The organism is Collinsella sp. LCP19S3_H3 (assembly GCF_052119145.1).
Classification (GTDB): domain Bacteria; phylum Actinomycetota; class Coriobacteriia; order Coriobacteriales; family Coriobacteriaceae; genus Collinsella.
On record NZ_JBQKFW010000013.1, the window covers coordinates 1 to 56,545 of the forward strand.

Annotated in this window: 46 protein-coding genes and 1 riboswitch; of the genes, 37 read left to right on the plus strand and 9 right to left on the minus strand. The window is 60.0% G+C overall.

Features of this window, described 5'->3' with window-relative positions; translation table 11 throughout:
• From ACTQZF_RS07370 to ACTQZF_RS07390, 5 genes are all read left to right on the plus strand, one after another.
• Positions 1 to 903: ABC transporter ATP-binding protein (locus ACTQZF_RS07370; RefSeq protein WP_441554956.1), on the plus strand; the 903-nt coding region annotated here is incomplete at its 5' end.
• Entirely contained in the window at positions 900 to 1,724 is an 825-nt protein-coding gene (locus tag ACTQZF_RS07375; RefSeq protein WP_441554957.1) for a hypothetical protein, read from the plus strand. The genes ACTQZF_RS07370 and ACTQZF_RS07375, both read left to right, overlap by 4 nt.
• Positions 1,708 to 2,526 carry a hypothetical protein gene (locus tag ACTQZF_RS07380; protein ID WP_441554958.1) on the plus strand — a complete coding sequence of 273 codons (819 nt, stop codon included), beginning with the start codon at positions 1,708 to 1,710 and terminating at the stop codon, positions 2,524 to 2,526. The genes ACTQZF_RS07375 and ACTQZF_RS07380 overlap by 17 nt, the downstream gene beginning before the upstream one ends.
• 21 nt (positions 2,527 to 2,547) lie before the next feature.
• Positions 2,548 to 3,840: a radical SAM protein gene (locus ACTQZF_RS07385; protein WP_441554959.1), complete on the plus strand. Its 1,293-nt coding sequence runs from the start codon at positions 2,548 to 2,550 to the stop codon at positions 3,838 to 3,840.
• Positions 3,833 to 5,452 carry an ATP-binding cassette domain-containing protein gene (locus ACTQZF_RS07390; RefSeq protein WP_441554960.1) on the plus strand — a complete coding sequence of 540 codons (1,620 nt, stop codon included), beginning with the start codon at positions 3,833 to 3,835 and terminating at the stop codon, positions 5,450 to 5,452. Before ACTQZF_RS07385 ends, ACTQZF_RS07390 begins: the two co-directional genes overlap by 8 nt.
• Positions 5,453 to 5,555: 103 nt before the next feature.
• On the opposite strand, the gene ACTQZF_RS07395 is transcribed toward ACTQZF_RS07390, so the two are convergent.
• From ACTQZF_RS07395 to ACTQZF_RS07420, 6 genes are all read right to left on the minus strand, one after another.
• Positions 5,556 to 6,365, minus strand: coding sequence for a gamma-glutamyl-gamma-aminobutyrate hydrolase family protein (locus ACTQZF_RS07395; protein ID WP_427793644.1), 810 nt, complete (start codon positions 6,363 to 6,365; stop codon positions 5,556 to 5,558).
• 87 nt (positions 6,366 to 6,452) lie between these two features.
• Positions 6,453 to 7,217: an amino acid ABC transporter ATP-binding protein gene (locus tag ACTQZF_RS07400; RefSeq protein ID WP_022094659.1), complete on the minus strand. Its 765-nt coding sequence runs from the start codon at positions 7,215 to 7,217 to the stop codon at positions 6,453 to 6,455.
• 36 nt (positions 7,218 to 7,253) lie between these two features.
• Positions 7,254 to 8,087, minus strand: coding sequence for an amino acid ABC transporter permease (locus tag ACTQZF_RS07405; RefSeq protein WP_441554961.1), 834 nt, complete (start codon positions 8,085 to 8,087; stop codon positions 7,254 to 7,256).
• Positions 8,084 to 8,743: an amino acid ABC transporter permease gene (locus ACTQZF_RS07410; protein WP_154514877.1), complete on the minus strand. Its 660-nt coding sequence runs from the start codon at positions 8,741 to 8,743 to the stop codon at positions 8,084 to 8,086. The genes ACTQZF_RS07405 and ACTQZF_RS07410 overlap by 4 nt, the downstream gene beginning before the upstream one ends.
• Positions 8,744 to 8,881: 138 nt before the next feature.
• Positions 8,882 to 9,877: a glutamate ABC transporter substrate-binding protein gene (locus ACTQZF_RS07415; RefSeq protein WP_441032898.1), complete on the minus strand. Its 996-nt coding sequence runs from the start codon at positions 9,875 to 9,877 to the stop codon at positions 8,882 to 8,884.
• Between the two features lie 649 nt (positions 9,878 to 10,526).
• Complete coding sequence (locus ACTQZF_RS07420) at positions 10,527 to 12,308, minus strand: 1-deoxy-D-xylulose-5-phosphate synthase (RefSeq protein ID WP_441554962.1); 1,782 nt, start codon at positions 12,306 to 12,308, stop codon at positions 10,527 to 10,529.
• A 227-nt stretch (positions 12,309 to 12,535) separates the two neighbouring features.
• Between ACTQZF_RS07420 and ACTQZF_RS07425 the strand changes: the two genes are divergently transcribed.
• The 9 genes from ACTQZF_RS07425 (at position 12,536) to ACTQZF_RS07465 (ending at position 25,899) form a co-directional block, all read left to right on the plus strand.
• Positions 12,536 to 13,072 carry an HD domain-containing protein gene (locus ACTQZF_RS07425; protein ID WP_441063673.1) on the plus strand — a complete coding sequence of 179 codons (537 nt, stop codon included), beginning with the start codon at positions 12,536 to 12,538 and terminating at the stop codon, positions 13,070 to 13,072.
• Positions 13,073 to 13,093: 21 nt separating this feature from the next.
• Positions 13,094 to 14,095 carry a putative ABC transporter permease gene (locus ACTQZF_RS07430; RefSeq protein ID WP_441554963.1) on the plus strand — a complete coding sequence of 334 codons (1,002 nt, stop codon included), beginning with the start codon at positions 13,094 to 13,096 and terminating at the stop codon, positions 14,093 to 14,095.
• 198 nt (positions 14,096 to 14,293) lie between these two features.
• Positions 14,294 to 15,571: an ammonium transporter gene (locus ACTQZF_RS07435; RefSeq protein WP_441554964.1), complete on the plus strand. Its 1,278-nt coding sequence runs from the start codon at positions 14,294 to 14,296 to the stop codon at positions 15,569 to 15,571.
• A 156-nt stretch (positions 15,572 to 15,727) separates the two neighbouring features.
• Complete coding sequence (locus ACTQZF_RS07440) at positions 15,728 to 16,066, plus strand: P-II family nitrogen regulator (RefSeq protein ID WP_117629936.1); 339 nt, start codon at positions 15,728 to 15,730, stop codon at positions 16,064 to 16,066.
• An 87-nt stretch (positions 16,067 to 16,153) separates the two neighbouring features.
• A complete protein-coding gene (locus ACTQZF_RS07445; protein ID WP_441554965.1) occupies positions 16,154 to 17,011 on the plus strand; it encodes an HAD hydrolase family protein in 858 nt (285 codons plus the stop codon).
• A gap of 120 nt (positions 17,012 to 17,131) precedes the next feature.
• Positions 17,132 to 17,842 carry a TetR/AcrR family transcriptional regulator gene (locus ACTQZF_RS07450; RefSeq protein WP_427728052.1) on the plus strand — a complete coding sequence of 237 codons (711 nt, stop codon included), beginning with the start codon at positions 17,132 to 17,134 and terminating at the stop codon, positions 17,840 to 17,842.
• Positions 17,843 to 17,853: 11 nt separating this feature from the next.
• Positions 17,854 to 22,617: an acyl-CoA dehydratase activase-related protein gene (locus ACTQZF_RS07455; RefSeq protein WP_441554966.1), complete on the plus strand. Its 4,764-nt coding sequence runs from the start codon at positions 17,854 to 17,856 to the stop codon at positions 22,615 to 22,617.
• Positions 22,618 to 22,898: 281 nt separating this feature from the next.
• Positions 22,899 to 23,858 carry a 3-hydroxyacyl-CoA dehydrogenase gene (locus ACTQZF_RS07460; RefSeq protein WP_154514839.1) on the plus strand — a complete coding sequence of 320 codons (960 nt, stop codon included), beginning with the start codon at positions 22,899 to 22,901 and terminating at the stop codon, positions 23,856 to 23,858.
• Between the two features lie 304 nt (positions 23,859 to 24,162).
• The gene (locus tag ACTQZF_RS07465; RefSeq protein WP_441554967.1) at positions 24,163 to 25,899 is read left to right on the plus strand and encodes an aryl-sulfate sulfotransferase; all 1,737 of its coding nucleotides are present in this window, start codon (positions 24,163 to 24,165) and stop codon (positions 25,897 to 25,899) included.
• A 69-nt stretch (positions 25,900 to 25,968) separates the two neighbouring features.
• Here the strand turns inward: ACTQZF_RS07465 and ACTQZF_RS07470 are convergent, their stop codons facing one another.
• Together ACTQZF_RS07470 and ACTQZF_RS07475 are read right to left on the minus strand one after the other, a co-directional pair.
• Positions 25,969 to 27,108, minus strand: a complete 1,140-nt coding sequence (locus tag ACTQZF_RS07470) for a DUF389 domain-containing protein (protein WP_441015161.1) — start codon at positions 27,106 to 27,108, stop codon at positions 25,969 to 25,971.
• 209 nt (positions 27,109 to 27,317) lie between these two features.
• Complete coding sequence (locus ACTQZF_RS07475) at positions 27,318 to 29,018, minus strand: OPT/YSL family transporter (protein ID WP_441554968.1); 1,701 nt, start codon at positions 29,016 to 29,018, stop codon at positions 27,318 to 27,320.
• 252 nt (positions 29,019 to 29,270) lie between these two features.
• Here ACTQZF_RS07475 and ACTQZF_RS07480 point away from each other — a divergent pair, with 252 nt between their 5' ends.
• From ACTQZF_RS07480 to ACTQZF_RS07530, 11 genes are all read left to right on the plus strand, one after another.
• Positions 29,271 to 30,122, plus strand: coding sequence for a type III pantothenate kinase (locus ACTQZF_RS07480; protein WP_154514831.1), 852 nt, complete (start codon positions 29,271 to 29,273; stop codon positions 30,120 to 30,122).
• Positions 30,123 to 30,210: 88 nt separating this feature from the next.
• Positions 30,211 to 30,735, plus strand: a complete 525-nt coding sequence (locus ACTQZF_RS07485; protein WP_154514829.1) for a deoxycytidylate deaminase — start codon at positions 30,211 to 30,213, stop codon at positions 30,733 to 30,735.
• Positions 30,736 to 30,923: 188 nt separating this feature from the next.
• Positions 30,924 to 31,202 carry a NifU family protein gene (locus ACTQZF_RS07490; protein WP_427718265.1) on the plus strand — a complete coding sequence of 93 codons (279 nt, stop codon included), beginning with the start codon at positions 30,924 to 30,926 and terminating at the stop codon, positions 31,200 to 31,202.
• A gap of 109 nt (positions 31,203 to 31,311) precedes the next feature.
• A complete protein-coding gene (lgt, locus tag ACTQZF_RS07495; RefSeq protein WP_427747670.1) occupies positions 31,312 to 32,133 on the plus strand; it encodes a prolipoprotein diacylglyceryl transferase in 822 nt (273 codons plus the stop codon).
• 146 nt (positions 32,134 to 32,279) lie between these two features.
• Positions 32,280 to 34,463: a DUF6020 family protein gene (locus tag ACTQZF_RS07500; protein WP_441554969.1), complete on the plus strand. Its 2,184-nt coding sequence runs from the start codon at positions 32,280 to 32,282 to the stop codon at positions 34,461 to 34,463.
• Between the two features lie 165 nt (positions 34,464 to 34,628).
• Entirely contained in the window at positions 34,629 to 35,435 is an 807-nt protein-coding gene (locus ACTQZF_RS07505) for a YebC/PmpR family DNA-binding transcriptional regulator (RefSeq protein ID WP_154514825.1), read from the plus strand.
• A 165-nt stretch (positions 35,436 to 35,600) separates the two neighbouring features.
• Positions 35,601 to 36,146 (plus strand): hypothetical protein, encoded by a 546-nt coding sequence (locus tag ACTQZF_RS07510; protein WP_441554970.1) that lies wholly within the window; start codon positions 35,601 to 35,603, stop codon positions 36,144 to 36,146.
• A complete protein-coding gene (locus ACTQZF_RS07515; RefSeq protein ID WP_441040759.1) occupies positions 36,139 to 36,516 on the plus strand; it encodes a DUF2273 domain-containing protein in 378 nt (125 codons plus the stop codon). Before ACTQZF_RS07510 ends, ACTQZF_RS07515 begins: the two co-directional genes overlap by 8 nt.
• A gap of 44 nt (positions 36,517 to 36,560) precedes the next feature.
• The gene (locus ACTQZF_RS07520) at positions 36,561 to 37,082 is read left to right on the plus strand and encodes an Asp23/Gls24 family envelope stress response protein (RefSeq protein ID WP_441554971.1); all 522 of its coding nucleotides are present in this window, start codon (positions 36,561 to 36,563) and stop codon (positions 37,080 to 37,082) included.
• A 207-nt stretch (positions 37,083 to 37,289) separates the two neighbouring features.
• Positions 37,290 to 38,312: a YitT family protein gene (locus tag ACTQZF_RS07525; protein ID WP_441540262.1), complete on the plus strand. Its 1,023-nt coding sequence runs from the start codon at positions 37,290 to 37,292 to the stop codon at positions 38,310 to 38,312.
• Positions 38,313 to 38,462: 150 nt separating this feature from the next.
• Positions 38,463 to 39,728: a zinc-ribbon domain-containing protein gene (locus ACTQZF_RS07530; RefSeq protein WP_441554972.1), complete on the plus strand. Its 1,266-nt coding sequence runs from the start codon at positions 38,463 to 38,465 to the stop codon at positions 39,726 to 39,728.
• Between the two features lie 140 nt (positions 39,729 to 39,868).
• On the opposite strand, the gene ACTQZF_RS07535 is transcribed toward ACTQZF_RS07530, so the two are convergent.
• Positions 39,869 to 41,332, minus strand: coding sequence for a M20 family metallopeptidase (locus ACTQZF_RS07535; RefSeq protein ID WP_441554973.1), 1,464 nt, complete (start codon positions 41,330 to 41,332; stop codon positions 39,869 to 39,871).
• Between the two features lie 304 nt (positions 41,333 to 41,636).
• Between ACTQZF_RS07535 and ACTQZF_RS07540 the strand changes: the two genes are divergently transcribed.
• The 12 genes from ACTQZF_RS07540 (at position 41,637) to ACTQZF_RS07595 (ending at position 56,180) form a co-directional block, all read left to right on the plus strand.
• Entirely contained in the window at positions 41,637 to 43,280 is a 1,644-nt protein-coding gene (locus ACTQZF_RS07540; protein WP_427747676.1) for an amidohydrolase, read from the plus strand.
• Positions 43,281 to 44,201: 921 nt separating this feature from the next.
• A complete protein-coding gene (groES, locus tag ACTQZF_RS07545; protein ID WP_089572547.1) occupies positions 44,202 to 44,495 on the plus strand; it encodes a co-chaperone GroES in 294 nt (97 codons plus the stop codon).
• A gap of 96 nt (positions 44,496 to 44,591) precedes the next feature.
• Positions 44,592 to 46,229: a chaperonin GroEL gene (gene groL, locus ACTQZF_RS07550; protein ID WP_154514811.1), complete on the plus strand. Its 1,638-nt coding sequence runs from the start codon at positions 44,592 to 44,594 to the stop codon at positions 46,227 to 46,229.
• A gap of 368 nt (positions 46,230 to 46,597) precedes the next feature.
• A riboswitch (FMN riboswitch) is annotated at positions 46,598 to 46,790 on the plus strand.
• A gap of 5 nt (positions 46,791 to 46,795) precedes the next feature.
• A complete protein-coding gene (locus tag ACTQZF_RS07555; RefSeq protein WP_441042574.1) occupies positions 46,796 to 47,386 on the plus strand; it encodes an ECF transporter S component in 591 nt (196 codons plus the stop codon).
• Positions 47,383 to 49,287 carry an energy-coupling factor transporter ATPase gene (locus ACTQZF_RS07560; RefSeq protein ID WP_441554974.1) on the plus strand — a complete coding sequence of 635 codons (1,905 nt, stop codon included), beginning with the start codon at positions 47,383 to 47,385 and terminating at the stop codon, positions 49,285 to 49,287. Before ACTQZF_RS07555 ends, ACTQZF_RS07560 begins: the two co-directional genes overlap by 4 nt.
• The gene (locus tag ACTQZF_RS07565; protein ID WP_441554975.1) at positions 49,287 to 50,087 is read left to right on the plus strand and encodes an energy-coupling factor transporter transmembrane component T family protein; all 801 of its coding nucleotides are present in this window, start codon (positions 49,287 to 49,289) and stop codon (positions 50,085 to 50,087) included. The genes ACTQZF_RS07560 and ACTQZF_RS07565 overlap by 1 nt, the downstream gene beginning before the upstream one ends.
• 30 nt (positions 50,088 to 50,117) lie before the next feature.
• Entirely contained in the window at positions 50,118 to 50,564 is a 447-nt protein-coding gene (locus ACTQZF_RS07570) for a pyridoxamine 5'-phosphate oxidase family protein (RefSeq protein WP_154514803.1), read from the plus strand.
• A 54-nt stretch (positions 50,565 to 50,618) separates the two neighbouring features.
• Positions 50,619 to 51,029 carry a pyridoxamine 5'-phosphate oxidase family protein gene (locus ACTQZF_RS07575; protein ID WP_427718303.1) on the plus strand — a complete coding sequence of 137 codons (411 nt, stop codon included), beginning with the start codon at positions 50,619 to 50,621 and terminating at the stop codon, positions 51,027 to 51,029.
• 263 nt (positions 51,030 to 51,292) lie between these two features.
• Entirely contained in the window at positions 51,293 to 52,363 is a 1,071-nt protein-coding gene (gene argC, locus ACTQZF_RS07580) for an N-acetyl-gamma-glutamyl-phosphate reductase (RefSeq protein WP_441554976.1), read from the plus strand.
• Between the two features lie 134 nt (positions 52,364 to 52,497).
• Positions 52,498 to 53,766: a bifunctional glutamate N-acetyltransferase/amino-acid acetyltransferase ArgJ gene (gene argJ, locus ACTQZF_RS07585; RefSeq protein WP_441554977.1), complete on the plus strand. Its 1,269-nt coding sequence runs from the start codon at positions 52,498 to 52,500 to the stop codon at positions 53,764 to 53,766.
• A gap of 81 nt (positions 53,767 to 53,847) precedes the next feature.
• The gene (gene argB / locus ACTQZF_RS07590) at positions 53,848 to 54,828 is read left to right on the plus strand and encodes an acetylglutamate kinase (protein ID WP_427718310.1); all 981 of its coding nucleotides are present in this window, start codon (positions 53,848 to 53,850) and stop codon (positions 54,826 to 54,828) included.
• A 68-nt stretch (positions 54,829 to 54,896) separates the two neighbouring features.
• Positions 54,897 to 56,180: an aminotransferase class III-fold pyridoxal phosphate-dependent enzyme gene (locus ACTQZF_RS07595; protein WP_441554978.1), complete on the plus strand. Its 1,284-nt coding sequence runs from the start codon at positions 54,897 to 54,899 to the stop codon at positions 56,178 to 56,180.
• Positions 56,181 to 56,545 lie beyond the last annotated feature (365 nt).

A 56,545-nucleotide genomic window follows, 5' to 3' on the forward strand; every position in this document is an offset into this window, starting at 1 on the left:
GGCCGGGGCGTAAATAGCGCCGGTTTGACCGGCCCGCCACGGGTCAATCTGCAGTGCGGCCCGAACCCCGTGAGGGCCGGCGCCTTTAGACGCGTGCCGGAAATCCAAGGGTTATACCCTAAGAGCAAACCACCCCTTTTAGGGGTGGTTTTGATTATCAAGCAGAACAGGAGGCCAATGAGCGCATCAGCGATAAAGCTATCAAAGGTGTCAAAGCGCTATGGAAAACGGCGTGTATTGCATGACGTTTCCTTCGAGGTGGATCAGTCTGAGCTTTGCGCCCTTGTTGGTGCAAACGGGGCGGGCAAAAGCACGCTTATTAAAATAGTGCTGGGCCTCTGTGAGCCATCGTCGGGGAGCGTGGAGCTCTTTGGAGGCAAGTCGGAAAAAGAGCTGAGCCTGATGCGGACGCGTGTCGGCTATGTGCCAGATTCCTGCGGAGCATACCAATCCCTCAGTGCGGCTGAGAATCTTCGGATCCGATGTGCGGAATGGGGGCTTGATGCGAATCGTGAGATTCCTCGCGTTTTGAGCCTAGTCGGGCTGGACGTCGATGAGAAAAAGAGCGTGAGCAGTTTTTCTCTGGGAATGAAACGGCGGCTGGATATAGCTACGGCTTTGTTGGGTGACACTGATCTGCTTATTTTTGATGAGCCAGCAAACGGGTTGGACCCGCTGGGCATCGAGAGTATATGGGCCCTTATCGGTCGATTGAATCGAGAGCAGGGCAAGACCATGCTCATCTCTAGTCATGATTTGGATGAGTTGGCATCGGTTGCAACAAGTTGCGTGTTTATTCATGACGGCGAACAGCTAAAAAAGGAATCGATGGACGTCATAAGGGATGAGGCGTCGTCCCTAAAAGAGTATTACAGGCGCTTGATGAAGGCGGTCTCGCTATGAAGCGGGCGATCCATCCCATAAAGGCAGATATGATGCGTTTGCACAGGATATTTCCGGCGAAGTTTGGTCTTGCGCTTATGCTGGCGTTCGGCCTTCTCTTCGGCATCTTTCTAAAAAACAGAACAACGTTGCTCGCCTTTGGCAATAGCGTTTTTGGGGAGGATATTGGCTTCTGCTGGAATGTAATCGATCCTTCTGCACCCGATGAGTCCCTTGTGCGTAGCGCCTTTGCCGGCACATCTCTGTTTGTACCGCTCATCGTTTGCCTGGTAATTCTACAGGAGCGTGGCTATGAAGAGGGCTGCCGAATTTCTTTGGCAAGAGGTCTCAACCGCTTTTATGGGGCTCTAGCCCATGCATTTTCGTCTGCTTTAATAATTGGTGCAGCATATAGTGCGCTTTGCCTTCTTCTTTTTGCAATAGCCATAATACGTGGAGGGCATAACTACTCGCACGACATGCTAACTGTATTTTTGCCTGCAATGATAGTCAACGCCGTATTGGTGATATCGGTTGCGTTGGAGACGATGACCTTCTATCGGATCACAGGCAGCGCTGTATTGAGCGGGGCTGTGCTAATAGTTGGATTTGTCATGAGCTTGACGCTCTACGGAACCTTCCTTCAGGCGCCCATACCATCCTTGCGATGGATCTTCCTCCTTCCAGGGCCGTACCTTGGAGTCGGATGTGCCCTTGGGTATAGCGATATGGGTCAGCTGATACTTCTGGAATATGGCGTGGCAGCCAGCTGTCTATCGGTATTGATTTACGCTCTCGTGAGCTTTCACGCTGGGGGTGTGCTCAATGGTTCGTCAGATTAAAAGATTTCTCCATTCAGAATCAAAACATGTGAGCAAATGGGCGTACGCCTTAATCTTGGTAATTTATGCGTGCATGGTGGTATTGCAGCTTAATTCTTTCCCGATGTGGTTCTGTGGCCTCCGTGAGAACAGTTTCTTGGGCTTTTTCCCAGACCCGACGCTTCGGCTATCGGCAGAGGATGTCCTTCTATTTGGTAATGCAGAGGTTTTTCGCGGTCTGCTGTTCAACGTAGCCCCGTTGGCTCATGCATTGTTCTTTCCGTTCATCGCGGCTTGCATTGTGCCGCGCTTTGTCAGTTCGGGCTTTATTGAGGAACCGTGGGGGTTGTCGGCGGCTCGGGGAGGGAAGCGGGTGTGCGCTACTGTTGCGCGGGCGATACTGTCTTCCCTCGCCCTTTTGGTCGCGTTTATCCTGTCGAGTGTCGTTTTGTACTGTCTTAACTGCGCAATCGTTTTGGATGCTCAACAGTGTTTCAACCTGAATATGTTTTGCGATCGACTTCTTCTGGCGAGTGCGGTCTGCCTTGCATATGTGGTCTCTTGCGTGATCGTTGTTTCCTATTTTGGGTCCGGCTTCGGTCCGATTGGCATGCTGTTGCTGGTCAACGTCGTAGCGATCTACATGCAGATCGGGGCCAATTCCATGCTTCCGCTTCCGTCCTCGATGCTGATGTGGATTTGCGGTGTGACCCCGTTGGAGGATAGTCAATGCGTTTCGATTTTAATTGACTGCCTCATAAACGTAGCAAGTGTTTTTGCTATTTGCTTTACCGTCGACCGATTGCGGTCGAGATTTCTTTGATTGCTTGTGAGGGATAAACATATGAGACTGTCTCAATACAACCTGATTGAAAACCGTGGCGAAAGGACGCTGGTGATGAATGCGAAGACCGGTGCGATCCTTTCGTTAGATAAGCAGCATGCAGAAAGAATGTGCCGCATGGTATCGGGAAGCGAATGGGAGCCAGATGAATTGCGCGAAGCGTTGCTTCAAGGAGGAATGCTGTTAGAAGATGATCGTGACGAAAAGGAGGAAATGAAGGCGATAGGCCGTCTTGTTCGGTTTTCTGATCGCTCTCTCGGCATGACGATAGCCCCGACATTGGAGTGCAACTTCTGTTGCCCATACTGCTATGAAAAAGGGCAACGCAAAACGACAATGACTCCGGAGGTCGAAGACCGACTTGTTTCATTCGTGAAAGAGCGTTCACGGGGACTGAGCGAGTTTGACATCAGTTGGTATGGTGGAGAGCCGCTGCTACAAGTCGATAGAATTCAGCGACTCACAGAGCGTATAAAGGGGGTCCTTAATCCGGAGTGTTCCTATGCGGCATCCATTGTCACAAATGGGTATCTTCTGACGCCAGAAGTGGCTGCGGCTCTCGCGGCTTGTGACGTCAAGATGGCTCAGGTGACTTTGGACGGTTCTCGACAAGATCATGATTCCCGGCGAATCTTGCGGAACGGACAGCCGACATACGATGCGATTCTAGACAACGTTTCTAAAGTCACCCATCTGTTAGATATTTCTATCAGGTGCAATGTCGATGCCCATAACATTGTCGGTGCTGGCGATTTGCTGGATGCGCTCGAGGAAAAGGGCCTTAAAAACAAGGTGGGATTCTACCTAGCGCCTGTCGACAATATCAATGATACGTGCCCAAGCGACAGTAGTTGTTTTTCGATGGAGGCATTTTCTCAGGAAGAGCTGGACTTTTATAGCCATGCCGTTGATAGGGGGTTCTACGTTGACCTGACGGTGCGCTTTAATCCGGCTATATGTGGCGCTGTTTGTGCAGGGTCATTTGTAGTGGATCCGGAGGGCTACCTTTATAAATGTTGGGATGAAATCGGTATGCGTGAACGCTCCGTCGGCACACTTGCCGAAGGGTCGAGGATGAATGCTCAGCTGGTCCAATGGCTAAACTATGAGCCGGGCGATCATGAGTGTGAAGAGTGTTTCGCCTATCCCTCATGCATGGGAGGTTGCCCTAATCATGCTCTTCACGGAGGGTCAAAACAGTGCGTATCTCAAAGGTATCAGGTGCGTCAACGAATGATTTTGACCGAGAAGGCTCAACGATTGCTTTCGGAACTGGATTCAGCACATGTTTAATCTCTGCGCAAGAACAATAATCAAGAATCCAAAGTATATAACCTATCTTCTAATGTGCCTGCTCTCGCTTATGGTTGGTCTGGCAATTCCTTTTCTGACGGGACAGCTGGTCAACAACTTTGTTGGCATCGCGCGAGATGGGGAAAACGCAATTGTCATCGGCGCTGAGATAGCGGCGCTGGGTATTGTGCAAGCCGGTTTGAATTGCGTCAGCGGGCTGGTCTATGTCGACCTGCAGACACATGTGGGATTTGCATTGAATGAAGAGGTGATAAGTCACGTTCAAAGGCTACCTCGGGCCTTCTTTTCTAATTTTGATGCCTCATATTACAACCAACAGATTAATCATGACGCTAACGATTTAGTAATATTTGTTATAAACGCAAGTGTCCAAAGCGTAAGCAATATAGTGACGTTGCTTGTGGTGTTTGTTGTCCTGGCGACCATAAACGGTCGCCTGGCAGTGCTGTGCATGGCTCTTGGCATAATAAGCGGCGCGGTCTATTCGCTTTTCAAAAAGCGTTTGTTTGCAAGAAGTTTTGAAGCCCAAGAGCAGGAAGCTCGATTCTTTTCCGATCTAGAAGAGCAGCTTAGCAACGCACAATTTATTCGCAGACATGTTTTATTCGAAGTCTTCAAGCAAAGGCTTGAGCGCTCTTTTGCAGAGCTATATCGTTGCGTTTACCAGAACCAGAAAATAAATGCGACTTTTACGTTTGCCAACGCCGTCGTCACGTCTTTGGCGCAGGGTGGAATCTTGATTCTAGGCGCAAAGGAAGTTCTCGACGGCAATTTGCTGCCTGGCTATCTTATGACGGCGCTAAGCTACTACTCCTATTATTCTTCGGCTATTGAATTCTTCCTTGCTCTGGGCAAGGACTATCAAACGTCAAAGGTGTCCTACGAGCGTTTGCGGCGTTTGCTGGATATGCCTGAGGACTCAAACGGGACCGTCATCCTCGATGATGTCCACGAGGTGAGTTGCTTTGAGCTGACTTATAAATATCCTGGGTCCGTAAAGACTACATTCAGAGATATTCGGGCTTCTTTTAAAAAAGGAAAGCTATACGGAATCGTTGGACCGAACGGTTCTGGTAAGAGCACGCTGCTGGATGTGATGAGCGGTTGCGATCCGGAAAACTGCAAGGGTGTTATTTGGATTAACAACAAGCCTCTGAGCTCTCTGGACCGCTATGCACTGCGGAAGCGCAATATCGGGATTACGGAGCAGGAACCGCCTCTGACCGAGGGGTCGATACGGGAGAATTTAACTCTTTGTTGCGGAACAGCTGAAGATCGTGACCTTGAGAGCCTTATCGAGAGAATGGGGCTTAAAAAGATGGTCGATTCAAGTGGCGGACTTGATGCTGAGCTGGACGATAAACAGAACAACATCTCAGGAGGGGAGAAGCAAAAGATAGCGATTATTCGTCAGTTGTTGAAAAACCCGGACGTGATGATGTTTGATGAGCCGACATCTGCGCTTGACAGCCAAAGCAAGCGGGCATTTATCGAAATCCTTAAGGAAAGAAGGCGGCGACATATCATGGTCATCGCTACGCATGATCCTGTGCTTATCTCGGCATGTGATGAAGTGATTGAAATTTCCTGATGGGGCATTGGACCGAGCATACCAAATACAGGGGGGGGGCGGGCACTGTGGCTGGTGTCCGCCCCTCCTGGCATGGAAAGCTTTAGCCTGTGCGGTTCGCGAACTAGCGGGCCTGCTTTACCTTGGCCGCCGCCTCGACAAACGACTTCCACAGGTTAAAGTCGGTCTCGAGCGTCTGCCAGGTGTACTCGGGATGCCATTGCACGCCCAGGCAGAAAGGCTGGCCTTCGACCTCGATGCACTCGGGAACGCCGTCGGTTGCCTTGGCGACCAAGCGCGTGCTCTTACCCAGACGCTCGACGCAGCAGTGGTGTGCGGAGTTGGTCTGGATAAGCCTGTGCCCGCCAACCGCGCGCTCCAGAAGCGAGCCCGGCACGACCTCGACGGGATGCACGGGGTCGTTGAGCACGTGGGTATGGCGCCACTGCGTGCGGCCCTCGCGCGCGCCCAGGCTCGGTACGTCCATGCACAGGGTGCCGCCAGTGGCGACATTGAGCAGCTGCGTGCCGCGGCAGGTGGTAAAGAGCGGCTTTTTGGCGCGGAGCACCTCGTCGACCAGCTTAAACTCAAAGCTATCGCGGATCTCGCAGCAGAGGGTGGGGTCGTAGGGTCGATCATCGCCCCAACGTTTGGGATTGACATCGGGGCCGCCGGGAATGGCGATGCCGTCGGCGATATCGACGTAATGACGGATGACCTCAATGTCCTCGGTGATGGACATCTGCAGCGGCAGACCGCCGGCGGCAAGGATGGCATCGACAAAGACACTGGCGATTTCCTCGTTGGGGGAGAGCGTCTCGCTTAAAAACGGCTTTGCCTCTTCCCAACGCGGCGCGACGAGGATGAGCGGGCGGTCGGAGGGGGCAACGTCGACGTGCGGGGTATAGGACGAGGAAGTACGTGTTCCGATCATGGGTGCTGCTTTCGAATCTGTAGGTGACAGGGCGCATGAGAGACGTGGGACAACACTTTCAATGGATTTGTCCCAAGGGGTTGCTGGTTAGTGGCCCTTGATGGAGTTGAGGAAGTCCTGGGCGCGCTTGGTCTGGGGGTGGTCGAAGAACTCGTCGGGCGTGCCGGTTTCCACGATTTGGCCGTCGGCCATAAACACGACGCGATCGGCCACGCGGCGGGCAAAGTTCATCTCGTGCGTAATGACGATCATCGTCATGCCCTGCTGGGCCAGACGGACCATGACCTCGAGCACCTCGTTGATCATCTCGGGGTCAAGGGCGCTCGTGGGCTCATCAAAAAGCATGGCCTTGGGTTGCATGGCAAGCGAGCGGGCGATGGCTACACGCTGCTGCTGGCCGCCCGAGAGCTGTGCGGGCACCTTATCGGCCTGTTCGGCAACGCCCACGCGGCCCAGCAGGTCCATGGCGCGCTCGCGGGCCTCGTCCTTGGAGACGCCCAGCACGTCGACCGGTCCCAGCATGACGTTCTGCAGCACGGTCATATGTGCGAACAGGTTGAACTGCTGAAACACCATGCCCAGCTCGGCACGCATACGGGCAAGGTCCTTGCCTTCCTGCGGCAGGGGCTCGCCTTCGATGAGGATCTCGCCCGAGTCGATGGTTTCCAAGCGGTTGATGGTTCGGCACATGGTCGACTTGCCCGAGCCCGAGGGGCCGATCACGACGACGACCTCGCCGCGGTCGACCGAGAGATTGATGTCGTTGAGGACGTGCAGATCGCCATAGTGCTTATCGACGTGCCTGAGCTCGATCAGCGGCTGATTGCCGGTGGAAGAGGTGCTCTGTGCCATGGTGCTCGGCTCCTTATGACTGGAAATGGTAAAGCGTTAGCGGATGATGGTCGCGCCGGTCTTGTGCGAAACGTAGACAGCGGCCTTGTTGATCGCGACGTTGATGAGGATGTAGATGACCGCGATTACCAGGTAGACCGACACGAGGGCGTCGTAGTTGGTAATGAGCACGCGGGCATTTTGCATGAGGTCGGGGTAGCTCACCACGTAAGCGACGGTGGTGTCTTTGACTACGACCACAAGCTGCGAAATCAATGACGGAATGATAAACCGAATCGCCTGCGGCAGCACGATTTTAAAGGTGATTTTAGCTTTGGAGAGACCGAGCGCTTGGGCTGCCTCGACCTGCCCGCGCGGCACGGCGTTGGCGCCCGCGCGAAAGATCTCGGCCAGCACGCCGGCTGCAGCGAGCGCGACGGGGAGCGTGAGCATCCAAAACGACGGCAGCGCAATTTTGTACTGAGGCAGCACCAAAAAGAAGAAGTAGATGAACAGCAGGCTCGGTACGCCGCGGAAGAAATCGGTGAGCACGCGGCAGACCAGCTGCAGCGGCTTAATGTCGCTGGTGCGGCCGAGCATAAGGGCTAGGCCCAACACCAGCGCGATGGCGCCAGCGGTGAGTGCGACTTTAACGGTGCCCTCAAAGCCGGCAAGCAGGAACTTCCAGGTGGTGAGGTGCGTAAAGAAATACCAATAGTGGACCGAAAGCTGACCGGTCACATAAAAGCGCTGCAACACGAGGACGGCGAGTGCGGCGACGGCAACAAGCGAGATGGCGGTGCCGATGCGAATCTTGGCACGCATCTTGGGGCCGGGGGCCTCGTAGAGCGCATCGCGCATGGTGAGCGCGGAGGTGGAATGCTTGCTCATCGGAGGATCCTCACCTTCTTATCGATGTAGTTGCCAATGTGGCTCACCACAAAGGCCGTGCCCAGGTAGCCGAGCGCCGAGATAAAGAACGCGGCGACGCCGCCGAGCGAGCGCGTGTTGATGTAGCTCACCACGCCGGTGAGCTCCTGCGGTTGAAGCGGTACCTGGCTGCCGAGTGCGGTGGTGAGCATGACGGCGATAAAGAGGTTGGTCATGGGCAGCACGCTCGAGCGCAGCGCCTGCGGAATCACGATCTTGGCGAGGATACGGCTGAAGCTCATGCCGAGCGAGCGCGCGGCTTCCACCTGGCCGACGCCGACGGTGTTGATGCCGCTCATAAAGTTCTCGGAGCCAAAGGCCGAGCCCAAAAGGACCGTGGCGACGATAACGCAGGTGCGGTAGGGCAGGACGACCTTGAGCGGCGGCAGCGCATAGACGACGATGATAAGCAGCGCGATGCCGGGGATGTTACGGAAGACCTGAACATACAGGTCGCCAAAAATGCGCAGCGGCTTGAGCGGCGACACGCGCATCACGGTGACAGCGACGGCCAGCACCATGGCGATGGCAAACGACTCAAGCGTCATGCCCCAGGTTGCTAGCAGCGCGTCGATATAGTTCTGGCCATAGAGCGACCAGAGCTCGGAGAGACTCATGCGGACCTCCCGCCGATAAGGAAAGGGGCTCCCGTGTGTACGGAAGCCCCGACAACTCAGTGTGGAAACAGTTTAGCGCAATAAAGCGCATCGTGCGTTTCCGTATGGTTTCGTAGCGGCCGTTACTGGGCTCGCTGTCTAGGCGCCGATCTCGGGCAGCTCGGGAACGTTGGTGTCGCCCGTGCGATCGCCGATGCAGATCTGCCACAGCTCGGTCCAGGTGCCATCGTCCTCGATCTTCTTAAGGAAGTCGTTGACAAAGGCGACGCCGTCGGAATCGAGCGGCAGGCCGATGCCGTAGGGCTCTTTGCTGCCGAAGGGCTTGCCGGCGATCTTGTACTTACCGGGCTCGCGGACCAGGGCGCTCTGCTGCATGTTGTTGTCGATGACGTAGGCGTCAACGCGGCCCTGCTGAAGTGCCTGGCGGGCCTCCTCGTCGGTCTTGAACTCCTGCTGGCTGGCCTTGGGGGCGAACTCCTCCAGGATGGCGGGGCCGTTGGACCCGGACTGGACGGCGACGTTCTTGTCGGCCAGGTCGTCGACGCTCTTGATGTCGTCGTTGTCGGCGAGCACCAGGATGGCCTGCTGGGTGTAGTAGTAGGGACCGGCAAAGGAGACAAGCTTCTTGCGCTCATCGGTAATGGTGTAGGTGGCAAAGACGGCATCGACCTGGCCGTTCTGCAGGACGGACTCACGCGTGTCCGAGGTCACCTGGGTGATCTCGACCTTGTTCTCGCCCAGAATGTAGTTGGACAGGAGCTGCGCGATACCGGCGTCGAAGCCGCGGGTCTTGCCGTCCTTCTCGTTGAGGAGGGAGAAGAGCGTGGAGGTCTGAACGCCACCGATCTTAAAGACGCCGGCGTCCTTGACGGCCGTGGCCCAGGTGCTGGCGGCGATGGCGTCGTCATCGGCCTTGGGGCCGTTGTCGATGAGCTTGTCGAATGCCTTGGCATCGAGCGTGGTGGAAGCCTCGGTGTCCTCGGGGCTCTTGGAGGAGCCGGCGGCGGAACCCTTGTCGGCCTCGGCGCTGGTGTCGGAGCAGCCGGCAAGACCAAGGCCGGCGACGGTTGCAAAGGTGGCGGCGATGAAGCCGCGACGGTCGAAAACGACCTGCTGGGAGAGGTTCTTGCTCATGGTAGAACACCTTTCTCAATAAAATCCCTAGCGGTTGAATAGAGTTATACCCTATCGCGCTCAAATGGGTCAACACGAAATAACTCAGAAACATACTTACCTTATGGGTAATTCTACCTACCAAAAAGGGACAGGTTTATTTTAGCAGGTTTTATCTGGGCAAACGTCGATTATTGCAGCTGAGATAGCGTTTTGCAGACGGCATGGTCGCTCGCGGCGGTCGCTATAATGGCGGCAACGCGACATATATAAGTAAGGAGATCGCGTATGAACGGTTATTCGTTTTTCGCGCCGACCATGACTTAAAACTACCACAAAGGGGACAGGCACCTTTGTGGTGGTTCTTGCAGATGTGGCGGCTTGCCTCGCTGTTTTGTCTCAATCTGTAACATCTGCAGCCATTTTTGCCGAGTAACTGTTACAGATTGAGATTTTCTCTTTAGGGGGATTTGAGTGTCTCGATCTGTAACATCTGGACGGACAAAAGGTCTCTATCTGTTACAGATTGAGACAAACAACAGGGGCAAAGACGGTTTGTCTTGATCTGTAACAATTGGGCGAGGATTTGTCCTCTAGGTGTTACAGATCGAGACAATTGAGTTGGGAAAATAAAAACCTCCGCAGGGGTGCTTCCCTTGCGGAGGTTTTTCTACTCGTTCAGCAGGCGTACCGCTTCGGCGGCCATGTTCTCGACCGTTATGCCGTTCTGAGCAAGCAGCTCGTTGGGGTCGTAGCGGTCGGGAAAGCCCTTGGCGATGCCAAAGGTGCGCGTGCGCACGGGCGTGCAGGACAAGTAGCACGCGACGCGCTCGCCCCAGCCACCGTCCAAGATGCCGTCCTCGAGGGTGACGACAACGCGATGCTCGGCGGCGAGGCCATCGAGAGACTCGCGGTCAAGCTCGGTTGCAAAGCGCGGGTTGACGAGCGTGGCCTCTATGCCGTATTCGGCAGCCAAGCGGTTTGTCACGCGCTCGCCCAGCTCAAAGAAATCGCCAAGCGCGAGCACGGCAACGTCGCGGCCCTGACGCACCACGTCGTAGCGAACGGCGCTGTAGTCGGTGTCCTCGGCGGGCGCCAAATCGGGGCGGCTAACCAGGCCAATGCCCGGAACGCGGATCGCCACGGGATGCTCGCGGTGGTCGAGCGACCAGCTCAGCATGGACAGGTATTCCTCCATGCAGGCCGGTGCCAGATAGCGCATGTTGGGAAGTCCGCCCAGCATGGATATATCAAAGAACGAGAGGTGCGTCTCGGAAGTGGTGCCAAAGATCGACGCGCCAAACACCAGGATGGTTGCGGAGGTGTCGTTGAGGCACAGGTCGTGCCACAGCTCGTCGTAGGCGCGCTGCAAAAACGTGCCGTACACACCAAAGACTGGCTTGGCGCCCGAGCGCGCAAGCGCGGTGGCAAAGGTCACGGCGTGCTCCTCGGCAATGCCCACATCGACGAACTGTTTGCCGGCCGCGGCGCGAAGCTCGGGTGTAAAGCCCATGATGTAGGGCGTGGCGGCCGTGATGCCCACGACCTGTGGATCGCGCTCGATGGCGGCGCTGAGTGCCTCGCCCGTAATGTCGGCATAGGTGCGCGGCGCAGGCTCGCTCGGATGGCCCGGGCAGAGCTTGCGCCCGGTTGCCATGTCAAACGGACCCACATGGTGCCAGCGCTCGGGGTCGCTCTGGGCCGGCTCAAAGCCCTTGCCCTTGGCGGTGGAGACGTGCAGCACGATGGGATGATCGATATTGCGTAGTTCCTGCAGCGCGTCGACGAGGGCTAACACATCGTTACCAGCGTCCAGATAGCGATAGTCGAGCCCCATCGCGCGGAAAACGTTGCGCTCACAGGCGCCGTTGCTGGCGCGCAGCTCGGCCAGATTGCGATACAGGCCGCCATGGTTTTCGGCGATGGACTGGTCGTTATCGTTGACGATGATGATCAAGTTGCTGTCGAGCTCGGCGGCATTGTTGAGGCCCTCAAACGCCAGGCCGCCCGAAAGCGAACCGTCGCCAATGATGGTAATGACGTTGTACGCGTCACCCGCCAGGTCGCGCGCGTGGGCAAGGCCGCAGCCCAGGCTCACCGACGTGGAGGTATGGCCCATGGCAAACAGGTCGTGCTCGGACTCGTCGGGATTGGCAAAGCCAGAAGCCTCACCATAACGCTCCGGATCGATATAGGTGTACGCGCGCCCCGTCAGCGCCTTGTGAGCGTAGGTCTGGTGCGAAACGTCAAAGACAATCTTGTCGATGGGGGAGTTAAACACGCGATGAAGCGCAACCGTAAGCTCAACGACGCCCAGGTTGGGGGCAACGTGCCCACCGACGGCGGCGGAGCTTTCGAGGATTGCCTGGCGGATCTCGCCGCAGAGCAGCGGAAGCTCGGCGCGGTCGAGAGCCTTGACGTCCTCGGGCGTTGTCGTTTGCGTAAGCAGCATCGTTGTGGGTTACTCCATGCGAATCGAGCGCCGGCGCTCCCTCGGCCGGCACAATTGCACAAAACAGTCTCGCACATTTTGGCGTTTGATATGTGACGGCGGCGCGGTAATTCGCCAACTGGTGGGGCAAAACGTTTTGTCCGATGCCATACTGGTAGATTCGATTATGGTTTATTCAATGCATGCAGGCTGTGGCTTGTCGCCGTGAGTCGCTGGAAGGAGGCAGCATGTCCGATGTCGTTCGTGCCGAGAAAATCGCGCACGAGGTCGACTATGCCGCCCGTCAGCTCGCCCAGGCGGGCCGCTTGGACCTGACGCGCGAGTTTATCCAGCATGGCGATGTGACGGTCTATGCACATGTGACTTCGGTAGCGCGGGCGAGCCTGTCCTTTGCCGAGCGCTTGGGCCGTGTCGGTATCTCCGTCGACCGCGCCTCGTTGCTGCGCGGAGCCCTGCTGCACGATTACTTTCTTTATGACTGGCACGATCCCGACCCAAGCCATCGCCTGCACGGATTTCGGCATCCGTTTTTTGCCCTGGCGCGTGCGGAGGAAGATTTTGAGCTGACGTCGCGCGAGCGGAATATTATCGTGCGGCATATGTTTCCGCTGGTGCCGGTGCCGCCGACGTGTCGTGAGGCATGGATTGTGTGCCTGGCGGATAAATGGTGTGCTCTGCGCGAGACGGTCGCCGGCCGTCTGCCGCGCAAGGACGAGGCAGACGATGGCGTGAGTGAAGAATCGAGCGAAAAGAGGAGAGGGTAGACGGTGGGGACCGCGATCGACATGGCATTTGACGGCGCGACGCTTGCCGCCTGCCCGCTCTCGGCACTGGTGCTCTCGTTTGCCTTTTACGGGTTTTGCGGTTGGGCATGGGAGTCGACAGTCTGCGCCATGCTCAACCAAGGACGCTTTGCCAACAGCGGATTCTTGCTGGGGCCGTGTTGCCCTATCTATGGTGTGGGCGGCATAGCCTGCTGGCTTTTGCTGCGCGGGATTCCGGATGCCTCGAGCCAATTTGTCGCCGCGGCGCTTGTGTGCAGCGTCATCGAGTACAGTGTGGGCCTTCTATTGGAAAAGACAACAGGCGCACGCTTTTGGGACTACTCGCACCTGCCGTTTAACTTGCACGGACGTATCTGCCTGTACTGGGCCTGCGCGTTTGGCCTGGGCGCGTTGTGCATTTGTCGTTTAGTGGAGCCGGCATTGCTGGGACTGCTTGGCCATCTGCCGGTGCTGATTGTGCGGCTGTCCGCCTTTATCGTCGCGGTCGCGATGATGGTTGACGCAGCGTGCTCGTTGGCGAGCTGGCGGCGTCTGTCCGATCAGCTGGAGCGTGTGCGCGCCGACCTTGCCGACCGCATCAATGAGTCGCTTGCCGATGCCTCGGACTCCATGCTCGAACGTATTCCCGATTCGACGATTGACTCGGTAGCGCAGACGCATATCCGTAGCCGCGCCGTTAACGCGTGGCTGGCCGAGCTGGGCGACGCGGCGCTCGATGCCCTTCGTGAGAAGGCTTCGATGCCGACGTTTATCTCGGATGGTGCTCGCGGCCTGGCGCTTGCCGCCCGCCGCGTGGCCGATGCCGCGCCGAGCATGCCGCGTCCGTCGCTCAGTCGTCGCCTTGCCGGCAAGCGCATGAGCCGTCCGGTGCCGAGCGTGTCACTCAGTCGTCGTGACCTGCGCTTTTTCAATGCCTTCCCGCGTCTGCGCATCAATCGCTACGAAGGTGTCATTCGAGCAACTAATCTCCGCGACCGCGCCCACGAGCTGTTTCGGCGCTAGCCGGGATGGGCGCGCACACGGCTCCCTTGCTCGCGTATTTCCCGTTCGTTTCGCGTCCGTTGCCGCGCCGTTTCCAAGATTGCGGCACCGTTTCCATTCGACAACGCAGCGTTTAACAACGCCGTATCTGGTCTACACCAGTTGCCCCTCGGCCGCATTATGGGCGCCGACAACGTTCATGCGATCAAGGGGGAGCGAATGTACGATACGGGATCGACAACGTTTATGCTCATCTGCACCATGCTCGTGTTTTTAATGACACCGGGTCTGGCGTTTTTCTATGGCGGCCTGTCCAGGCGCAAAAATGTCATCAACACCATGCTTATGTGCTTTGGCGCCATTGGTCTGGTTGGTGTGCTGTGGATTGTTGCCGGCTGGTCGCTGGCCTACGGCGGCGACGGCTCGAGCCCGTTTATTGGAGGCCTTGACCAGCTGCTGTGCTTGCCGGTGCTCAACCAGGTGCTGCAGGCGGCCGAGGGCAATGCTGCGGACGGTGCCGTCTACCCTCAAATCATCAACATCGCCTTCCAAATGGCGTTTGCCATGATCACGGCTGCTATCGTCACGGGCAGCCTGGCCGGCCGCGTTAAGTTTGGTGCCATGACGGCCTTCCTGGGCATTTGGCTGCTCGTGGTCTATGCGCCGCTCGCCCACATGGTCTGGGGCGGTGAGGGTTCCTTTATCGGCGACATCATCGGCGCGCTCGACTTTGCGGGCGGCGACGTGGTGCACATCTCGTCCGGTCTGACGGGCCTGATTCTCTGTTTAATGCTCGGCCGTCGTCGCGGCTTTGGCATGGTGAGCTACCGCCCGCATAACGTGCCGTTTGTGGCGCTGGGCGCCGGGCTACTTTGGTTTGGCTGGTTTGGCTTTAACGGCGGCAGCGAGTTTAAGGCCGACGCCGTGGCGGCGCTCGCCATCCTCAACACCGTGACGGCCAGCGCGGCGGGCATGGTCTCGTGGCTTGTCGTCGAGCGCGTGCATACCGGTCGCCCCACGCTGGTGGGTGCCAGCACCGGTCTGGTTGCGGGCCTTGTGGTGGTCACGCCGGGTGCGGGCTTTGTCGAGCCGTGGGCAGCGCTGGTCATGGGCCTGATCGTATCACCTGTCTGCTACCTGGCTATCAGCCATCTTAAGACCAAGTTTGGCTACGACGATGCGCTCGACGCGTTTGGCTGCCACGGCATCGGCGGCATCTTGGGCGGCGTGCTCACGGGCCTGTTCTGCGTGCCTGAGCTCTCGTGGACCGGTAAGGGCGGCCTGTTCTACACGGGCGACGTGTCGCTGCTCATCTCGCAGATTTTGGGCATTGTGGTGACGGTCGCTATTGTACTGGTGCTCGATTTGGTGATCGCCGCGGTGGTCAAGGCGCTGTTCCACGGCAGCCTGCGCGTGGACGAGGCAGACGAGGCGCTGGGCCTGGATGCGAGTCAGCACGGCGAGAGCGCGTATCCCTCGTTCTCCGGGCTCGATTAGCAGCACGGCTTTCCCAGGCACCCGACCTTGCCCCTCAAACCGTCGCTTGCGTACCGAAGTACGCGGCGCTCCTCTTTCGGGGCAATCTCGGGCACCTGGAAAACCCGTGCCACATGAATGAGCGGTTCATTTCTTTATTAAAGAGAGGAATTCACTATGAAGAAGATTACGGCGATCGTTCGTGCCGAGAAGCTTGAGGTTCTTAAAGACGCACTGTTTGCTGCCGATGTTCGTGGCATGACCATCAACCAGGTGCAGGGCTGCGGCGCGCAGCATGGCTGGAAGGAATACGTGCGCGGCAACGAGTTGCTTGTCAACACGATCCCTAAGGTACAGTTCACCCTTATCTGCGCCGATGAGCATGTTGACGGCATTGTCGACATCATCTGCAACGCCGCCCGCACCGGCGCCGTCGGCGACGGCAAGATTTGGGTCGAGCCGGTCGAGGAGGTCATCCGCATCCGCACCGGCGAACACGGCCCCGCCGCGGTGTAGGACAATCTTTCGCCTGACGGGCGTGCCTCTCTTGGGGCGCGCCCGTTCTCGTCTACAATATCGTGCAGACGAAGGAGAGGCATGCCCATGATCAAGATGTTTGCGAGCGACTTAGACGGAACGCTGCTGAACGCCCTGCACGAGGCAGACGGGACCATCCGCCGTGCCATTCGCGAGCTGACCGAAGCTGGCCTGCATGTGGTTCCCGCGACCGGGCGCTCGACGCTGCCGATCGGCGAGCATGGCTTTACGGGCCTGGCGCTTGACGCCTGCTGCTCCAATGGGTCCATCGTACGCAACAGCCATGGCGAGGTGCTCAAGACCTGGACCATCGACCCGCAGATTACCGAGGAGCTGCTCAAGGAGTTTCCGGGCATTTGCTTCGACTGCTCCACGCCCGACGGCATGTTCTCGAGCGGATCGTTCGAGATGCACCAGGCGGGCTTTAAAAAGGACAGTCCTATCAAGCGCATCGTGATGCGCGGCATGCGTACACGTGGGGGGTATCACGAGGAACAGTATTTCGACCAGTCGATCGGTGACATCCTGCGCCATGACGTATGCAAGATCAATTGTCGCGTGACCTCGCCCGAGCTGGAGCGCGACCTTAAGGCGTATTTGGCCGAGCGCTCGGACCGCGTGGTCAACGCGCCGTTCGATCCGGTGATGTTTGAGATCACGGACGTGGCGTGTAACAAGGGCGAGAGTGTGGCCTGGCTGGCGGGCTACTACGGCATTGCCGAGGACGAGGTCGCGGTTTACGGCGACGGCGGCAACGACATCGCCATGCTCAAGCGCTTCCGCCACAGCTACGCGACCAAAAACGGCAGTGACGCGGCCAAGGCCGCCGCGAGCGCGACTATCGGCAGCTGCATGGTCCACGCCGTCCCCAAACACATGCTCGCCACCATGCATAAGCAAACCCCCCGCACCATCATCGAATAATGTGACAAAGGGACTGCCCCTTCGTCGCATCCAAATATTGCCTTTACGTGTTGATGCACACGGTGTGCAATAATACTCGCACTGTGCAATAGCGCACAGGCTGAGTAACAAGGAGGACGCTTGTCCCAGCTCGAGAAATGCGATCGCCGGTCCCTTCGCTCGCAGCGTGCCCTTCGCCAGGCACTTGCCAGCGAGCTTGCCGAAAGCGGCGACCTTTCGCGCATTAACGTCGCGTCGCTCACCGAGCGCGCCGGCCTTACGCGCCGTACGTTCTATTCGCACTACCGCGATATCCCCGACTTTATCAATCAAATCGAGGACGGCTTGCTGGCCGAGATCCGTGAGCGTATTGAGCTCATCACCGCAGCTCGGCTGCCCGATCTTTATCACAACATCGATGAGCTCGAGCCGGCGCCCGGTTCGGTTGAGCTACTGCGTTATCTTGCGGCCAACCGCGACTTGATCGGTGCTCTGCTGGGTCCGGGCGGCGACCAGGCCTTCATTAAAAGGATTATCGACACCGCGCGTGAGGCTGTGGTGCCGCGTGCACAGACGGGCATTTTGGGCCTGGCGCTGGGCACGTTCTTTGACTACTACGTCACCTACGTCGTGAGTGCCGAGGTCGGCATGATTCAGCGCTGGTTTGAGCGTGGGCTCACCGAATCGCCCGAGGCCATGGCGCGCATGATGACGGTGCTCGCTTTTGTGCGTCCTGGTGACCTGTATGGCCAACCCATCGATATCAACGTGCCGGAGTACGGCATGAAGCTATTGAACTTGCAGCTCGAGGACGCGGCCGACACCCCCGCAACCGTCGAGTCCAACAACTAAGAGGAGAGACAATGAGCAAACTCGTCGAGGGCATCAAGGACCGCATGGTCGCCGCCGCACGCGAGGCTGCGCCCACCGTGGTGGACGCCGCGCAGAAGGCCGCGACCGCGGCTGCCGAGAAAGTTGTCGAGGCAGTTGCCGATGCCAAGAACTCGGTAGGGGAGACGTCCGTCGCTAGCGAGCCCGCAGCCGCCGCCCACGCCCCCGAAGGCGCAATCTTCAACCCCGACAACGCCCACGGCAACCTGCACCTGGGCATCGACGTTGGCTCCACCACCGTCAAGCTCGCCGTGCTCAACGATGACAACCAGATCGTCTACGCCAAGTACCAGCGCCACCATACCGACGTCCGCGCCTGCGCCCGCGACCTGTTCGAGGGTGCTGCGGCCGTGCTGCCGACGGCCCAAATGACCTGCGCCATTACCGGCTCGGGCGGCCTGCTGCTGTCCCAGTGGCTCGACCTGGAGTTTGTCCAAGAGGTCATCGCCAGCAAGCGCGCCGTCGAGACCCTCATCCCGGCCACCGATGTCGCCATCGAGCTGGGCGGCGAGGACGCCAAGATCATCTACTTCGATAACGGCATTGAGCAGCGCATGAACGGCACCTGTGCCGGCGGTACGGGTGCGTTCATCGACCAGATGGCAACCCTGCTGCACACCGACGCCAGCGGCCTCAACGAGCTCGCGGCCAACGCCACCACCATCTATCCCATCGCCAGCCGCTGCGGCGTCTTTGCCAAGACCGACGTCCAGCCGCTGCTCAACGAGGGCGCCCGCCCCGAGGACGTGGCCGCCTCCATCTTCCAGGCCGTCGTGACCCAGACCATCTCGGGCCTGGCGTGCGGCCGTCCCATCCGCGGTAACGTCGCCTTCCTGGGCGGCCCGCTGCAGTATCTCTCCGAGCTGCGCCATCGCTTCTACCTCACGCTCAACCTGGACGAGGAGCACCGCATCGTGCCCCAAAATGCTCACCTGTTTGTGGCGAGCGGTGCCGCCATGGCGCACGAGTCCAATAAGCTCAGCACGTTCCCGCAGCTCATCGAGGCCATCGATGCCCTGGGTGACACACAGGGCGCCGAGGTCGAGCGTCTGGATCCACTCTTTGCCACCGACGAGGACTTTGCCGAGTTCAAGACCCGCCACGACACCGAGGTCGTTCCCAAGGGCAAGCTCGAAGGCTACACCGGTCGCGTGTTCATCGGTATCGACGCCGGTTCCACCACCATGAAGGCCGCGCTTGTGGGTGAGGACGGCCAGTTGCTGCATACCTGGTACGGCAATAACAACGGTGACATCCTGGGTACGGCCAAGGTCATCATGGCCGATTTCTACAACCACATCCCCGCCGGCTGCACCATCGGCCACGTGACCACCACGGGTTACGGCGAGGCGCTGCTCATCGAGGCCCTCAAGGCCGACTCCGGCGAGATCGAGACCGTCGCGCACCTGCGCGGAGCCAAGGCATTCCTGCCCGGCGTCGAGTTTATCCTGGACATTGGCGGTCAGGACATGAAGTGCCTGCGCGTCAAGGACGGCGTTATCGAGCACATCATGCTCAACGAGGCCTGCTCGTCGGGCTGCGGTAGCTTTATCGAGAGCTTCGCCGTCTCTATGAACATGGACGTGCGCGCGTTCGCCGACGCCGCCATCCATGCCAAGGCTCCGGTGGACCTGGGCAGTCGCTGCACGGTCTTTATGAATTCGCGTGTTAAGCAGGCGCAAAAGGAAGGTGCCACGGTGGGCGACATCGCGGCCGGTCTGTCCTATTCCGTCATCAAAAATGCCCTGTTCAAGGTCATTAAGCTGCGCGATCCCAAGGAGATCGGAAGCCAGGTGATCGTCCAGGGCGGCACCTTTATGTCCGATGCCACGCTGCGCGCGTTTGAGCAGCTCACCGGCGTTCACGCCGTGCGTCCCGACATCGCCGGCTGCATGGGCGCCTATGGTGCAGCCTTGCTCGCCCGCGATCGCGCTGGCGCCGACGGCACCTCGACCATCCTTTCGGCCGAGGACATCGCGCACCTCACTGTGACGCAAAAGCACGTCCGCTGCGGCCGTTGCTCCAACAACTGCCAGCTCACCGTCAATGACTTTGGCGGCGGTAGGCGCTTCATTACCGGCAACCGCTGCGAGAAGGGCGCCGGCCACAAAAAGCAAAAGACCGAGGCCCCTAACCTCTTCAAAAAGAAAAACGAGTTGCTCTTTAATCGCGAGGTGCTGAGCCCCGACGAGGCCCCGCGCGGCACCGTGGGTATCCCGCGCGCACTCAACATGTACGAGAACTACCCCTTCTGGCACGCGTTCTTTACGCGCTTGGGCTTTAGCGTGCAGCTGTCCGACCAGTCGAGCAAGAAGACCTACCAGGCAGGCATCGAGTCCATGCCGTCCGAGAGCGTGTGCTATCCGGCCAAGATGAGCCACGGCCACGTGATGAACCTTATCGACCGCGATGTCGACTTTATCTGGATGCCGTGCGTTCGCTGGGAGCGCAAGGAGGATCCGACGGCTGGCAATTGCTATAACTGCCCCATCGTCATGAGCTACCCCACGGCGCTGGCACTCAATATCGACGAGATCCGTGAGCAGAATATCGAGTTCCTGTACCCGTTTGTGCCCTATCACGACAAGACCGAGCTCAAGCGCCGCTTGTACCAGGTGCTTGCCGTCGACCGCGTGGCCGATTCGCAAGCCGGTCGCGGTCGCGTGCGCGGTCCCAAGATCACGCGCTCCGAGGTCGATGCCGCCGTTAACGCTGCCTTTGAGGCCGATGCGCGCTTCCACGAGGACATCCAGACCATGGGCGAGGAGGCCCTTAAGTGGGTCGAGGACCATGGCGGTCACGGAATCGTGCTCGCCGGTCGCCCCTACCACAACGACCCCGAGATCAACCACGCCCTGCCCGAGCTTATCTCGAGCTTTGGCTTTGCGGTCTTTACCGAGGATTCGCTTGCGCACCTGGTGAAGCCCGAGCGCCCCATCCGCGTCGTCGACCAGTGGATGTACCACAGCCGCCTGTACGCCGTCGCCCGTTTTGTGACGATGCGCAACGACCTGGACCTGATCCAGCTCAACTCTTTCGGCTGCGGCCTGGACGCCCTGACCACCGATCAGGTACAGGAGATCCTGGAGGCCAGCGGCAAGATCTACACCGTGCTCAAGATCGACGAGGTGTCCAACCTGGGCGCCGCGCGCATCCGCATCCGCTCGCTCATGGCCGCGCTTAAGGACCAGGAGGCCGAGCGCTTGGCCGAGGCCGCGGCCGCGGGCGAGACCTACGAGCAGGGCGATGCCGCGCCGGTGGCCCCCTCCACGGATGCCCCCGCATTCGCGAGCCGCAAGTACACGTTCGAGGCTCAGCGCGAGAGCGCATCGACCGCGTGGCCCAAGGTGCCCTTTACCGAGCAGATGCGCGAGGAGGGCTACACCATCCTGTGCCCGCAGATGGCGCCGATCCACTTTGACCTGGTCAAAGAGGTGTTCCGCGGTGCCGGCTACAACTTGGAGCTGCTGCCCTCGACCGATCACGACGCCGTCGAGGCCGGCCTGCGCTATGTGAACAATGACATTTGCTATCCGTCCATTTTGGTGACCGGCCAGATTATGGAGGCCATCGAGAGCGGCCGGTACGACCTGTCCAAGACGGCCGTGGTTATCAGCCAGACCGGCGGCGGCTGCCGTGCCACCAACTACATCGCACTCATCCGCAAGGCCCTGCGCGAGAGCGGCCACCCCGAGATTCCGGTGATCTCGCTTTCGGCGGTGGCGCTCGGTGAGGACAACCCCGGCTTTAAGATTACGCCGGCGCTGCTTAAGCAGGCAGTCTACGCGGTGCTCTTTGGCGACGTGATGATGCAGATGCTTTATCGCTGTCGTCCATACGAGGCTACGCCCGGTGCCGCCAACGCACTCTACGAGGAGTACATGGCGCGCGCCCGCAAGCTGGCGCCCAAGTTCAACCGCCACAACTACACCAAGCTGTGCCGCGAGGCCATCCGCGCGTTCGACACCATGCCGCTCGTGGGCGAGGGCACCAAGCCGCGCGTGGGCGTGGTCGGCGAGATCTTGGTCAAGTTCCACCCCACAGCCAACAACCACGTGGTCGACGTTATCGAGCGCGAGGGCTGCGAGGCCGTGGTGCCGGGCCTGCTGGACTTCTTCCTGTACTCCATGAGCAACGCCGAGCTGCAGAAGGATGAGCTCGGAAGCTCTGCAACCACGCGCGCTGGTATGCAGGCGCTCATCAAGCTCGTGGACTGGATGCGTACGCCGGTGGAGGAGCTGCTCCAAAAGTCCCGCCGCTTTGAGGCGCCCGAGCGCATCGGCACCATGGCGGACAAGGCCCGTACGGTGCTTTCGGTGTGCAACAACATGGGCGAAGGCTGGCTGCTCACGGCCGAGATGCTCGACCTGATTGACCATGGCGCGCCCAACATCATCTGCACGCAGCCCTTTGCGTGCCTGCCTAACCACGTGGTGGGCAAGGCCGTGATCAAGGAGCTGCGCCGTCAGCACCCCGAGAGCAACATTGTCGCGGTGGACTACGACCCCGGCGCGTCCGAGGTCAACCAGCTCAACCGCATTAAGCTCATGATCAGCGTGGCCAAGGAAAACATGCGCGCCGGTAAGGGCTTTAAGCTCGAGAAGGTGGCGCCGCTCGCGATGGACGAGGTCACCGGCCAGATGCGTGACCATGATGGCTGCGTGAGCTGTGGCTCGGCCAGCGAGGAGGCCGTTGCATCGGTCGCCAAGCGTCTGGGACGCGGCATTAAGAAGTAGTTGGCCTGCTATGTGCTAGATATGAGACAAACGGGTGGCAGCCGTATCGGCTACCACCCGTTTTTGCTGGACATATGCTGCGTAAACGCCCCAACTATCATCTCTTCCGAAAGCGACGCGTCAGTGGCACCAAAAATCGCCCTTGGAACCCTGAGATAATGAACATATGTAGCCGTTCGCCGCAAATTACCGTCCGTTTATGGAACCCACCTCTAGCGCGCGTCATCCTTACGGTTGAATAAATACACATCCATGGAATTACGTAAGAGAGGACTGTTCCTATGAGCTACAAGACCGTTTGTGTTGCCGGTGGCGGCGTGTTGGGAAGCCAGATTGCCTTTCAGGCTGCCTACTGCGGCTTCGATGTGACGATCTGGCTGCGCAGCGAGGGCAGCATCGGCCGCACTCAGCCCAAGATCGATCATGTGCGCGAGGAGTACATCGCGGCTATCGAGGGCATGGCGGACGGCACGGGCGAGTGGTGTGCCGGTATCGCCGATAGCGACCAGCCCTTCGACAAGGAGGCGGCGCTCGCTGCCGTCGAGCGTGCCTACTCCACACTCAAGCTAGAGCTCGATCTTGCCAAGGCAGTGGCCGACGCCGATCTGGTTATCGAGTCGATGGCCGAGGACACCCAGGCAAAGATCGACTTCTACAAGAAGCTCGCCCCGGTTCTCCCGCAAAAGACCGTTGTCGTGACGAACTCCTCCACGCTGCTGCCGAGCACCTTTGCCAAGTACACCGGCCGCCCCGAGAAGTACCTGTCGCTGCACTTTGCCAACTCCATCTGGAAGAACAACATGACCGAGGTCATGGCTCAGGACCAGACCGACAAGCGCTATTTCGATGAGCTCGTCGACTTTGCTAGCGACATCCGTATGCTTGCCCTGCCCGTCAACAAGGAAAAGAACGGCTATCTGCTCAATTCCATGCTGGTGCCGTGGCTGCTGTCGGGCCTTGATCTGTACGTCTCGGGCGTCAGCGACCCCAAGAGCATCGACCTCGCATGGACGCGCGGCACTGGCGCGCCCAAGGGCCCGTTCCGCGTGTTCGACACCGTGGGCATCCAGACGGCCTATAACATCGTCATGCAGTATCAGAAGGTGCCGGGCTTGGTGAGCCCGCTGCTCAAAAAGATGATGATGCCCTACAACTTTAAGGCCATGGCATCCGTCCTCAAGCAGATGCTCGACGAAGGCAAGCTGGGCGAAAGCTCGGGCGAGGGTTTCTTCAAGTATTAAAAAGATTCCTCGGCAACATTGAGAAACGTATCATTTGCAGTGTCAGTGCGCCGCAGCGCCGCTCGGCAACGGGACAATCCGCTTTATGCGCCAACGCGAACTTGTCGACTTTGCCGTGGACTGGATCGAGCACCATCGCGGCCGCCCCGATTGATCACTTGGGAGCGGAAGGATTGCGGATTCCCTTCGCGCCCCGCGTTTCCGTATCGCTACAAGCTTAAACTTGCATTAAGGGGCGTTTGTTAAACTGTGAGTCATAATTAGACAGGGCTGGGCAAACGCCGTGGTATATGAGGGAACAACAATGGTATTCAAAGACGGTAACGATATGGAATTGAGTGACAAGGACAGCAGACTGTTTTCGCGTCGAGAGGCTCTTGCGGGTGCGGCGGGCGCGCTGGCGCTTGCCGGGACAGGGCTCATGGGCTGCTCGGTCGGCGGGGCCGGCACGGGCGCCGCATCTACTGCGAGCAACGAGCTCACTGACGAGCAAAAGAAACTCCACAAGCAGATTGTCGCGACCTACGACGTCGAGAAGCAGGCGGCCATCAAGGAGCGGCTCGATGCCGAGTACGCTGACGGCGGCTACAACGAGACCACTCCGTTTATCGCGCAGGATCCCTTTGGCACCGATACCCTGAGCTGCTACGTTCGCTTTGCGACAACGGATTCCGTAACCGTCTCCTACAAGGTCGCCGGTCGCAAAAAGACTGGTGACACGCCCAAGGTCGCCGCGTTTTCCCATACGCCCCACGGCGGCGACGCGCCGGCCACGGAACACGAGTTCAAGGTCATCGGCCTCATTCCCAACCACAAAAACACGGTAACCATCACTTGCACGGCACAAGATGGTATCAGCCGCACCTCGACGTTCACGGTCAAGACGCCGGCTCTCAAAGGCGAGGAAGAAGAGCAGCTTGCCGTCACGTCGGGGGAGTCCAATACGCCGCTTGCCGATGGTCTCTTTACCATCTTGGGCAACGACTCGTCCAAGCTCGACTTTATGTACCTCTACGACAACGACGGCCAGATTCGCGGCGAGGTGCCGATTGTCGGCTACCGCAGCCACCGCCTGCTGTTCCCGGGCGACGGCAGCATGATCATGAGCGTCTCGACTACCAAGATGGCCCAGATCAACGCCATCGGCCAGGTGGTAAACGTCTGGAGCACGGGCGACTACGAGCTACACCACGACTACGCTTTCGATGACGATGGCAACCTGCTGGTGCTGGCGAGTCACGCCGGCTCCGAAGCCGATTTGGACGTCGATCGCGCGGCTGCCAAAAAAGATAAGGACGATCGCGTTAATGTAGAGGACCTCATCATTAAGGTCGACATAACAACAGGTGACGTTTCTCTCGTCGTGGACCTGGGCGATATATTCCCCGACCTCAAGGCAAGCGCCAAGGTTGCCTCGGACGGCGACCTGGATTGGATTCACATCAACACGATCCAGTGGCTCGGCGGCGACACCGTTTTGCTCAGCTCGCGCGAGACCTCAACGGTCATCAAGCTCACGGATATCTACGGTACGCCTACGGTCGATTGGCTTATGGGCTCGCCAGAGTTTTGGGCCGGCTCGGGCTTTGAGGACAAGTTGCTGCAGGCTCAAGGCGATTTTTCGCTCAACGCAGGCCAGCATAGTGTGACCTATCTGCCAAACGACGAGACGACTGCGACTGGTCGCTACCAGGTGCTGCTATACGACAACAACTTTGGTGTTGCCGAGAGCTATCCCAAGTTCGACTGGGGCCAGCTGGGCGCTGCGGTAGTGACCGACTACAGCAAGGGAACGCATTCGTTTGGGCGCATTTTTACGGTGGACGAGACCGCGCGCACCTACGAGCTTGTGGACCAGATCGCAGTGCCGTTCTCAGGTTACGTAAGTAGTGCGCAGCGCGTCGGCGATTCGAATAGCATGCTCGTGGCATCGGGCATAGCCAAGACCTTTGCCGAGTACGATCGCTATGGACTGCCCATTGCCACGTACGAGATGGAAGCCGAGAAGTACATCTACCGCGTGTACAAGTACGAGCTGTAGCGCTGCGCTTGGCTGTGCCTGTGCCCCGCGGCTGCGCGCGCTCGTACCGGGCCTACCTCACGTTCCGCATCACTTCACGTCAAACTCCACGCGATCGAGTTCGGGTACGTTGAGGTCGATGAGCTTGCGGGCAACACGGCGGTCGTGCGCCCCGAGCGTCTCGCTTGTCGTTACGCGAGCGACAGTCTGGCGCTCGACAACGCCCTCCTTGTCGCCCTCGGTAGCCGAGGTCTCGACGGCGACGGTGTAATCCTTAAAGCCCGGCAGCACCGCCGCAAGTTCGCGCGTGGTTTCAGTGACGCCGTAGCCGTCTTGCACGCCGGCCTGCGCCGAGCCAATAGACCCCGCCGTCATAATAATGCAGGGGATGGCAAAGATCACCGTGCCCACGATGATGCGGCGGCGCACCTTGCGCGATAGCTCGTTAACCTCGGCGTTTTCTTCAGCAGTCACAATACCGTCGCCGTTCAGGTCGCGCTTGAGCGGCACGCGCAAAAGAAGCAGCACGGCTTCGGCGGCCAGTGCGATAAAGACCACGTTGATGCCAAACTCATAAAGCGCCGAGAGAAACAGTGACCCGCTTGCAATGGCGATGCCATAGCCCGCCGCGCACAGGGGCGGCATGAGCGCGGTCGCCACGGCCACGCCGGCGATAAGCGTGGCAGGTTCCTGGTCACGCGAGTTGCCCAGCCCGCCCGCAAAGCCGCCCGCGAGCGCGACGGCAAGGTCCCACACAGTGGGCGTCGAGTTGTCGATGATGGCGGCCGTGGTGGTGCCAAGGGGCGAGAGCTTAAAATACAGCGTAGACGTGATCAGACAAAAGGCCATCTGTAGCGCGAGGCCGGCGACGGCCTCGACGGCAATCTCACGGTCGAGCGTGGCGATGCCATATGCCATGGCAAGGACCGACCCCATGAGTGGGCAGATGAGCATGGCGCCCACGATGGCAATGTCCGAGTCGATATCGAGGCCGATGCTCGCGATGAGCATGGCGATGATGAGGATGCATAAGTGCGAGCCGGTCAGCCGCGCCCCGTTTACAAAGCGCTTGCGAATCACGTGATAGGGTGCGCGACCCTCGCGAATGTTGAATGCGCGCTTTAGGAAGCGGCCGGTGTTCTCCAGGGCCTCACTATGGGCAGGTCGAATGCCGTGGCGCCGGTGATGGCGTTTGCGTAGTCGCTTGATCTGTTGTTTGTCGAGTTCCATGTCCACCTCGTATTGCCGCAGGAACGCGGGTGCGCTCGCAGCATGTACTCTACACCGTGGCGGGCGGGGTGGTCATCTTGACGTGAAACTTAGACGAGCAGGTAAGGGGGACGTCAAATGCGGTTGCGGCCGAGTGTTTCGACAGATACAGAGCGCGGGGCCGGATGGTCTCCGACCCTGCGCTCTGTACGGGTACGTTGTTGTTGGGTTTAGCCCAGCAGACTCAGGCCGACGGAGACAAACGCCAGGATAACGCCAACGACAGACTCGCCTCCCAGCAGGCCGCTGGCGACGACCAGGCCCTGCTCCTGGAAGGCAGCATCCTTGGAAGCCTTCTCTTTGCCCGAAAGACCGGCGGCGTCGCGGTGTGCGGCCCACTTGTCGTAGGCGAGCTTGACGCAGGAGCCCAAGAAGGCCGTGAGCGACATGTAGAACGGCAGGTACACGCCCAGACCGATCATCATGGCCGGAATGCCGAGCCAATACATGACGATGCCGGCGATAAAACCGCCTGCGAACCACGGCACGCTCGGGATGCCCGAGACCATGGTGGCGACTACGCTTGCCTGCGCGGCCACAAAGCTCTTGTCGGGACCAAAGGCGTCCGGACCATAGGCGGTGACGAGCGCGACCATGACGGCGGCAGCGATCAGTGCGCCCACGATGCCGCCGATGGCCTGGCCGATCCACTGTGCGCGCGGGTTGGTGCCCAGCACGGCGCCGGCCTTAAAGTCGTTCATGACGTCGCCCGCAAGGCCGCACGCCACGGCCACGATGCCGGCGATAAAGAACAGCTTGACCTGCGCAAGCTGCGCGAAGGCCGCTACGATGAGCATGACGATGAGGCCAAAGATCTCCATGGGGTCGATACCCGTCTGGCCGCAGCTCTGCGCACTCATGATGGTGGTGACAAAGGTGAACAGCGTGACGATGACGGCTGGGACGGGGCCAAGGTCGAGCGCGATGGCGATGATCACGGCGATGGCGGCGGTGCCCAGGCCGATGATGCCGGCGTCGAGCTTAAGCGAGCCCGAGATGAGCGACTGCTCGTCGGTGTCGGTGGAGCTGTCGGCGGCAAGACCGCGAACGATACCGGCGACCTGCGGCAGGATATCTTTAAGGACGACGGCGACGCCAAAGCCCATCATAAGGCCCATACCTAAGGACTTGACGATACCCTGCGCGGTCACAATATCGAACAGGCCGGCAGCGGTGCCGCCGACGATAATGCCAAAGTTGCCCAGCAGCGCGCCGGCAAACCAGAAGGCGACGGGGGCAAAGCCCACCAAAAAGCCGATGGACAGCAACATGGGCGAGTTGTAGATGGCAAAGGTCACGCCGGGGATATTGAGCGTGCACAGCATGCTGGGCACCACGCCCAGGGCGTCGCGCAGCACGCTATAGATGCCTGCGATGGCCATGGAGCCAAAGAGCTGCTTGCCGGTCTTGCCGCCAGCCTCGGTAGCACGCAGGGTCTGGGCTGCGGCGTTGCCGGTGGGAAACTCCAGCGCGGCGTCCACGATAAAGTGACGGTGGATGAGCGCCGTTGCCAGAAGGCCCAAGATGGTGCCGGCGAGCGCCACGATAAACATGTCGAGCCAGCTGATCTGGTCGGCATAGCCCAGCATCCAGGCGCCCGGGATGGTAAACGCCAGGCCGCCGGCGACCATGGCACCCGCGGACATGATGGTGTGGGTAACGTTGGCCTCGTTGAGGCTGGCATTGCCCATGAGCTTAAGGAAGAACAGCGAGATGACGGCAGCGAAAATGATCGGCCAGGGGAGGGCGCCCATCTTGAGGGCCGTGTAGGCCGAGCTTGCCGTGATAATCACGCAGCCAAGGACGCCGATGACGACGCCGCGCAGCGTGAGTTGACCGCGCATAGAAGTGCGGTTCGAGGGATTGCCCATATAGAACTCCTTTGCGTATATCCGCTTCCCCCGCAAGCGCCGCTACGGATACGGCGCGGGAAGTCGGGTTACCAAGGGCCGCCGCGTGAGCTCGCGCACGACCGCGCATCAGTATAGCGGCATCGCCCATCCCATGCCCTGCCAAAACCAGCTAATTTGGGACGGGGCTTTTTTAGCTACCTCGAGCGAAGTCGAAGGATGATTATTCTGGGACGGGGATATACTGCTGGGCAGACGAAAGGAGCGCCGACGATGCTTAATGGGTGCGCATATATATTGACGGTCGACGTGGGCAACACGTTCATTCGCTTTGGTCTGTTTGCCGAGGATTCGGCCGCGGCGCAGGAATGCCCGCTTGCGACGTGCGAGATCACGACGCCGCCGAGCATTACGGCCGATGAGGCGCGCATGAGGCTCGCGCGGGTCATGGGCGCACTGGCAGCCGATGCGGGCATGCCTGGTGTGCTCGTTCCCGCGGCAGCAGTGCTGAGCTGTGTGGTGCCGGCGCTCGAGCGCCCGTGGAAGGCGGCACTTTCCCGTACCTGCACGGGGCGCGTGCTCACCGTGGGGCCGGGACTTAAGACCGGCATGCCCGTGCACTACGACGACCCGGCCGAGATCGGTCCCGATCGCATCGCCGACGCCGTGGCGGCCCGTGCCGTCTACGGCTCTCCGTGCATCGTGATTGACCTGGGCACTACGACCAATATCGAGGTCATCGATGCGCGCGGAACCTTTGTCGGCGGTGTTATCGCGCCGGGGCTGGCGCTCGGCGCTCGCTCGCTCTCGGCCGCTGCGGCGCGCCTGCCGCAAGTCGAGCCCTCGGCACCCACGCATGTGATCGGTCGCAACACGCGCGAGGCCATGCGCTCGGGCGTGGTCTTGGGCGAGGTGGCCCGTATCGACGGCATGCTCGACATGGTGCTTGCCGAGATGCGCTCGACCAAGGCGGCAGGCGAGGGCAGCGTGCCCATTGTCATCACCGGCGACGATGCCGAGGCGCTCGCGGCGTTGGTCGGCCACAGCCTGACGGTAGACGACGCGCTGACGCTGCGGGGTCTCGCCGAGCTGTACCGCATCAACCAAAAGCCTCGCCGCGCATAAAGCCAAGGACGTCGGCGCCGGGAGGAAACAGCCCCACCTTTCACCTGCTACAATGGGCCAAACTATTTCGATTTCGGAGGTGTCTGCCATGTCGGACGATCTTCATCAAACCGCGTCGGGCAAGCGCCGCGACGTTATTAGCTGGGACGAGTTCTTTATGAGCGTGGCCATCGCCGCGCAGCGCCGCAGCAAGGATCCCAATACGCAGGTGGGCGCGTGCATCGCCAGCACCAACCACCGCATTCTTTCGGTGGGCTACAACGGTACGCCCTCGGCGCTCAACGACGACTTTTTCCCGTGGGGCACGAGCGATGACCCGCTGCAGGACAAGCATAACTACGTAGTTCATGCCGAGGCCAACGCCGTGCTCAACTACCGCGGCTCGCTCAAGGACCTTGAGGGTTCCACGGTCTACGTCACGCTGTTCCCGTGCCACGACTGTGCCAAAATCCTGGCGCAGGTAGGTGTGGGCGAGGTTGTCTATCTGGACAATAAGTACGCCGACACCGACGACGGCCGCATCAGTCGCCGCATTCTCGACTCCTGTGGCATTAGCTTCCGCCAGGTTATCGTCGATGTCCACATTGGTACCGGGGAACAAACGCAGCAGTAGCGGCAGCGTGTACGAGCGCCGGGCGTTGGCAAAAGCGGCTAATTAAGCCCCGTCCCAAATTGACCGTCAAATTAACTGCTCGTGAAAGTCGTGTCCGCGCGCATGGACGGCTCGCGAGCGGGTACATGGCTGTAGTAACATAGCTCTGTCCGCGGGCGCGCCCGCGTTATTGTGAGAAAGGAGCCCCTGTGGCTGTTAACGAAGAGCTGCTTAAGAAGGTTCTTGAAGAGATTCGCCCCAACCTGCAGGCCGACGGCGGCGACATGGAGTATATGGGCGTTGATGACGAGGGCGTCGTCAAGCTGGAGCTCCAGGGCGCCTGCGCCGGTTGCCCCATGAGCGCTCTGACGCTTTCCATGGGCGTTGAACGTATCCTCAAGGAGCACGTGCCCGGCGTTACGCGTGTCGAGCAGGTCAATGCCTCCGGCGAGGTCGAGGATCTGTACGACGAGTATGCGCCGTTCTGAGAAGCGAAAGCCGCGGGCGATGTGCTCCGCATAGACGTCATGCCCAAATGTGCGGCTGCGAGCGAAAGGCCCGCGGCCGCATTTGTATGTAGGGAGCAGGGGGACCGATATGCTCAACGACCTCTACCATATGCTTGATCCTGTCGCCATTTCGGCGGGGCCCATCACCATCTACTGGTACGGCTTGGCCTATGTGGTCGGAGCTCTGCTCACGGCGGTCGTCATGTACCGAACGCAGCGTCGTTGGGGTTTTGACATTACGGTCGACGACCTGATGAGTGTCGTGGTTGGTGTGGTCTTTGGCCTCATCATTGGCGCCCGTCTGTTCTACGTCATCTTTTACGGTGACGGCTACTACTGGGCGCATCCGCTCGAGATCTTTGCCACCAACGAAGGCGGCATGAGTTTCCATGGCGGCCTGGTGGGCGGCATCATCGGAGGCGTGCTCGTGTGCCGCATGTACAAGCTCGACGCCTGGACCATCGCCGACCTTGCCGTTATCGGTGCTCCGCTGGCCCTGTGCCTGGGGCGCTGCGCCAACTTTGTCAACGGCGAGCTGTGGGGCAAGCCGACCGATTTGCCCTGGGGCGTGATCTTTGGCGGCACCGCGGGCGATATGCCGCGCCATCCATCCCAGCTCTACGAGGCATTTCTCGAGGGCATTGTGCTCTTCTGCATTCTGCAGGTGCTCAGCCGCAAAAAACCGCTGCTGCCCCAGGGTACGTTTATGGGTGTGTTTGTGATGGGGTACGGCATTGTCCGCTTTTTCGTTGAGTTCGTGCGCGTGCCCGATGCCCAGCTGGGCTATCTGCTGGGCGGCGTCATCACCATGGGCCAGCTGCTGAGTCTGCCACTCGTGATCGCCGGCCTGGCGCTCATCATTTTTGCCCTCCGCCGCAACCGTCCCCAGCGCATCTATCTCGACGCCTAACCACCACATACCGCCACAAAGGGGACAGGCGCCTTTGTGGCGGTTTTGCAAGGCAACAATGACAGAACCGTAACGTTTCCCCAGATAAAACCTGCCAAAATAAACCTGTCCCTTTTTGGCAGGTTTCTAGAAAGGCTTTTCGGACTGTGAAGGATTCCGATCTCTCCACAACGGCTGCGCGCGACGCCGCCCGCATCGTTTGGTTTAAGCGCTATCCCGCCAAGCAGACGCTCGTCGCATTTTTGCTCGCCCTGCTGGCGACCACGGCGTTTTCCATCGATCCCGCCCCGGTGTCGAGCAACGCGGTCTTGGCGATCGATCCCAAGGCCTCGGGCATGCTTTACGTGTGCTACGAGGTACTCCTCTCATTTGCCGGCCATACCGACGCTGTGATGCTGCTCGCGCTGGCCTGCCTACTCACGCTGCCGTTTCGCTATGTGTTCTTTGGCCGCGGTGACGCTTGGCGCCCCTCGGTCGTGCTGCCGTCGCTGTTCTTTGCCGTCTGCATGGTGTTCGGCCGCAGTTACGACCTCACCGATTCGGCCGAGATTGTGCTGGGCGACAAGGCGCGCGTTATCTGCGCCTGGATTGGCGGCGCGGGCTGGATGCTTCTGGCGATTGTGTCCTTCTATCTGGCTTTTGAGTTTTTGGATTGGTTGAGTTCTCGCCGCATTCCGTTTTCGGAGGCGCATTTTGGCCGCGTGTGGCGTGTTACCCACGCCGAGCTCTCGGTCCATCCTTTTGTTGGGCCGTTTCTTGTACTCATGATTGTCTGGGCGCCCACGCTTATCGCCTCGCTGCCCGGCCTCTTTATGGGAGATACGGGCGCGCAGATTCGCCAATGGTTCAACTACCCCAACGGCACGAGCGACTACCTGCGCCTGCTTAACCCCAACGTGCTGCTCAACGGCCATCATCCGGTGGTGCACACGGCCATCATCGGCTCGTGTGTGCAGCTGGGGCTTTCGCTATTCAATAGCGCCAATGCGGGTCTTGCCATCTACACCTGCGCCCAATTTGTCATCACGGCCGCCTGCGTGGCCTATTCCATATCGTCGCTGCGCAAGCTGGGCGTGAGCCTGCCGGTCCGCGGCGTCATCTTGCTGTTCTTTGCGTTTATGCCGATGTTCTCCAACTACGCGGCGCTGCTGACCAAAGACGTACTGTTTGCCGATGCGTTTCTGGTACTGCTCGTTCAGACCGTCAAGCTCGTGGCATGTGGCCTGCCCCGTCGCGATGTCAATGCCGAGCGCGCGGGCGAGCGCACGCCTGTGCTCTTTGCGCGCCACGACTGGCTGTTGCTCGTGCTGGGCGCCATGGGTTCCACGTTTTTGCGCAATGGCGGCCTGGTCTTTCCGTTGGCGGCCTGCGTGATTGCGGCGGCGTTTTGCGCCTGGGACGCGCATGTGGCCCGTCGCGTGGTCAAACAGTCTGGCGTCGCACCCTCATGCGCCACGCCGCGCTTCCGCTGGGCCGGCGTTCTCGCGGTGCTCGTGCTCTGCCTTGCCTCCAACATGTACTTTACCAAGGTCTTTATGCCCGCGCACGATATCACGCCGGGCTCCAAGCGCGAGATCCTCTCGATTCCGTTTCAACAGACGGCGCGCTTCGTCCAAAAGCACGACGGCCTTAATTCGGGCGTTAACCCCAAGGTCAAAGACGACGGCACGATTGAGGAAGCTCCCTGCGACGGTCTGGTGACCGATAAGGAACGTGCCGTGATCGACCGTGTGCTCAAGTACGAGAATCTGGGCCGTCGCTACAACCCCGACAAGTCGGATGCCGTAAAAAACTGTTTTAACGAGTACGCCTCGCAGGAGGACATCAAGGCCTATTTTGAGGTGTGGGCCCAGATGTTCAAAAAGGATCCCGAGTGCTATATCTCGGCGCTCATCAATAACTACTACGGCTACTTTTATCCGAGTGCCCGCGATGCGTGGGTCTACAGCACGGCGCGCAGTGCCGAGATCATGGCGAAGCCCGATAACCTCAAGTACTTCGACTTCCATCCGGTCGATAGCAAGGTTGTGCGCTGGTGCGACCACCTGATCAACCTGTATCGCGTGGCAGTACAACGCATCCCGTTTATCTCGCTCACCATGAGCTCGGCCACCTATGTGTGGATCATGATCGCTGTGGTGGTCTATCTGCTACGTCGTCATTCGTGGCGCGGGCTGGCCATTTGGGTGCCGCTGCTGGGCGTGCTCGCCGTGTGCCTGATCGGTCCCTGCAACGGCTCGACCTACATGCGCTACCTGTATCCAGTCATCGCCTGCATGCCCTTCGCCATCGGCGCCACCATCACCCGCAGCGACCTTCTCTGGTTCTAACTTGGTGCAAAGGGGACAGGTTACTTTGCACCAAGGGGCTGCATCATCACGACGCCTTCATTTTGGGGTTTATCTCGCAGGCCAGTAGGTATATCATAACGACGTTTGTTTATATTGCCCGAGCATCTGCGCTGGGCTTTAGGTCGAAACCGATAGGAGACACGTATGTCCGGACACTCTAAGTGGGCCACAACCAAGCATCGTAAGGGCGCGCAGGACGCCAAGCGTTCCGCCCTCTTCTCCAAGCTGAGCCGCAACATCACCGTTGCTGCCCGTCTTGGCGGCGACCCGCTGCCCGAGAACAACGCCAGCCTCGCCGCTGCCGTTGCCAAGGCTAAGGCTCAGTCCATGCCCAAGGACAAGATCAAGTCCGCTATCGACAAGGCCTTCGGTTCGGGTGCCGATGCCGCCGTCTACGAGAACATCGTGTACGAGGGCTATGGTCCCGCCGGCGTTGCCGTCTACGTCGACTGCCTGACCGATAACCGCAACCGTACCGCCGCCGATGTCCGTTCCGCCTTCTCCCACGCTGGCGGCAACCTGGGCACCTCCGGTTCCGTCGCCTTCCAGTTTGAGCGCAAGGGCCAGATCGTCGTCGCCAAGGAGATCCTGGACGAGAACGCCAAGAAGGAGACCATGATCGCCAACGGTGCTGCCGGTGACGAGGAAGAGTTCATGATGGCTATCGCCGAGGCCGGTGGTGACGACTACGAGGACGCCGGCGAGGAGTGGATCGTTTGGACCGCCGCCAACGACGTCATGGCTGTTTCCAAGGCGCTCGAGGAGCAGGGCATCCAGGTCAAGGGCTCCGAGACCACTATGGTTCCGACCACCCCGACCGAGGTCTCCGGCGCCGATGCCAAGAAGGTCCAGCGCCTCATCGACCGTCTCGAGGAGCTCGACGACGTTCAGGATGTTTACAGCACCATGGACATGACCGACGAGGTCATCGCTGCCCTCGAGGAGGAGTAGCGCCTGCACGGGTTAAGCCGTGCATATCTGGGCATAATGAAGCGAGCATACAAGCCTCGTGGAATAGATGAGCCGGATCCGCGTGCGTATGGCACCGGACCCGGCTCTTTTATAATGATGCGAATCGTTTTGCATTCTGCGGACCGAAACCTGAAGGGAGCGCGCGTGCGCGTACTCAAACGAGCCCTAGCAATCGTGTACCTTGCCGCCGCCATCGTGGCGCTGGGCACGCTTGTCTGCCAGTTCTGGGGACCGTATACGTATCGCTTTATGCTGCTGTTGCGTGACACCATGCCTCGCGTCGTCGTTACGGTGTGCGCCGCCATCGTGGCACTTGGCGTGCTCATCGGGTTTTTCCGCCTGATGTTCGCGCGTCGCGAGCCGTCCTGCGTGCATCCGGCGGGGGAGCGCAACATCGAGGTCACCCTCGCAGCGCTTTCCTCGTGCGCCCGTGCCGCGGCGGAGTGCGATGATCGCGTGATGGTTGAGCGTATCGAGGCGCGCGTTCAAGGCTCCGACGAGTCGCACGTTCGTTTTAAGGTCGAAGCCATCGCGCTCGACGACCGGGACGTGGCCTCCCTTGCAACCGCGATGCAGCAACGTATCGAGGAGGCCTGCGACACCATGCTCGGCACGCCGGGCACGACCGCGCGCGTCCGTTTATTGCCGTCCAAGACTACCGTCCAGACCGTGGAGGTTTCCGGTGAGTGATACCAATCAAGACAAGACCGTCCGCACCCCGCGCTTGACGATCGACCAGAACGCTACGCCGGCAGGCGAGTCCGCCGACACCACCCCCGAGGCCGGCGAGCAGCACGACAGCGCCGCCAACGACTTTGACGAGGCCATGGGTCTCATCAAGGGTACGGGGGCGGCCATCTGGAGCTATGCCGTCCGTCATCCCAACACCACGCTCGGGGCCGTCGCTGGTTTTGTGCTCGCCGTGCTGGTGCTCACGCTCGGCCTGTGGGATACACTCGTCATCGCATTCTTTGTGCTGATCGGCGCCGTGATTGGCCAGATCCGTGACGGCGAGAACGGGATCGTCAACTTCTTCGGCCGTCTGTTTAGCGGCCGCTAGTATGTATTCGACCGCCGCGTGTGCGGTGGGCATAAGGAGGAACCATGGCTTTTAACACGAAGGTCGATGTGGCCGATACCGAGCTCGAGGCAGACGAGACCGTCACCGCCGAGGCTGAGGATGTAACGCTCGAGGACGGGGCGCTCGTCGAGGCCGAGCCCGCCGACGATGCGGACGAGGATGATGAGGAAGCGGACGAGTCCGAGGATTCGCTGACCTATTCCAACGGTGTGATCGAGAAGATCGTTGCCATGGCCACCCGCGAGGTGCCGCACGTCCTGGGCATGAAGGGCAACCTTATGCACTTTGTGCAGGAGCAGTTTGGTGCCGAGAGCCTGACCAAGGGCGTGACGGTCGAGGTCACCGATGACAACCGCGTGGTCGTCAACATTTCCGTCATTATCGAGTACGGCGCCTACGCACCCGCGATTTTCGACGACGTTAAGGCGCGCGTGACCGAGCGTCTGGCCGCGATGACCGGCCTTGAGGTGGCAGGCGTCAACCTGCGCATCGAGGATGTCATCACCCCCGAGGAGTACGAGCACCGCACCAGCCAGCACGAGTAACCTACCAAATAGGGACAGGTTTGTTTCGATAGGTTTTACCTGCGAAAACGCTAAACGGTAGACCGCGCAAGCAAAAGTGCGGTCGACCGTTTTCTATATGCCCTCGATGTAGTCATACCGCTCGTCTAACTAGGGGTTGCAATCTTCGCGCTCCGCGTTACCCTAATGGGCGCATTGTTTCCAAATCGTTAACGAGGGGTTGCCGTAATGGCTGACGAGCACGAAACAGAAAGCAAGGCATGGGCGATTGAGGCCGCTGCGGCAGAGGCGGCGTCGCGTGCCGCCGAGGAGGTGCATCGTCCTCCCGTGGTGCCGATGGAGCGCGTTGTCGGTCGCGAGGATATCGAACGTGGCGAGCGCGCCGGCCGCAAGCGCAGCCAGGAGCCGGGCTTCCCGCGCTTTTTCGCCGAGCTCAATCTGGGCCTGATCCTCACGGCGTTCGCCATCGTTGCGTTTAAAACCCCTAATCATTTTGCTTTTGGCGGAACCTCGGGCGTGTCGGTCATTCTTTCCACGCTGTTCCCGACTCTGCCCGTCGGCGTCTTTATGTGGATTATCAACGCGGTTCTCGTCGTCTTGGGCTTTATCTTTTTGGAGCGCAAGGCAATCCTTTGGAGCGTTTTTGCCTCGTTTGCGCTTTCGGCCTACGTCTCGCTGTTTGAGCTCTTCATTCCGACGGATGTTTCGATGACGGGCGATATGTGGCTCGACCTGTGCTTTGCCGTGATTTTGCCGGCGCTGGGCAGTGCCATTGTCTTTGACATTGGCGCCTCAACGGGCGGCACCGATATCCTTGCCATGATCCTCAAGCGTCGCACGACGCTCGAGATCGGACGCGCCTTGCTACTGGTCGATATCGGCATCGTGACCATCGCGGCCTTTTTGTACGGTCCGCGCGTTGGCCTGTACTGCGTGCTCGGCCTGTTTGCCAAGACGCTTGTGGTCGACAAGGCCATCGAGAGCATTCACTTGCGCAAGGTCTGTACGATTATTTGCGCCGAGCCACGCAAAGTCGAGGAGTTTATCGTCAAGCATCTCAACCGCACGGCAACGATCAGCCGCGGCTACGGTGCCTTCTCGGGCAATTGCGTGACGGTGATCATGAGCGTGCTGAGCCGTCGCGAAGCAGTGCAACTGCGCCGCTATACCCGCGATATCGATCCAGATGCGTTTATCACGATCGTTGACAGCTCCGAGATCGTGGGCAAGGGCTTCCGCGGCACGAACTAGCGCGGATATACCCTTCGAACCATTGAATAAAGCCGCCAACGTTTCAAATCGGTCATCTTGGGGTATTTGTCCCCACATTGCGCGATAATGTTGCCAAAGACGTCGTTTGCGATCCAGGTGGTTCACTCTAGATACGAAGGGATGATTTCGATGTTCTGTTCGCAGTGTGGCGCCCCCATGGGCGATAACGACAAGTTCTGCGGCGTGTGCGGTGCCCCTAATACCGAGGGCAAGGCCGCCGGCCCCGCTCCCCAGGGACAGTCTCAGCCCCAGCAGTTTGTTCCGCAACCGCCCGTGGCGAATGCGCCAAAGGGCTGTGTGGCTCAGGCGTTCCAAGACATGACCAAGACTCCGGTCGTGCTGCAGCGCGTGTGCCAGATTGCTTTTTTGCCGGCGCTTATCTGTGTCGTGTCGGTGCTCGTGCTGTTCATTCCCGTTATCGGCGGTATTGCAGCTGCCATCGGCTTTTTGGCCGCCTGCGTGGCGAGTGTGTGCGGTTCGGGCTTTGGCATCGAGTGGGGTCGCGACCTGTCGCTTAAGATCGATGACGGCATGGATCGTCCGTTGATGCGTTCCACATCGTTTGGCCTCGGGGTCTTTTCGAGTGTTATTTCGGTCGTGCTCGAGATTATCGCTGCCATTCCCGTTATTGGCGTAGTGCTTTCGCTGGTGGAGAGCGTGGTAATTGGCGCGGCGGGCTCGTATTCGCATTACGGCTCTTATGCGCTCGAGGCTGCGCTGTTTGGCTCGCTTGGCCTGCTTGTCCTGGCTATGATTGCCACGGCGGTCCTGGGAGTCTTCTTTAAGATGTTCGCCGATATCGCCGTGATGCACTTTGCGGTGACCGGTCGCGTCGAGAGCGCGTTTTCGCTCGACAAGGTCTGGGCGGCCTTTAAGAACAATAAGACCAAGCTGTTCTGTGCTTCATTCCTTCCCGAGTTTTTGACGGGCCTGGTCGCCAACGTTGTCACATGGATCTTGACGGCGGTCTTTGGCGCCATTGCCTCTGTCGGTATGTATAGCTATTACTATCGTCCTACGGGTATTGAGGCAATTGTTGCCGGCGGTGGCATCGCACTCGTACTGTTCCTGGTGCTGATCGCTTTCGTCACCGTATTTCTAACGGTCTTTGGCAAGATGCTCAAGCACCGTGCCGTTGGCTATTGGGTCGCACGTTATGCAAGCGAGTGGGCCGACGAGGATAAGGACGACGTCCTGACGTTTGTATTGCCCTTCGAGAAGAAGTCCGCTCCTTCGGGTTACAGCGCTCCGGATGTCGCGCCTGAGCCCGAGCCTGAGTCTGCCCCGGGATCTGCGCCGGAGTCCGAGCCCACGACGGAGCCCGAGCCCACGACGGAGCCCGAGCCCGAGACGGAACCCGCGCCAAGCTCCGACGAGGACCCGCAAGACGAGTAGCCCTGTCACCTGCCATTTGGGGATGGGGTAGAAATGGTAGAAATAGTGCTTGACGAATGAGCGGGGGCGGACGTGTCGAAACGTCCGCCCCCGCTTTGACATCGCGATGTGGCTACGGCTGCGAGATGGTCGCGATTCGACTACTCGTTGTGCTTCTCCTCGTGACGAGCGGCGGCGCGAGCTTCGTGGATGCCCTTGATCGCGGCATGGCGAGCGGTGCGGGCGTCGTGCATGGCGTCGCGGGCCTCGGCGGCCGTTGCCTTGGCAGAGCGTAACTTGGCTGCCAGATCGGGATTGGTTTCGGCGACTGCGGCGATAGTGGGGCCGTCGAGCTCCTCTTGCGTGGGCTCGGCCAAAAAGTCGATAGCATACTGAGCGGCCACCATGGAGCCCTTAGCCAGCACGGTCTCGTCGATCTTGTAGAAGCAGGAATGTTGGGCGTACGTGGCGCCAATCTTGGGGTTGCGCGTGCCCACAAAGGCAAGCACACCCGGTACACGGCGCAGGTACTCCGAAAAATCCTCGCCCGAAAGCGTGCCGCGATAATGGCCTTCGCCGGCTGCACCCAGACACTTGACCACGGCCTGACGACAACGCTCACTCGAGGCGACGTCGTTTTCGACCTTGTAGTTGGCGATGGTGTAGTCGGTAAGTTCAGCCTCGGCGCCCAGGGCCGCCGCAGTGTGCTCTACGATGCGGCGCATGAGCTCGGGCATTTCCTCGTGCGTCGAATCGCCATAGGTGCGCACCGTGCCGGCGAGGTAGGCGGTACCGGCGATAACGTTGCGCGCGGTGCCGCCGTGCAGCTCGCCGACGGTAATGACGGCCGGCTCGTAGGGGCTGATCTCGCGCGAAACGATGGTCTGCAGGGCGTTGACGATCTCGGCCGCCACCATGACGGCGTCGTGGCCGCGCTGGGGCATGGCGCCGTGGCACGAGGTGCCGCGGACATCGATGCGGAACCAGTCGGTATTGGCCATGCGCGGACCGGGCTCGCAGCTTACGGTGCCGGCGTCGACCTCACTCCAGATGTGTGCGGCGTAGGCGCCATCGACGCCGTCGAGCACACCCGTGCCGATCATGAGTTTGGCGCCTTGGCCGTTTTCCTCACTGGGTTGGAAGACGATGCGGACCTCGCCGTGGATGTCGTCGGTCATATGGCGCAGGATCTGCAGCGTGCCGAGCATCATGGCAATGTGGCAGTCGTGGCCGCAGGCGTGCATGCAGCCCTCGTTGACGCTGGCGAACTCCTCGCCGGTCTGCTCGGTGACGGGTAGGGCGTCGATATCCGCGCGCAGCAGGATGCGGCGGCGCGGCGTGCCGTCCTCGCGGTAGGCGTCGGGTGCGGTGCCGCGAAGGGTCGCCACCAGGCCCGTCTTAAGCGGGCGCTCGTAGGGGATATTCATGGCGTCGAGCTGGTTGGCGATGTCAGAAGTCGTGCGCTCTTCGGCGAGGCTCAGCTCCGGGTGCTTATGGAAGTGCCGGCGCTGCTTGATGATGTAGGGCTCAAACTCGGCGGCGATATCTTGGATGGCTGCGGTGACGTCATCAGCCGCGCGGGCCTCGGTCGCTGCCATAATCTGCTGTGCCTTGGTCTTCGTCATGGTCGATTTGCTCCTTGCTGGTTTATCGCAAAATCGTACAGGCTCTTTCCAGTATGCCACCTGCCACTTGGGGACGGGGCAGAAATGGTAGAAATGGATACCTCCGTAACCTTGACAGGTCCAAATTGCTTGTGCACGCAGCCTTGGATGCGGCTTTCAAGCTTGAAATCTACCATTTCTACCCTGTCCCCAAGGGGCAGGTGGGGCCGTTGGGGTTGGGAAAGGTGCCGTTTACCGCTTGACGTTTTGCAGCTGTGGCGGTGGAGTACACTCGGGGGTGTTGAATTTCCTGCCAGAGATGGGGATGCCCATGCAACATATCGATCGGATTATCCGCTCTAAGAACGTCTTTACCTCGCAAGATGGCATCGATACCGCCCGTGAGCTGGCGATTGCCATCGCAGGCGACCGTATCGTCGCAGTCGGCAAGCCCGATGACGTGATCGCCGCCGCGCCTGCCGCCACGCCGGTTATCGACTACGGCGAGCAGTTTGTCTGCCCCGGTTTCCATGACGCTCATCTGCACTTCTTTCATACCTCGGTCGGTTCCTCGCCGTATATGCTCATGGATGGGGGCACGTCCGAGGTGGCGCTGGTGCAGCACGTGCTCGAGTTTTCCCAGGATCTGCCCGACGACGCTTGGGTTGTGACGCAGGGCTGGCGCGACTACCGTTGGGACCCGCCCGAGCATCCTACCAAGGCGTCGCTCGATGCGGTATTTCCCGATCGTCCCTGCGTTATGTACTCGGGCGACGGCCACACGCTGTGGCTCAACAGTCGCGCTCTCGAGGCGCTCGGCGTCACGCGCGATAGCGAGCCGCCAGCGGGCGGCAGCTACGACAAGGACGCAAACGGTGAGCTCACGGGCATTGCTCACGAGGCGGCCGCCATGCAGCTGTTGCCGCGCTGCCTTGAGTGGCTGGGCGAAGATCGCATCGCAAGCGCTTACGCCGATCAAATGAGGCGCATGGCCGAGCAGGGCATCACCTCGATCTGCGACATGTCGCTCATGCCCATGCCGGGCTGCGATTTTATCCGCGACGACGTCTACGACAAACTGCAGACAGCCGGCAAGCTGGGCATTCGTGCCCATCTGTTCCCCACGCTGCTGGATGACCAGTCGCGTCTAGAAGAGCTGCAGGCACGTTACGCGAACAACGCACTGCTTTCGGCCCCGGGCTTTAAGCAGTTCTTTGACGGCGTGTCGAGCGAACATACGGCATATCTCACCGAGCCCTATACCAATCCGCGCTTCCCGGGCGACCAAGGCCGTCTGACGGTTTCCGCCGAGCGCATGCGCAAGCTGGTTCTGGCGGCTGCGGAGCGCGGCCGCGCCGTGCGCATCCACGTTATCGGCGACGGTGCGATTCATGCCGCGCTGGATATCTTCGAGGAAGCCGCCGGTCTGTACGGCCTGCCCCAGCACGGCCACAACACGCTCGAGCACCTGGAGAACCTCCTGCCCGAGGACATCGACCGCCTGCGCAAGCTCAACGTCGTCGCCTCGAGCCAGCCCTGCCACATTACGCTCGACCCGGGTGGACCGGAGCGCGATTTGGGCTTGGAGCGCAGCCGCATCATGTGGCCGTTCGCAACCTATAAGCAGCGCGGCATTCGCCAAGCCTTCGGTACCGACAGCCCCATCACGCCCGTTACCAGCATGGACGTGCTCTACACGGCTATCACGCGCCAGGACCCCAAAAGCCACTGGCCCGAGGGCGGCTGGTTGCCGAGCGAGCGCATCGACGCGGCAACGGCTTTGCGCAACTACACCTTGGGCAGCGCCTATGCAGCAGGCGACGAGCAAAACCTCGGCAGCTTGGAGCCCGGCAAGTATGCTGACCTGGTAGTCTTGGACCAAAACCCGCTCACCGTTGACCCCCAAGAGCTGCAAGCCACCAAGGTTCAGGCCACCTACCTAGCCGGTAACCTCATCTACGAGCGCTGATGCTCATGCCGTGTCGTTAAACGCGGCCCGGGCGACTTATTTTGGGATGGCGCTCGAGCCACGTCTGCATATCGGTGGGGACTCGTTATGAGCGTCCCTGCTCTGCCGGATTTGTGCGTGGGGTGGAGGCGCTGCTGCCCCGCGCGTTCAAATTGGACATTTGCAATGCTGCCTCATGGTGTTTTGCATACTTCCCATTACAGATTGCATAAAAAGGTTGGGATGTTCTTTCTGGCCCTGATGTACCCCCGCCTGGGCCGTGCAAAAAACGGAGTATTCAGCACTGCGAGCTCTGCCGGCGCCGTTGCGGTCGGGTAATGTCATGGGGATTGACGTCATTTTGGCGTCCGGGCAGGCACGAGGCATGCCTTTATGCCCTGATGGGGTCTGCCTGCCGACCCAAATCGCCGGTCGAAGGCGTCCTTGGGACCAATAAGATGTGTCTGGCGCGTATACAGCCATCCTGGTCTGCTGAATACTCCCAAAAATGCACGGTGCTCCCCAGGGGACCCGTGCGTGCAGCGAAAGCCATGCCCATGTTCCTATCCGCATCGCCATTTTGCTGCACTGACGTTTCTGAATGCCGCGCCCGAACTAGTTAACTTGGCTCCCGTGTGGCGCCGGAGGGGCGGGATATAAGGTTTATCGCGAGTTCCGCACGAGCCGAAGGCCACGTAATGTGGCCTTCGTGCGAGCAGGACTGCCCGAGCAGGAAACCTTATGCCCCGCCCCTCCGGCGCCACACGGGAGCTGCGCACAAGTTATCCCCCCGGCATTCAGAAAATCTAAGTGCCAAAAAATAAGATTTTTTGACTCTGTGTTGTATAACCCGCCATTCGTGGGTACCATTCAACGCGTACGCAAACAAATAGGGTTAATTCGCGTGGCATAACCACGCGGCCCAAAAAGGAGGAGACAAGCATGTCGTCTTTGAAGCCGCTTGCAGATCGTGTTCTGGTCAAGCCCGACGAGGCCGAGCAGAAGACCGCTTCTGGTCTGTATATCGCCAGCAACGCTCAGGAGAAGCCGCAGCGCGGCACCATCGTTGCCGTTGGCGCTGGCAAGGTCAACGACAAGGGTGAGCGCATCCCCATGGACGTCAAGGAAGGCGACGTTGTCATCTACGGCAAGTTCGGTGGCAACGAGGTCAAGGTCGACGGCGAGAAGTATCTGCTGATGCGCGCCGACGACATCTACGCCGTCGTCGAGGCCTAGTCTCATCAGGCTCTCTGATTCGTCTTTGAACGCGGTCGCCGCATAGGACTCGGAAGCGGCGACGTGAGTCACATTTCTTTTGGAGGATTACCTACCATGGCAAAGAACATTACGTTCAATACCGATGCCCGCGCTAAGCTTGCCAAGGGCGTCAACACTCTGGCCGATGCCGTTACCGTCACCATGGGCCCCAAGGGTCGCTATGTCGCCCTGCAGCGCACGTTCGGTGCCCCGACCATCACCAACGACGGCGTTTCCGTCGCCAAGGAGATCGAGCTCGAGGACAACATTGAGAACATGGGTGCCCAGCTGGTGAAGGAGGTCGCCACCAAGACCAACGACACCGTGGGTGACGGCACCACCACCGCAACCCTGCTCGCTCAGGCCATCGTTAACGACGGTCTTCGCAACGTCGCCGCTGGCGCCAACCCGCTGGCCATCCGTCGCGGCATCGACAAGGCCGTCAACGCCGCCGTCGCCGAGATGAAGAAGCAGGCCAAGCCGGTCGAGACCAAGGAGCAGATTGCTTCCGTCGGTACCATCTCCGCCGGTGACCCCGAGGTCGGCGAGAAGATCGCCGAGGCCATGGAAGTCGTGGGCAAGGACGGCGTCATCACCGTCGAGGATTCCCAGACGTTCGACATCACCATCGACACCGTCGAGGGCATGCAGTTCGATAAGGGTTACGTCTCCGCTTACTTCGTCACGGACAACGACCGCATGGAGGCCGTGATGAAGGATCCGTACATCCTCATCACCGACCAGAAGATCTCCAGCGTCCAGGACATCATGCCTGTTCTCGAGGCTGTCCAGCGCGCTGGTCGTGGCCTGCTCATCATCGCTGAGGACATCGACGGCGAGGCTCTGCCCACCCTCGTCCTCAACAAGATCCGCGGCGCCCTCAACGTCTGCGCCGTCAAGGCTCCGGGCTACGGCGATCGCCGCAAGCGCATTCTCGAGGACATCGCCGTCCTCACCGGTGGTCAGGCTGCTCTGGACGAGCTGGGCGTGAAGGTCGCTGACATCACCGCCGATATGCTCGGTACCGCTAAGTCCGTCACCATCTCCAAGGACAACACCGTCATCGTCGGCGGCGCTGGCTCCAAGGAGGCCATCGACGCCCGTATTGCTCAGATCAAGGGCGAGATGGAGAACACCACCTCTGACTTCGACCGCGAGAAGCTCCAGGAGCGCCTGGCCAAGCTCTCCGGTGGCGTTGCCGTCATCAAGGTCGGCGCTGCCACCGAGTCCGAGCTCAAGGAGATCAAGCACCGCGTCGAGGACGCCCTGCAGGCAACCCGCGCTGCTGTCGAGGAGGGCATTGTCGCTGGCGGCGGCGTCGCCTTCATGGACGCTGTGCCTGCGCTCGATGCAGTCGAGATCGACGACCCCGAGGAGAAGATCGGCGTCGACATCGTCAAGAAGGCTCTGACCGCTCCGGTCGCAACCATTGCCAAGAACGCTGGCTTTGAGGGCGCTGTCGTGGTCGACAAGGTCGCCGAGCTGCCCGCTGGCCAGGGTCTCAACTCTGCCAGCGGCGAGTGGGGCGACATGATCGAGATGGGCGTCCTCGACCCCGTCAAGGTCAGCCGCGTCACCCTGCAGAACGCTGCTTCTGTCGCCAGCCTGATCCTCATCACCGAGGCCACGGTTTCCGATGTGCCCAAGAACACTCAGCTTGAGGATGCTATCGCTGCTGCTACCGCTGGTCAGCAGGGCGGCGGTATGTACTAAGGCCGACAAGGTCTAGAACTCCCACCGGGAATCCGGGGGCGTGACGGGGCTTCTCTCCGGAACGTCCTCGGACATGCAAAGAGGCTCCGCATCGCGCTTCGCGCTGCGGAGCCTCTTTGCGTCCTGCGGAATGTTCCGGAGAGAAGCCCCGTCACGCCCCCGGATTCCCTACGTTTACGGCCTTGAGGTCGGCTCGCGGAGAAGGACATGGTTGTTGGGGATACGTATCCCGGACGCTGTTTCGCGCTTTGCGCGAAAGGCGCGTTACTGTGGGATGGGTGGGGAACGTGGTTGTTGCGGCAACTGATCCCCACCATAAATTACCTTTGGCGTACTTGCGCGAAAGCCTGCCCGTGCTAGACTTGGAATTGCTGTTTCAGGGCGGGGTGAAATTCCCCACTGGCGGTAAATCGGACGGTGCCAGAGGGGCGCCGTGGCGCAGGCGCGGTACCTGCGTCCGAGCCGATGAGTCCGCGACCCGTGCGTGCGTTGGTTCGCATGCCGGCTGAACTGGTGAGATCCCAGTACCAACGGTTAGAGTCCGGATGAAAGAGGCAGGTGATCTTATGTCTGAACAGTCGCAGCATATCCATTTTGAGAACACGAATAGGTGGAGCACCAAACAGCTCGTTACCATGGCGCTGATGTGCGCCTTGGGCGCCCTGTTTATGTACGTGCAGCTGCCCATCCTTCCTTCGGCGCCGTTTTTGACCTACGACCCGTCGCTGGTGCCGGCGATGGTGTGCGGTTTTGCGTATGGTCCCGGCACCGGTACTGCTGTTGCCGCTATGGCTATCGTTATTCACGCGCTCACCACGGGTGACTGGGTCGGTGCGCTTATGAACCTGGTTGCCACGCTGGGCTACATTCTGCCCGCGGCTATCGTCTACCAGAAGATGCATACCTATAAGGGTGCCGTGATTGGCCTGGTGTTCGGTGTCATTGCCGCTACGGCACTGTCTATGGTCGCAAACCTTACCATTGGCGTATGGTTCTGGTATGGCTCGGTCGATGCGATCGCTCCGCTCATGGTTCCTGCCGTGCTGCCGTTCAACCTTATCAAGACCGTGCTCAACTCGGTGCTCACGCTTGCAGTGTACAAGGCGGTCTCCAACCTCATCACGCCTAAAAAGAACCAGGTCAAAGGCCGCGCATGATTGATTGTCGAGGCGTTTCCTTTAGCTATGACGGTGTCACGCCGGCGCTCGACGGTATCGATCTGAACATCGAGGATGGCGAGTTTTTCTGCATCCTCGGCGGCAATGGGTCGGGCAAGTCGACGTTTGCCAAGCATCTGAATGCGCTGCTGCAGCCCGATGCAGGAACGGTGCGTATCAACGGCATGGATGCATCCGATCCCGAGTTGGTCTACGACATTCGTTCGACCGCGGGCATGGTGTTCCAGAATCCCGACGATCAGCTGGTGGCAACGCTTGTCGAAGATGACGTTGCGTTTGGTCCCGAAAACCTTGGCGTGCCATCGGCGCAAATTGCGCAGCGCGTACGCGAGGCGCTGAAGGGTGTGGGCCTGGTGGGCTTTGAGCGCCACGAGACCCATGCACTTTCGGGCGGCCAAAAGCAGCGCGTGGCGCTTGCCGGCGTGCTCGCCATGGAACCGCGTGTGCTCATATTGGACGAGGCTTCCTCGATGCTCGATCCGCGTGGACGTAAGGGCCTCATGAAGGTCTGCCGCGCGTTGCACGATCGCGGCATGACCATCGTGATGATTACGCACGTTATGGAAGAGGCCGCCGAGGCCGATCGTGTCGCGGTGTTTCGGGCGGGGCGCGTTGCCATGCTCGGTGCGCCCGAGGAAATCTTGACGCGGGCGGACGAACTTGCCCAGCTCAACCTGGATATGCCGGCGTCGTGCTGTCTAGGTAGGGCACTCCGCGCGAAGGGCGTACCCGTTTGCGCGCAGGTGCGTGAGGCGGATATGGTCGCCGAGATTGCACAGGTTTATGCTGAGCGGAGCGGGGCGGACGTCGCTGGGCGGCCCTCCGCATCCGATTCTCGTGTGCTTGACCATGAATCCTCTGCAGCCGACGGGATGGTCGCGTCGGAACCCGTCATCGAGATTTCGCACCTCTCGCATAGTTACACGCTGAGCGCCCGCGAGCGCCGCCGATGGCGCAAGCGCTCGACCACTGTGGGCGCATCGGGCAAACAGGCTCTTTGGGGCAACGATCCAAACAGCCCCTGGGCGCTACGTGATGTTTCGCTGACGGTGCGTCGCGGCGAGTTTCTGGGCCTGGCGGGTCATACCGGCTCGGGTAAATCAACGCTGGTTCAGCACCTCAACGGGCTGATTCGTCCACAGGAGGGGAGCGTTTGCGCACTGGGGCTCGACCTATCAAGCAAGAAAGGCGCCGCCGCGGTTAAGGCCAAGGTCGGCGTGGTGTTTCAGTATCCTGAGCGCCAGCTATTTGCCGAGACCGTGGCGCAGGACGTGGCGTTTGGCCCGCGCAACCTTGGCCTGCCGCAAGACGAGGTTGTTCGCCGTGTCGCAACATCGCTTGCGCGCGTGGGCCTCGACCTTGCTGCGATAGGCGACAAGAGCCCCTTTGAGCTTTCGGGCGGTCAGCAGCGCCGCGTGGCGTTTGCCGGCGTGCTCGCCATGGAGCCCGAGGTCCTGGTGCTCGACGAGCCCATGGCGGGGCTCGATCCGGCTGCGCGCAGGGATTTCCTGGAGCTCATCGATCGGCTCCATCGTGAGGGCCTGACCGTTGTCATGGTTTCGCACAGCATGGATGACCTGGCCAATTGCTGCGACCGTATCGTTGTGATGAACGAGGGCGCGGTGTTTGCCGAGGGAACGCCCGCACAGGTTTTTGCGCACGCGAACGAGCTCAAATCGATCGGCTTGGGTGTTCCCGCTGCGCAGCGCATGGCATTGTCGCTCGTGCAAGCCGGTGTGCCGCTCCGCTGCGACAAGCTTTATACGGTTGAGTCGCTGGCCGACGAGTTGGCCGGCATACTGCTAGGCTGCGCGGACGGACCTTTGAGGGCGTCGCGTCAGGCTGGTTCCAAGATGGCCACGCAAGAGGAGGGCTGCTAATGGAGGCATTCTCATTTGGCAGCTACTATCCGGGGAAAAGCGCGCTGCATCGTCTGGATCCGCGCACTAAGTTGCTCCTAGGTTTCGCATTTCTGATCACTGCGCTCACCGTCGGCAGCTTCCGCGGGCTGGTTCCGATCGCAATTTTTGTCGTGCTGGTCTATGTCGCGGCCCGGGTTCCGTTGCGTCGGGTCCTATCGTCGATGGCACCACTGCTGGCGATTGTCGTGGTGGTCGCGGTGCTCAATCTGTTTTCCGATCAGAGTGGCCGCATCCTGTGGCAGTTTGGCTTTTTGCAGGTGAGCGAGGGCTCGCTGCGTTCTGCGACGTTTATGGCGTGTCGTCTGACGATGATGATGGCCGGCATGAGCGCCGTTACGCTCACCACGCCGACGCTCGACCTCACCGCGGGTTTTGAGCGCCTGCTCGCACCATTCGCGCGCGTGGGGCTTCCGGCGCACGAGCTCGGCATGATTATGGGTATCGCGCTGCGGTTTATGCCACAATTTGCCACCGAGATGAAACAGACGGCCGATGCACAGGCAAGCCGTGGCGCGCGCGTGACGGGCGGTCCGCTCGGTGGCGTGCGCATGCTCGGCAGTGTGGCGATTCCGCTGTTTACTGGCGTGTTCCGTCATGCCGAGACGCTTTCGGCCGCCATGGATGCGCGCTGCTATCACGGCGAGCGGGGACGCACGCGTCTGCATGCGCTTACGTTTGGTCGCGGGGATGCACTGGCCGCGGTGGCGATGGCGCTGCTGGTGGCATGCGTTGTCGTTATCAATCTTCAACTCGTCTAAGCTCGATTCGAGCGCAAGAAAGGGGTCTCTATGACCGACATCGATCGCACGGCTCAGCTCGAGCGCGTCTGCTCGTATCTCAGACGCATTCCGGCGTGGTATCTTGCCACGACCGATGCAAACGACGGGCATCAGCCCCGCGTGAGGCCGTTTTCGTTTGCCATGGTCGATAACGACAAGCTGTGGTTTTGCACGTCGCGCGACAAGGACGTGTGGGCGGAGTTGAGCAAGAATCCCAAGTTTGAGGTATCGGGCTGGAAGCCGGGGGAGTGCTGGATCGTGTTAACTGGCGAGGCCGCACTCGAGGACGATGCATTCGTGAGTGACAAGGTGCGCCAGACGGGCTTTAAGCACATGGTGGGCATTGGCGAGCAACACGATAGTGCCAACGATGGCCGCCTTGCGTTCTTCTCGGTCCGCAACATCGCCGCACGGTTCTGCGATATCGACGGCAGCGAAGAGCTCCTCGAACTTTAATTTCCCAAATTAGCTGCCCATTCCAAAAAGACTGGTCAGATGACAGGAGGAAACGTGGACGGATTGAATACGGTGCTGGAGTATCTGACGTCGGTGCCGGCGTGGTACCTAGCGACGAGCGTGGACGGGCAGCCGCATGTGCGTCCGTTCTCGTTTGCGCAGATTCAGGACGGCAAGCTGTGGTTTGTAACGGCGCGCACCAAAGATGTGTGGCAAGAGCTGCTGCAAAACCAGCGCTTTGAGGCCACGAGTTGGTGGCCGGGCCATGGTTGGTTGATCCTGCGCGGGCGTGCGGGTCTGGACGACCGGGCTTCGGATGAAATGCGCGAGGCCGGGTGGAAGCATCTTGAGCGCTTGAGCGAGCACTATGAGGGGCCTAACGACCCCACGCTCGTCTTCTTTAGCGTCGAGGACCCCGAGGCTTTTATCTGCAATCACGACGAATGGGTTCCGGTCGAGCTCTAGGCTGCTCTGGGCGACCCTTAAGTTTGGTATTCCGTATAAGGTGGGCTCCGCATTGGCCAGCAGCATGATGCGCTGCGGCTAATGCAGAGCTCGCTTATTTTTTGTCAATTCTTTCAAGCGAATGTGTCGGGTATGTTTCAATGCATGAAGACACAAATTATTTGCGTAAATATGCATTCTCGGGTGCTAAAGTTTCAACCTACCTCATAACGACGGCTGCGGAATGCGCAATGACGCATAAGACCGCAGACAAGGAGTCCGATATGTCTTTAAAGGTTGGAATCGTCGGCGCGGCTGGATATGCCGGTGCCGAGCTTATTCGCCTCGTGCTCGGCCATCCCGAGTTTGAACTTGTTGCCATTACGTCCAACGCCGATGCCGGCCAGCTGCTGTCCGCGGTGTATCCGAGCTTTGCTGGCGTGAGCGATCTGGTTTTCACCACGCATGACGCCCCTGAACTCAAGAGCTGCGATGCGGTTTTTCTCGCCGTGCCGCACACGGCTGCCATGGCACAGGTGCCCGCTCTGCTTGCATCGGGTGTCTCTTGCTTTGATCTTTCGGCCGATTACCGTCTGAGCGACGCGTCTGTCTTTGAGACATGGTATGCCGCCGAGCACACGAGCCCCGAGTTGCTTAAAACACGTGCCTTCGGTCTGCCCGAGTTGTTCTGCCAGGACTTAGAGACCGCTGCTTCCAGCCATGCCGCTGGCAGACCCGTGCTGGTCGCCTGCGCCGGTTGCTATCCCACCGCAACGAGTCTTGCTGCCGCGCCTGCCGTGCGTGCGGGCTGGGTGGCCCCGAGCGGCCCCGTAGTCGTCGACGCCATCAGTGGCGTGACGGGTGCCGGTAAGTCGTGCAACACCCGCACCCATTTTTGCAGCGCGGACGAGAATCTGGAGGCCTATGGCGTAGGAAAACATCGCCATACGCCAGAAATCGAGCAAATTCTGGGCCTTACCGATCGCGTCGTCTTTACTCCGCACCTGGCACCGCTCAAGCGCGGCCTGCTCTCTACGGTGACGCTGCCGCTCGCAACGCAGGCTCTCGAAGCGCTGACTCTTGAGGATGCCGTCGACCATTACAAGAAGTTCTACGCCGGTCGTACCTTTGTGCGCGTGCTCGATGCCGGCCAGCAGCCCAAGACGGCTTCGGTTGTCGGTACCAATGCCGCCCAGATCGGCCTTGCGCTCAACAAGCGTGCGGGCGTGCTGGTGGCGACGGGCGCCATCGACAATTTGTGCAAGGGCGCTGCGGGCCAGGCGGTCCAGTGCGCCAACATCGTCTTTGGTTTTGACGAGCGACGAGGCTTGCCCACAGTGGCGTGCCCGGTGTAGCACATTCGATTATTAACGATTTGGTAGTCGGGTATCGAGTTTGGCGCCACTTTTAAGCTGGTCTCATGATTGTGGCTGGCATGGCGCACCAACCGATGCCCATTTTTTGTTTGACATAAGGAGTCGTAAAGACGATGAATGCTGAGCAGTTCGATATCAAGATTCGTGCCGTAGAGGGCGGCGTAACGGCGGCAGCCGGCTTTAAGGCGGCGGGCATCCATGCCGGATTCCGCAAGAATCCCGAGCGCCTGGATTACGCGCTCGTTGTGCCCGATAAACCCTGTCCCGGGGCCGGCGTGTTTACGACTAACCGCTTTTGTGCGGCGCCCGTGCAGGTGAGCCGTGCCAACCTGGGCGGTACGGACAAGGGCTATGGCATCATCGCCGGTGTTTCAATCAACTCCGGCAACGCGAACGCCGCCACGGGCGAGACCGGCCTTGCCTGTGCGCGTGAGACGTGCAACATCGCCTCGCAGGTCATTGGCTGTGAACCCCAACAGATTTTAGTTGCCTCCACGGGCGTGATCGGACAGATTCTGCCGATCGACACGTTTGAGACGGCAATTCCGTCCGCCTACGAGGCACTCTCTGCCCATGGCGGCGCCGATGCAGCCCGTGCCATCATGACGACCGATACGCATTCCAAGGAGTATGCCGTGTGTTACCGCAGCGAGGCCGCGGGGCACGCAGGCAATACCTATACGGTGGGCGGCATGTGCAAGGGATCGGGCATGATCATGCCCAATATGGCCACCATGATCGCGGTCATTACTACCGATGCCCCCGTCGAGTCGGCGGCGCTCCACACCCTACTGCTCTCGACCGTTACACAGACCTTTAATAAAGTGACGGTCGATTCCGATACCTCGACCAACGACACCTGTATCATGCTGGCTTCTGGCGCTGCCGCCGCGGATGCCGAGGCCATCGTCGAGGGCACTGACGCCTTTGACGAGCTGGCCTTTGCCGTGCACGAGGTGTGCGAGAGCCTGGCGCGTAACATCGCGGCCGATGGCGAGGGTGCGTCAAAGCTCGTGACGGTTAACGTCACCGGCGCCGCCAACGACGAGGAAGCCGATATCGCCGCCCGCGCCGTCGCCAACTCGCCGCTCGTCAAGACCTGCATCGCTGGTCACGACTGCAATTGGGGTCGCGTTGCCATGGCGCTCGGCAAGTGCGGCGTAAAGTTTAATCAGGAAGACGTTTCCATCGACATGATGGGCATGCCCGTCTGCCGCGATGGCCTGACTGTTCCTTTTGACGAGGACGAGGCCCTGCGACGTTTTGAGGCGCCCGAGATCGTGATTTCGGCCGACCTGGGTGCAGGCGACGCGGCAACGACCGTGTGGACCTGTGACCTCACGCACGAGTACATCTCAATCAATGGTGACTACCGCTCCTAGACTCCAGGCACGCTGCGCATCTCGCCGCGATTGCGGGCAGCGGAGCACAGCGCGATAACGATACGAAAGACGAGGCAGATTATGAAATTCGCACGCGATTGTCGTTCGAGCGAATCCAACGAAGCAACTGCGCAGCTGCTGTTCGAAGCGCTGCCGTGGATTAAAAACCTGACCGGCAAGACGGTCGTTATCAAGTATGGCGGGGCCGCCATGGTAGACGAGCAACTGCGTCGCGACGTGATGAGCGACATCGTTTTGCTCAAGATTATCGGCATGCGCCCCGTCATCGTGCATGGCGGCGGTAAAGCCATCAACGAGGCGCTGAGCCATTACGATATGCCCGTCGAGTTTAAGAACGGCCAGCGCGTGACCACGCCGGCGACCATGGATATCGTGCGCGAGGTGCTGGGCGGCAAGGTTAACCAAGAGCTGGTGGCGGCAATCAACCACCACGGTAACTTGGCCGTGGGCGTATCGGGCAGCGACGCCGGCACGCTCATCGCCGAGCCGCTCGACCCCGAGCTCGGACGCGTGGGCAAAGTGACGCATGTCAACACCGACTACATCGAGAACTTGCTCGATAGCGAGTATATTCCCGTCATCGCTACCGTCGCGGCGGGGGAGGACGGTGGCTTCTTCAATATCAACGCCGACACCGCCGCCGGTGCCGTTGCGGCGGCGCTCCACGCGCACAAGGCGATCTTTTTGACCGACGTCGACGGCCTGTACAAGGACTTTAGCGATAAAGACTCGCTCATCTCCAACCTAACGCTCGACGAGGTTAATGAGATGCTCTACGGTGGCGAGGTCGATAAGGGCATGATTCCCAAACTGCGCGCGGCCGTCGATGCGCTTGTCGGCGGCGTATTTCGCGCTCACATCATTAACGGTACCACGCCGCATTCGCTGCTCCTGGAGCTGCTGACCGATGCCGGCGTCGGCACCGTGATCCACTCTACCGAGACGGCCTACGAATTTGATACGCATCCGCACCCGCTTTCGACCTTTGCGGCGCGCCTGACCGAGAACCTCGACGAGGTCGAGAAGCTCCAGACGGTCTAGCTGGTTAGAAATCGTCACACCGTTACACCCACAGTCCGCGCCACCTGGCGCTTAACGAAAGGCATCTCATGTCACTTGCAGCTCAACAATCGCTCGAATCCCACTACGTTATGCAAACCTTTGGCCGCTCGCCGGTCGAGTTTGTCGAGGGCCACGGCATGAAGCTCACCGGCGACGATGGTCGCGAATATCTCGATTTTCTTGCAGGTATTGGCGTATGCAGCCTAGGCCACGGCAATCCGGCGGTGCTCTCGGCGCTCGAGGCCCAGGCCAAAAAGCTCCTGCATGTCTCCAACTACTTCTACATTGAGCAGCGCGGCCAGGTCGCGGCGTTGCTGTCCAAGCTCGCCAACGACGATGCGGACGGTGCGCGCGTGCTTGCCGACGCGATTGCCGCTGGCGACGAGACCACGGCGGCGGCGCTTGGCGCTCCGGCTGCGGGCGAGCAGGTGTGGGAGACGTTCTTTGCCAATTCCGGTGCCGAGGCCAACGAGGGCTCTATGAAGCTCGCGCGTCTGTATGCCAAACGTGCTGGCAACGGTGGCAACACCATCGTGTGTATGCGCGGCGGATTTCATGGTCGTACGCTCGAGACCATTGCCGCGACCATGCAGGATTGGCTGCAGGACAGTTTCCGCCCGCTGCCGGGTGGCTTTGTGGCATGCACACCCAACGATGTAGATGAACTGCGCGCAATCTTTAAGCAGCTGGGAAGCGAGATTTGCGCTGTGATGCTCGAGCCGATCCAGGGCGAAAGCGGTGTGCATCCCATGACCGAGGAGTTTATGGCGGCGGCGCGCGACTTGGCACACGAGGTAGGTGCCGTGCTTATCGCCGATGAGGTCCAGTGTGGTATTTTCCGCTCCGGCAAGCCGTTCGCGTTCCAGACTTATGGTGTGGAGCCCGATATCATGAGTCTTGCCAAGGGCATCGCCGACGGCGTGCCCATGGGTGCCGTGGTGGCAAAGAAAGAAATCGCTGACATCTTTAAGCCCGGCGACCATGGTTCGACCTTCGGCGGCAGCTGCTTGGCCATCGCGGCGTGTGCCGCGACGCTCTCCGCGCTTGTGCGCGGTGACTACGCAGACCATGCCGCCAAGGTGGGTGCCTATATGGAGGCAAGGCTCGCCAAGCTGCCGCATGTTACCGAGGTGCGTGGTCGCGGCCTAATGCTCGGCTGCGATTTGGACGATGCTGCGGGTGATGCGCACGACGTTGTGGCTCGCGCATTGGTGGCTGGTACCGTGATTAACGCTACAGGTGCACATACACTGCGCTTCCTGCCGCCGCTCGTGTGCGAGGAAGCCGATGTGGACAGCCTAATCGAGATCCTGGCGGGTGTTTTAGCTTAGCGCCATCAGACATAGCAGTTTGAAGCGGGTTCCAGACCGTCACGTGCCGTTTGGCGCACGATTGGGCAAACTGGAGCCCGTTTTGCTATCGATTTACCATGGCTGGGATAGGCCGTATGCAAACAAAAACGGTCCCCTTGCGAGGACCGTTTCCAATTCAGTGGTGGGCGATGAGGGATGTCCGCGTGCGGCTGGCGCCGCCCGCGCCCCGCTTCGTCGCTCCGCTCCTCGCGTGCTGCGCTGGAAAACGCTTGCGCGTTTCCTCAGCTCCGCACCCTTGCGGGTTCGAATCCCTCTGCACTGGGCCCAAAAGGGAAAGGCCCCCATCGCTGGGAGCCTTTTCAATCAAGTGGTGGGCGATGAGG

Coding starts and splice junctions, on each gene's coding strand:
- ACTQZF_RS07375 (WP_441554957.1), top strand. CDS start 900: ATGAAGCGGGCGATCCATCCCATAAAGGCAGATATGATGCGTTTGCAC.
- ACTQZF_RS07380 (WP_441554958.1), top strand. CDS start 1,708: ATGGTTCGTCAGATTAAAAGATTTCTCCATTCAGAATCAAAACATGTG.
- ACTQZF_RS07385 (WP_441554959.1), top strand. CDS start 2,548: ATGAGACTGTCTCAATACAACCTGATTGAAAACCGTGGCGAAAGGACG.
- ACTQZF_RS07390 (WP_441554960.1), top strand. CDS start 3,833: ATGTTTAATCTCTGCGCAAGAACAATAATCAAGAATCCAAAGTATATA.
- ACTQZF_RS07395 (WP_427793644.1), bottom strand. CDS start 6,365: ATGATCGGAACACGTACTTCCTCGTCCTATACCCCGCACGTCGACGTT.
- ACTQZF_RS07400 (WP_022094659.1), bottom strand. CDS start 7,217: ATGGCACAGAGCACCTCTTCCACCGGCAATCAGCCGCTGATCGAGCTC.
- ACTQZF_RS07405 (WP_441554961.1), bottom strand. CDS start 8,087: ATGAGCAAGCATTCCACCTCCGCGCTCACCATGCGCGATGCGCTCTAC.
- ACTQZF_RS07410 (WP_154514877.1), bottom strand. CDS start 8,743: ATGAGTCTCTCCGAGCTCTGGTCGCTCTATGGCCAGAACTATATCGAC.
- ACTQZF_RS07415 (WP_441032898.1), bottom strand. CDS start 9,877: ATGAGCAAGAACCTCTCCCAGCAGGTCGTTTTCGACCGTCGCGGCTTC.
- ACTQZF_RS07420 (WP_441554962.1), bottom strand. CDS start 12,308: ATGCTGCTTACGCAAACGACAACGCCCGAGGACGTCAAGGCTCTCGAC.
- ACTQZF_RS07425 (WP_441063673.1), top strand. CDS start 12,536: ATGTCCGATGTCGTTCGTGCCGAGAAAATCGCGCACGAGGTCGACTAT.
- ACTQZF_RS07430 (WP_441554963.1), top strand. CDS start 13,094: ATGGCATTTGACGGCGCGACGCTTGCCGCCTGCCCGCTCTCGGCACTG.
- ACTQZF_RS07435 (WP_441554964.1), top strand. CDS start 14,294: ATGTACGATACGGGATCGACAACGTTTATGCTCATCTGCACCATGCTC.
- ACTQZF_RS07440 (WP_117629936.1), top strand. CDS start 15,728: ATGAAGAAGATTACGGCGATCGTTCGTGCCGAGAAGCTTGAGGTTCTT.
- ACTQZF_RS07445 (WP_441554965.1), top strand. CDS start 16,154: ATGATCAAGATGTTTGCGAGCGACTTAGACGGAACGCTGCTGAACGCC.
- ACTQZF_RS07455 (WP_441554966.1), top strand. CDS start 17,854: ATGAGCAAACTCGTCGAGGGCATCAAGGACCGCATGGTCGCCGCCGCA.
- ACTQZF_RS07460 (WP_154514839.1), top strand. CDS start 22,899: ATGAGCTACAAGACCGTTTGTGTTGCCGGTGGCGGCGTGTTGGGAAGC.
- ACTQZF_RS07465 (WP_441554967.1), top strand. CDS start 24,163: ATGGTATTCAAAGACGGTAACGATATGGAATTGAGTGACAAGGACAGC.
- ACTQZF_RS07470 (WP_441015161.1), bottom strand. CDS start 27,108: ATGGAACTCGACAAACAACAGATCAAGCGACTACGCAAACGCCATCAC.
- ACTQZF_RS07475 (WP_441554968.1), bottom strand. CDS start 29,018: ATGGGCAATCCCTCGAACCGCACTTCTATGCGCGGTCAACTCACGCTG.
- ACTQZF_RS07480 (WP_154514831.1), top strand. CDS start 29,271: ATGCTTAATGGGTGCGCATATATATTGACGGTCGACGTGGGCAACACG.
- ACTQZF_RS07485 (WP_154514829.1), top strand. CDS start 30,211: ATGTCGGACGATCTTCATCAAACCGCGTCGGGCAAGCGCCGCGACGTT.
- lgt (WP_427747670.1), top strand. CDS start 31,312: ATGCTCAACGACCTCTACCATATGCTTGATCCTGTCGCCATTTCGGCG.
- ACTQZF_RS07505 (WP_154514825.1), top strand. CDS start 34,629: ATGTCCGGACACTCTAAGTGGGCCACAACCAAGCATCGTAAGGGCGCG.
- ACTQZF_RS07520 (WP_441554971.1), top strand. CDS start 36,561: ATGGCTTTTAACACGAAGGTCGATGTGGCCGATACCGAGCTCGAGGCA.
- ACTQZF_RS07525 (WP_441540262.1), top strand. CDS start 37,290: ATGGCTGACGAGCACGAAACAGAAAGCAAGGCATGGGCGATTGAGGCC.
- ACTQZF_RS07530 (WP_441554972.1), top strand. CDS start 38,463: ATGTTCTGTTCGCAGTGTGGCGCCCCCATGGGCGATAACGACAAGTTC.
- ACTQZF_RS07535 (WP_441554973.1), bottom strand. CDS start 41,332: ATGACGAAGACCAAGGCACAGCAGATTATGGCAGCGACCGAGGCCCGC.
- ACTQZF_RS07540 (WP_427747676.1), top strand. CDS start 41,637: ATGCCCATGCAACATATCGATCGGATTATCCGCTCTAAGAACGTCTTT.
- groES (WP_089572547.1), top strand. CDS start 44,202: ATGTCGTCTTTGAAGCCGCTTGCAGATCGTGTTCTGGTCAAGCCCGAC.
- groL (WP_154514811.1), top strand. CDS start 44,592: ATGGCAAAGAACATTACGTTCAATACCGATGCCCGCGCTAAGCTTGCC.
- ACTQZF_RS07555 (WP_441042574.1), top strand. CDS start 46,796: ATGTCTGAACAGTCGCAGCATATCCATTTTGAGAACACGAATAGGTGG.
- ACTQZF_RS07560 (WP_441554974.1), top strand. CDS start 47,383: ATGATTGATTGTCGAGGCGTTTCCTTTAGCTATGACGGTGTCACGCCG.
- ACTQZF_RS07565 (WP_441554975.1), top strand. CDS start 49,287: ATGGAGGCATTCTCATTTGGCAGCTACTATCCGGGGAAAAGCGCGCTG.
- ACTQZF_RS07570 (WP_154514803.1), top strand. CDS start 50,118: ATGACCGACATCGATCGCACGGCTCAGCTCGAGCGCGTCTGCTCGTAT.
- argC (WP_441554976.1), top strand. CDS start 51,293: ATGTCTTTAAAGGTTGGAATCGTCGGCGCGGCTGGATATGCCGGTGCC.
- argJ (WP_441554977.1), top strand. CDS start 52,498: ATGAATGCTGAGCAGTTCGATATCAAGATTCGTGCCGTAGAGGGCGGC.
- argB (WP_427718310.1), top strand. CDS start 53,848: ATGAAATTCGCACGCGATTGTCGTTCGAGCGAATCCAACGAAGCAACT.
- ACTQZF_RS07595 (WP_441554978.1), top strand. CDS start 54,897: ATGTCACTTGCAGCTCAACAATCGCTCGAATCCCACTACGTTATGCAA.